A 57,671-nucleotide genomic window follows, 5' to 3' on the forward strand; every position below is an offset into this window, starting at 1 on the left:
TCCGGTAGTTTTAAACCTGCAGCCTCAATAGTAGTTGGAAAAATATCCGAAACGTGACCGTACTGGGTACGGATGCCGCCTTTTTCGGTGATCAGTTTTGGATAATAAACAATAAGCGGGTTATGTGTACCGCCTTCGGCATCAGCGTCCGATTTCCAGTATTTAAATGGCGTATTGGCCGCCTGTGCCCAGCCTAAAGGATAATTGGTTGAAGCTTCGGGTGTACCGATGGTTTCGTAATCGCTTTCGTTCTTTTTAATATAATCAGCCTCCGGTGTGGTTAGGGCTGAGTTTTTAGGATTGATCGTACCATGTACAGTTCCTTCTTTACTGGCGCCGTTATCGCCTATCATCACAAAAACCAATGTATTATCAAACTGGCCCGAAGCTTTCAGGTAGCTGATCACACGACCCACCTGGTGGTCGATGTAAGTCAGGTAACCGGCATAAACTTCCATAAAGCGTGAGTAGAGTTTCCTTTGATCGGCAGGGAGACTGTTCCAGGCCTGGATGCGCTCATTACGCTCGGGCAATTTTGCGTAAGCAGGGATATAACCGGCCTTTTTCTGGTTTTCAAATACTTTTTCACGGTATACGTCCCATCCTTCATCAAACTTGCCTTTGTACAGGTCGCTCCATTCGTGGCTTACCTGGTGTGGGGCGTGGGTTGCGCCGGGTGCATAGTATAAAAAGAAAGGCTGATCGGGTGCCGCCTTATGTGCGGCATCGATGTAAGCGATGGCTTTATCGGTGATCTGCTCATTCAGGTTACGGCCATCGGGTTTGATATGAAAATTATCCTCCACCAAATGCGGTGGGTTATACTGATCCGTAGCCGACTCCAAAAAACCAAAGTGGTGGTCAAAACCTTTACCGGTAGGCCAGCGGTCAAAGGGCCCAACAGCAGTGGTATCCTCATCAGGCGTTACACCCCATTTGCCAACGGCAAAAGTGCTGTAGCCATTAGCACGTAAAGCTTCGGCAATGGTACCCTTATCCGGTGGGATCCGCCCATCATAGCCGGGAAAACCGGCAGCGGTTGAAGCATGGGCAAAGTTACCCATGTGTACATAATGATGGTTGCGCCCTGTAAGCAGCGACGAGCGTGTAGGTGCGCAGATCCCGGCCGTGTGGAAATTTGTATACCGTAAGCCATTATTAGCCAGTGTATCGAAATTTGGTGTACTGATTAATCCTCCAAAAGTACCAGATGCACCGAAGCCTACATCATCCAGCAAAATCCAAACGATGTTTGGTGCGCCTTTTGGCGCTTTGAGTGGTTTGTTCCACCACTCTTTTGATTCGGCAAGGGTTTTGCCTTCCACACCTTTGTAAGTGGCAGGATCAATAGGCGCTATGTTTGCAGGTGTTACCTTTACCTGCGGCAATTGCGCAAAGGCAGGCGCGCTGAACGCTACGGCTATTGCCGATAAGGTAATAATTCGTTGATAAGCGTATTTCATGATCGTATCAATTTTAAAATTTACTTTTTATAGTTTTTGTGGATGCGCTGGTGAAAAACATCATACCAGTCGATAAATGGATACAGATTGTTCTTTTGAGCCTGCGCTTCAAAAACAGCTTTCAATTCCTTTAACTTTTCAGGATATTTTTTGGCGAGGTCAATCCGCTCGTTGAAATCCTCATTCAGGTTGTATAATTCCCAAATGTCGTCATCAAAACTCTTATCGGGCACATTTTGTCCAACTTTAAAATCGCCCAGTTCTACGTTATCCGGATGGTGTGCGGCTTCGGCTTTCCAGCCATCGCTATAAATTGATCTTGAACCAAAAATATAATAGTGCTGCAAAACGTGTTTTGATTTAGCCTCAGGATGATCAAACGAATACACCAGTGAAGTACCCTGCAAAGTATCCTGCTTAATACCCCTGATGTATTCGGGTAGTTTAATACCAGTGTATTCAAGTGTAGTTGGCAATACATCAATCACATGCCCATATTGGGTGCGGATGGTACCTTTGTCTTTAATCCCTTTAGGATAATAAACAATGAGCGGGTTCCGTGTACCACCTTCCGAATTGGCATCCTGCTTCCAGTATTTAAATGGTGTATTGGCTGCCTGTGCCCAGCCCAGCGGGTAGTTGGTGCTTGCCTGTGGTGTGCCGATATCAGTAATATCTTCGATATTGGTTTTCAGATAAGCCTCTTCAGTAGCCAGTTTAGCAGAGTTCTTTTTAGGGTTGATAACACCGTGAACCGTGCCTTCTTTACTGGCACCATTATCACCAATGATCACAAACACCAGGGTATTATCCAACTGACCACTTTGTTTCAGGTGATTTATCAATCTGCCTACTTCATGATCGGTATAAGTCAAATATCCGGCATAAACTTCCATGAAACGGGCGTACAGCTTCTTCTCTGCATCGGGCAATGATTTCCAGGCCGGGATGCGTGAATTACGCTCGGGCAGTTTGGCGTAGGCCGGGATAATGCCCAGCTGTTTTTGCCTTGCGATAACCTTCTCCCTGAAATCGTCCCAACCGCTGTCAAACTGGCCTTTGTACAGATCGCTCCATTCGGTAGCTACCTGGTGGGGCGAGTGGGTCGCGCCCGGTGCATAGTATAAAAAGAATGGCTTATCAGGTGCAACCTTATGCTGGCGGGTTAAATAGAATATTGCCTTATCGGTGATCTGATCGGTAAGGTGACGGCCATCGGGTGTTACATGGGCGTTATCCTCTACCAGATCAGGCTTGTACTGATCCGTAGCCGAGCCTAAGAACCCGAAGAAGTGATCAAAGCCCTTACCTGTAGGCCAGCGGTCAAACGGCCCTGCATCAGTAGCATCCTCATCAGGCGTAAGGCCGTATTTGCCTACTGCGAAGGTGTTGTAGCCATTCTCCCGCAGGATCTCAGCAACAGTACCTTTATCCGAAGGGATGCGCCCGTCATAGCCCGGGAAACCGGCCGACATGGTAACATGCGAGAACCCGCCTTCATGAACATAATGATGGTTACGCCCGGTTAATAAAGCCGAACGCGTTGGTGCGCAGATACCCGCCGTGTGAAAATTGGTATAGCGCAGGCCATTGTTGGCCAGCGTATCAAAATTGGGGGTTTTGATGATGCCGCCAAAGGTGCTGGTAGCACCAAAGCCCACATCATCTAAAATAATCCATAATACGTTTGGCGCACCGGCGGGCGCTTTATGAGGCTCAGGCCACCACTCCTTTGAATCATCAAGCGTTTTACCCACCGTGCCGCCAAATACCGGTGCTTGTCCGTTTTGTGCTTTGGCTGTGAATGCGGCGAGCAAGCCAAGCGACAGGAACAATGTTATTTTTTTTGTTTTCATCTGTATGTAGTTTATTCGGCATAGCTGGAGCGGAATTTCACACCCCAGCGGCCGTTTTCTTTGGTTAATATGTATAATGATTCATAGTGCCCTATCAAACTGCCATCGGCCCGGAAGCGCGAAAAGCGGGTATCCACGTGCACTTTATCAGCCGATGCCTGTACGATATTTCTATGATCCCACTGACTGTGGTCCCACCCTGCTTTTTGCAGCTCACCGAATACTTTGGCCGAATCGCGCAGACCGGCCTTTTCCAATACCGACATTTTGCCGCCTGCCAGCCGGTAATGAGGAAACTGGTAGGTATCCTCCCATCCCTTAAGGTCTTTGGCATTAAAAGTTGCCATATATTCGTCAAGTACCTGGAAAATGGCAGCACTTACCCGCGGGTCTATGCCGTGTGAACCGTTCTCGATAGGCGCATTTTGTGCTGATGCCCGGCCGGTAAGGGCGGCCAGGATGAGTAAGAACATTGTTATTTTTTTCATTGGTTATCGCTTTTAAATCACTTGCATATTTACTCACCCCGACTTCGCTTCGCTTGTCACCCCTCTCTACGCTGCGCGTAAAGAGGGGATTTTTTGTTTTTTATTTTATTTACCCTTTTGCAAGTTCAAGTGTCCACGCTTGTTAGAAACCGGGAGCGTGGACGCTCTTGCTTCGGATAATTCAAGCGTGGACGCTTGAACTTGCAGGCTTTACTTTATTTTCATTTTCCCTACCCTCTTTGCGGCTTGCCGGAGAGAGGGTGGTCCAGCGTAGCGTAGACCGGGTGAGTAAATTATGCTACCTGCTATTGCCAGCCAGGATTTTGAGTAAGCTTACCATTACTATTATCTATCTCCTGCTGCGGTATCGGGAACAGGTAGAATTTGCCCTTTGCCCCCTTGCTCACATTTGTTTTACCCACTTTGAGCAAACTGGCCTCCAATATGCCATTACCTGCAGCATCGCGCTCGCGGATGAGATCAAACCAACGCTGGTACTCAAATACAAATTCCAGTCTCCGCTCCAAATAAACCGCATTACGGAAAGCAGCTTGGTCAAGCCCGGCAAGGTCATCGAGCCCGGCACGCTTCCTTACCCGATTAATGGATGCGTAGGCTTTGGCTGTTGGGCCGTTCAGTTCATTCTCGGCCTCGGCATGAATCAGCAGCACATCCGAAAAACGGATGATAGACACGTTAGCCCCAGATTCGGCTTCGTTGGCGGCCACGCTTGGATCGAAGTATTTATTAAAGAAAGGGATAGAATCGTTAGCGATTGTCGCGTCATTCAGCTTGCCATACCATAGGTTGGTTGTTGGACTTTGAAAGCGGGTTACAAAACTCACCCGTTTCCGTTTATCATTGGCCGGATATAGCTTGTAAATGCTGAAAAATTTATCTACGCCGTTTGGTTTGGTGGCATCGGGCACGGAGTAAAATACTACCTGGTCGGCATAACTACCCACCATGCCGGGGATCCCGTTCAGTATTGATCGCGGTGCCTGATTATTGCCCTGCCCCTGCGAGTTTGCTTTAAACTGCGCCGAAAAAATATGCTCTTTTCCATTTTCTGTCGCGGGTAAAAATACATCAGCATAGTTGGCAAACAGATCGTATCCATACGGGCCGTTAATCACGATTTCAGCCTGTGTTACGGCTTTATCCCATTTACGCTCGGTTAAATAAACTTTGGCCAGCAATGCGTTAGCTGCACCTGCAGTAGCCCTGCCAACATCGGCACCGGTATAGTTATTCGGTAAGTCGACTGCCGCGTTGGTCAGGTCGGTTTCTATCTGGGCGTAAACAGTGGCCGCAGCTGTTCTCGGAACCTGCAGATCAGACAGGTTAATGGATGTTTGATCATGCAGCACCAATGGCACATCGCCATACAAACGCACCAAATTGAAGTAGTAAAGTGCCCTTAAAAACTTAGCTTCGGCGACAAGCCTTTTGTTGAGCGTGGCATCAAATTTTATATCGGGGATGGTATCAATAGCGATATTGGCCTTTTTGATAGCCGCGTAATGCTGCTGCCAGATCTGCAGGATGCGCAGCCCTGAGGCCGAATGTCCAAGCACCGCCTGTGAGCGTACATCGGCATTGGTAGCTCCCGGGCCGGGGCCTTCATCATCGGCCATAAAATTCATACCGGTGTTAAAAAGTGTGTTATATGGCGTTTGGATACTGTTTGCACCGGCGTTAAGCAGCGAATAAGTTGCTGTAACTGCCGCCACGGCATCGGCCTGGGTTTTATAAAACTGGCTCGCAGGGATAAATGAGCGCGGGTCTTCATTGAGCTTGGCGCATGATGCCGCGCCAAAAGCTATCAGTAAAACCAGGTATTTAATATTTTTAGTTTTCATGTTAAAAAAAATCAAAGGTTATCGGCTACAGGGTGATCCCTATACCCACAATAAATGATTTGTTGTTAGGATATGCCCCGTTATCAACTCCCGATGTAATGGCCGATTGTTCGTTGCTGCTCACCTCCGGATCGTAGCCGGTGTACTTAGTCCAGGTAGCCAGGTTTTGCGCGTTGGCGTAGATCCTGATCTTCTTGATCGGCGATTTGGAAAGCACCGATTGCGGGAATGTATAACCTAAACTGAGGCTTTTAAGGCGCAGGTACGAGCCATTTTCAACAAACCTGTCGGATATGGTTGGCGCCGGGTCCTGAAACGCACTGTGTACATCGGTGTTGGTATTTGTCGGTGTCCAGCGGTTAAGCAAAGTGGATGTGGCGTTGGTATAACCTGTACCTAACTCCAATACATTGCGCTGCTGGTTGTAGATTTTATTGCCATATGATCCCTGTAAAAACACGCTCAGATCAACACCTTTATAAGAAAAAGTATTGGTAATACCGCCCGTGAATTTAGGCTGCGAATTACCAAGGATCACCCTGTCGGCAGCCTGTGTTATTTTACCATCGCCATTGATATCCTGGTAGTTTTGACCACCGGGTTGTGTATTGGCTGCCGGGGTAAGCACCGGACCGCCCTGCTGGATCAAACCGTTGGTTTTGTAACCGATGAATGAACCGATGGGTTCACCAACTTTAATGATAGATGGCAGTGACGAATCGGGAATAAACTGGTTAACGCCGTTACCTCCAAGGCTTAATACTTTATTCCGGTTAACTGCGAATACTAAATTAGTATTCCATACAAAGCCGCCGGTGAGGTTGCGGGAGTTTATACCGATCTCGAAACCTTTGTTTTGCACCGAACCTACGTTTTCATACTGCTGAGGATTGGTGATGGCTGTATTGGTAATGATAGTTAAACCGCTTGTAGCCGGCAGCGGCAGGTAAAGCAGCAGGTTGGTTGTTTTTTTGTAATAGACATCGGCAGTTATGCTGACCCTGTCTTTAAATAAACCCAAATCAAAACCGAAATCATACTGACTGGTCTTTTCCCAGGTTAAATTAGGGTTGTACAGGCTGTTCGGCGCAAAGCCTGCAACTGTGGCGTTACCAAAATTATAGCGGTAATAACCCAGTTGCGAATAGGATTGATACGCCGGGATATCGCTGTTACCGGTTTGGCCCGCACTGAAACGTAACTTTAACTGGCTGATAGCCGTTACATTTTTTAGAAAATCCTCGCTTGATGCATTCCAGGCCACGGCTGCAGAAGGGAATGATGCCCATTGATGACCGGGAGCAAATTTGGATGAACCATCGGCACGCAGGGTTAGGGTTAACAGGTATTTGCTATTAAAACCATAATTAATACGACCGAGGTATGATTTCAGTGCCCAGATGTTTGATGATGTAGACGGCGCTATGGCAAAACCGCTTCCCGAAACATTGGTTACGCTGCCCGAGCCCAGGTTATTGAAAGTATCATAATCGCTCACAAAACCCGATGCGCCGTTGATGGAGCCTTCGGCCTTGAACTGCTGTTGGGTAAAACCGGCCAGTACATTCAATGAGTGTTTACCAAACTTTTTATTGTAAGTAAGCGTATTTTCATTGAGCCAGTTAAAGGAGTTGATTGTACCGACCTCGCCAAGACCTGAATAACCCGAACCTTCGTAAACAGTAGAAGGCAGGTAGCGGTTTTGTTTATTGTCGATGATGTCGATACCGGCCAATACCCGTGCGGTAAGGTTTTCGGTGATCTTGTAATCGCCTGCAATATTGCCTAAAATACGACTGGTTGTAGTTGTGTTTGTTTGGTTATATAATGTATTGATCGGGTTACCGTAAGTGCCCTCAAATATATTTTTGATGAAGAACGAGCCGTCAGCATTGTACACCGGCGTAGTCGGTGTCATCAGCAAAATAGCAGGTACAACACCAGCCGGGGCTATCTGCGCTGTAGTACGGCTGCCGGTGATGTATGACGAGATCTTGAACTTATCGTTATAATCATGCTCCACATTCACACGGCCCGCATAGCGCTCAAAATTGGTGTTTTGCAGGATCCCGTCCTGTTTAAAATAGTTGCCCGAAAAGGCAAGCCTCGTACGTTCGGTACCTGAAAAGATGGAAAGGCTGTGATTTTGAGAAGTCCCCTTGCGGAAGGCTGCATCCTGCCAGTCGGTATTGACATTGTAGGGATTGAGCTGGGCTTCGGTCTGGGCGGTTTTACCGCTGTTTACCAATGCATCGTTACGCAGGGACTCCCATTGCGGGGTATTAAGCAGGGATAAGGTTTTGATCACCTCCTGTTTGCCATAACTGCCATCATAATTGATAGATGACACTCCCGCCTTACCTTTTTTAGTGGTGATGATGATAACACCGTTTGCACCACGTGTTCCGTAAATAGCTGTGGCCGAGGCATCTTTCAACACCTCGATACTTTCAATATCTGAAGTATTGATGGATGCCAGCGGGTTGATCTTGGGTCCGTTGGTTACGCCTGCATCAGTTAACGAATTGCTGTTTGAGGTTGGGAATCCATCAATTACGTACAATGGTTCGGCAACGGCATTAATGGAGTTTACACCGCGCACCTGTACGGTAACGCCTGCACCCGGCTGCCCGGTAGCCTGTGTAACCTGGATGCCAGAAACTGAGCCCTGCAAAGCCCTGTCGAGCGAGGGAACGGGTTGCTTTAAAGCTAATGCAGGTACGGATGCTACCGAACCGGTAATGTCCTTACGTTTTTGGGTACCGTAACCTACCACAACTACCTGGTTTAACTGGGTCTGGGCATCTTTAAGTTTAATTTCAACCGGGCTGCCATCGGCAATAAACTCCCTCTTTTCATAACCTGTAAAAGTTATAATGAGTTTATAGGGAAACTTTTGACCGGTAATAAAGCTGAATTTACCTTCAATATCGGTAGATACCACGTGAGTGGTGCCTTCTATTTTAACCACCGCGCCGGGCAGCGGCTCGCGGGTTGCGCTGTCAATTACACGGCCAACCAAATGTGAATTGATTGTAGGCTGGGTTTGCTGTGCGATGGTTAACAGCGGAAACCCGATAAGCAGCAGGAATGGGATTAATAAAAGTTTTTTCATGTCGACAGGTTTTTAAAAGATGAAAAACCGGACGACTGATCAGTAACCGCATTAAAGGGCCTGTATAATTGCTGTGGATGAAAAGCATCCTCTATAATTTGCAGCGTAAAAGATGCTGCCGGCCGGGCAAAAGGCAACGCATAGCCCTTTCCTGCCTTTGCAATATTTTGCATAGATTTGAATAGTTAAAATGACACCATTGAAACAGGCTCAACGCCAATCGATCCCTGTTTCGTTGTTTTAATGACCGGGGGAAAAGCTTTGCTTTTCCCTTATTTGCTTATGTAATTGTTTATTTTTTCATGTTCCTTTCTGGTTATGCCTGTTAATACCGGGCAGATCAATTATTTAATTCGGGGTATTATTTTAGTTACTCACACAGCGGAAACCGAGGTGTTCCATCCCGCTGTCTTCGGTAGTTTTCATCCTCCGCGATACGCGATAACCGGAGCAATAGCTGTCGTTACACAAAAAAGATCCTCCGCGCACCACCCGCTTTATGGCATAAGGCTCATCCGGATCATATGATTTTGAAGCGCCCTTTGGGTTTTTAACCCCTGCCGGATTGTTTACCGTTTTGTAATAGTTGTTATTGTACAAATCGGCACACCATTCCCATACGTTACCGGCCATATCATACAAACCGTAACCATTGGGTGCAAATGAACTAACCGGGGCTAAGTAATAATAACGGTCGCGCCGGGTGTTTTTATAAGGAAAACTCCCCTCCCAGGTATTTGCCTTGGGTTGCCCTTCGCTCACTTTTTCGTTACCCCAGGGGTATACTTTATCTTCCAGGCCTCCCCTTGCCGCACGCTCCCATTCGGCTTCTGTTGGCAAACGTTTGCCTGCCCATTTACTGTAAGCCACAGCATCGAACCATGAAACCTGCACTACCGGATAATTCCCTTTGCCTTTAATGTCGCTGCCAGGCCCATGCGGGTGTTTCCAGTTAGCACCGGTTTTCCAGGTCCACCATTGGGCATAATCATTCAAATTAACAGGATGATCAGCCGGTACAAACACCAGTGAAGCCGGTACCAGTAAACTATCGGCAGGCTTTTCGGTGCCCGGGGGCATTTGTTTTTTAAGCTCGTTCCAGTCGGGTTTGCGCTCGGCTGTGGTGATATAACCTGTGGCTTTTACAAATTTTTCAAACTGGGCGTTGGTTACTTCCGTTCTATCTATCCAGAAGCCATCAACAGTTACATCGTGTTTGGGGTATTCATCAGGCTCGGCCTGCTGATTATCAGCCCCCATCCTGAAAGTCCCGGCCGGTACCCATACCATCTCCGCATGGCTGGTATGGGTATTACCGGTATCGGGCAGGGCAAGCGCCGCACCGCTTAGCCCTGCTGTTTTAAACCTGTTGGGGATATTTGATTCGCAGCAAACCTTCTTTTTAGTACCGGGAACCGTGGCTACCGCAATACTCGCCACTGGTTTCGCCGGTTGTTTGCATGAAACAAGCCATAAGGCACTAAAAAGTATAAGTACAATCTTGTTCATTACGCTTTAACAGGTTGTAATTGAAAAGCTGTATCAACCTGTTCAGTTTCAGGCTCTGCAGCAGCCTCAGGCCGGTATAGCTGGTAGGGCTGCAAAGGCACATCATCCCTAACTATGGGGCCATCGGCAGCAAGCTCACTTCCGGGCACTTTTGATTTAAATAATGGCCAGGCCAGCTGCGCGTACCATTGGTCGCCTTCGTAATGTGATATACCGTAAGCTTTAGGATACTGGCGCGAAATGTGTGCCGTACCGAAAATGATATCCCACCAAAAGAACATATTACCAAAGTTGCCTTTGTAGTAACCTACGCCATCATCGGTAGTGGCGGCGTGGTGCGCATGGTGCGTTGCCGGGGTTGATATGGTACGTTCCAATACCCAGGCCAATGGGTGTAATATTTTATACTGATAAAAAGGTTTATCCCACGGGATGCTTGAATGCGCCAGGGTGGTGATGGTGCCTTTAATACCTTTAACAACCAACGCCGGGATCCCCAAGCCCAGGTAAACCAATGCTGCCGTTAAATACGTTTGTGAAAAGAAAATGGTGTAAATGATATTTTGTCTGCTGGCCATAGCCATGCCCATATACGATGCCGAGTGGTGCGTACGGTGAAAACGCCATAACCACGGCACCTGATGGTGCAGGCGGTGATACCAGTATTGGGTCAGATCGTCAGCTACTGCTATGATAGCACATCCCCAAAAGAAAGGTACCCAATTAAAAACGTTTTTAAATCCGGGCAGTATCGCAGGTAATACCAACAGACTGTAATAGGCCACAAGTGGCTTTACAATTAGTTTAGGAATAGTAAAACAGGCAATATCCACCCATTTTTCGTTTTTATTCCAGCGCTTTTTATACAGGCCGAATGAAAATTCGAGTACGCCTAATACAAGTACCAAAACGGAAAAACCGTAGCCGTTAAGGTTATCTATTATTTGTTTTATCTGTTCAATCATTGTCTTGTGTATTTGAAGTTTTAGTTTTTACTGTGGTTTGCTGTTTCTGTTGATGCTGTTTCTTTTCCCAGGGACGCTCGCCGGTAATGGCAAAAGTGGCAAACATAAGGGCTATAGGCAGTATGTACAGCAACAGACTCAGCGACGCGTTTTTGATGATCTGTATTTTAGTTGATTGCTCCAGTTTCATGATGGGCTATTTTTTTGAGGTTGAACAATTTGTGCCGTTTTGGTTGCGGGCTTTCTTTCCAATAGCTTACGGCCAAGCCAAAGCCCGCCGACAATGATGATAAAAGGTATAAGGGTTACTATAACACCTACCAATATCTTTTTCCCAAGCAGGGAAACGTCGTTAATGGTCATAATGAACTTATTAAATGATTAACAATACAGGCATCACATAGCAATCCGCACAAAGCAGCGATGCCCGTTAAAGAATTTAGTTATTTTAAAATTTGGAATACTGTGCGACCAGCACACAATCATAGAGAAGGGATCAACCCTTGTAATGCAGCCTTAACAGCAGCAACAAGAATAACAACAAGAAGTAAAAGCAGCAGCAGTTAACTGATAATTAGCAAGGCCGTATTCAGGTAAAAGTTCGGGTTGCATGGTGGGGTGCTTTTAAGTGATTTAATTATTGTGATTAATTTTCTGAGGCAAATGTAAAAAAAGATTTGATAAATACTACTAATTCTATAGAATTTATATAATAATTATTAAAAAATTGAAATGAGGTCGCATTGGCAACTAAATATTTTACTGTTTATACCATTAAATGTGCCTAAACAGTAAAAACCTTAAGTATAGATTTTCCATTAATTACAAACTAAATTTCATAACACGTCCACACAAAATCCTATATTCATATCGTTATGGATATAACTACCCTTATTGTCATTACCCTTATTGTTTTCATTATAGCATTTGCGGCGTTCAGGCTGTTTGATGTTAAAAAGAAAAAGCAGAAACTGGAGCTGGAGCGATCTGCCCGGATTTTACCACTTTATCAAAAAGCAGAAACCGCCGCCGGCCTAACAACCGAAGATGTATTGCCCTTTGCCCAAAACCTGCTTACCCGCTATGATACCTTTTTGTATTTAAAAGAAATGGGAGAACTTAACCTGTTCCCCGAAGAATACCATACACTCATTAAAGGAGCCGAAAGCTCACTGGCTCAATGGCTGGAGTTCCCTACCGAACTGGATGCCTGTCCCAATGAAATAGAATATATTAAACGTGTTACCATTGATTTTGACAGGCGAGGCAATTTTATACACTACGAAGTATTTAAGTACCGGGTAAATCCACCTCATTGGGCTGCCGAATACGTATGGATACTGGGCGTTGTAGGCCCGTTCTTTGATGATAGCAAACCTTATGATTTTCCCTCGGCTACATTTAGCCGGGTAAGCAGTACCATAGATAAAGTAACGCCGGAGGAAGAGGTTAAATGGGTGCATGAAAACATTGCTATGAGGAGGTAGTTTGTTAAAAACGAATGCCATGCTGAGTGTTCAAATCCGTTGGACTCTGAAGGTGAAATGACATCTCCACGCCGTCATTGCGAGGCACGAAGCAATCCCCGACAGGCAGGTAACGAGCTTTTTTCTATGGACTTACATCGTCGTGCTCTTGGCCGCGCGGGGCCAGATACTTTTGTCTTGACACAAAAGTATCCAAAAACTCAAGTCAGCAGATAGGCTTCTTTGCCGCACGGGCCTTTGCCCTGCAAAACGAACAGAACCACGGGCTGCAATTATTTTGCCCTGCTGCGCTCACACTTTCCCAATGCTTCTGCAAAAACTTGCTATGCCCCTTCCTGCGCTCAAGACCACCATTGTTCTGCCCGCTTTCACCCGAAGCTTACCTGCTGACGGGAACATTTTTATTTATCATGTCATCGGTAGGAACGAAGCATCTTCTTCGCCCTGTATAGCGGCTCTTCATATCGAAGAAGATTCTTTACTATCGTTCAGATGACAAACCTTTACCGATTCAATATCAATCTTTCAACTCAATCCAAACCGGCGCATGATCACTTGTTTTTTCCCAGCCGCGTACATCCCTGTTTACGCCGGCAGCAATAAGTCGTTTTTCCAAATGGGGGCTTAGTAAAAAATGGTCGATGCGCAAACCGGCATTACGGCCATAGGCATCGCGGAAATAATCAAAAAAAGTATAGATCACTTCGGTAGGGTAAAGTTTGCGGATAGCGTCAGTCCAGCCCTGGTCTACCAGTGTTTTAAATGCTTCACGGGTTTCGGGACGGAAGAGTGCGTCGTTTACCCATCGTTCTGGTTTATAAGCATCAAGTTCGGTAGGCATTACGTTATAATCGCCGGTTAACACAACCGGTTTATCGGCAGCAAGCAAACCGGCTGCGTGAATTTTAAGGCGTTCAAACCAGCCTAATTTATAGTCAAATTTGGGTCCCGGGGCCGGATTACCGTTAGGCAGGTAAAGGCAGCCAATGGTAATACCTTCAACAAGCGCTTCAATATAGCGGCTATGCTCATCTGTAGGGTCGCCGGGAAGCGCCCGGCAAACCTCTGTAATTTCCCTGTCTTTAGCCAATATGGCAACGCCGTTCCAGCTTTTTTGTCCGTGCCAAATGGCTTTATAACCGGCATCAAGAATGGCCTGCTCCGGAAAGTTTTCCTGCGGTGCCTTAAGCTCCTGCAAGCAGGCAACATCAGGGGCTGTTTCTTTTAACCAGCGGAGCAAAACCGGGAGGCGCCCGTTTATTCCATTTACGTTATACGTAGCTATTTTCATGATGCAATTTAAGCAGTTTAGGTTATATCATGCATGTTGTAAAATACAAAAAGCGCTGCCATCCATTGCAAACTCCTGATTGCAATGACAATAAATAATATAAAATCCCTTTATTTTTGAAACTCATCCGGGTCAACCTCAGGCTGGTCGGGTTCAGTATCAGGAATTTCATCCGGGATATTTTCAGGTGCCTCTTCGGGCACTTCCGGCTCTCCCGGATCAGTAGGCTGCCTGATCTCCGGCCGCTCAGGATTTACCGGTATTTCATCTGGTTCGTTTGGCATGGTTTTCTTCTTTGACATATCTTATTAACTGCTAAACAGCCAATAGGTTTGTTAAACCTTACCTTAAGGGGAAAATATTACGGCTTAAACAGTTTATTCTCTCCTTCAATTTCAACATTAGCCTGCTCAACCACTGCTTTATATTCGTAATCGGCTTTTAAAGGCAATACTGCTTCAAAAGTGCCATCACCTTTAATATTTACCCAGGTGCCGGCTGTCCACTTTCCTGCATATAAAGTTTCAACCTGCCCGTGATAAGGGCGATAATCAAACCTCGCTCGTTTTGCCGAAATACTTTTGTAGTTCAGGATTTTTCCTTTTAAAACCGCGCCGGTTTTTACCTTTGAACCTGCTCCTGTTTCAACGATGGCAGCTTCTTTAAAAACAGGGTTAACATTTTCCAGTTTGATCACTACCGGGTTAGGCCAGCGGTGATCGTCATAAATGCGTTGGGCCTTTACAACTGATACTTCAAGCCCCTTATCGGTTTGTTTGTATCGGCAACTTACATCATCGGTTTTATATTCGATGATCCTGCTGTTCTGCCCCAAGACACTCACTTTAGTATTATCTGTGGCAATGGCCGAACGGACAAGAAAAGTTTTGCGGGTCCCCTCCTTCCAGTCGGCAGCATTAGTTACTATAGCATAAAGCGTATGCCCGTTTTTAGCGGTAAACCAGGTATCGCCTTCTTTACTTATCACCCAGCTTCGTACACTGTCAATACATTCACGGTTAACAAAATACCAGGCCGACATTTCGCGCAACCTTTCCTCCTGTTCGATGGGTAATGCGCCATCTGGCTTCGGGCCAACGTTCAGCAACAGCGACCCGCCTTTTGCCCTTGCCTCTATCAATAAACCTATTAACTGGCTGCCCGATTTATAGCGCTCGTTAGTTGGCTGATAGCCCCAGGCTGTACCCATGGTGATACAGGAGAGCCATGGCTCATTGATCATGGCGCCCGGCATGATCTGTTCGGGTGTTTTAATAGCGCCGCGGGTTATCAGCAAGTCGGGTTGTAATTTCCAGCAGGTTTGCTTAACTACTTCTTTGGGATCACCGTCGATAAAAAGTACGTCGATTTTTCCATAATTGGTCATCAACTCTTCGCATTGTTTCCGGGTGTACTCGTCATATTCGTGCCGGGTTTGGGCATCCATCTTAACATCAGTACGACTGATGGCGATGTGATGATCACGAAGAAAGTTAAAATCCTCGGGCGAAAAATAGAAACCGACCTGCAACCCGGCTTCGCGCGTAGCATCAACAAACTCCTTTAACAGGTCTTTTTTGTAAGGCGTGTGAGTGATATTAAAATCGGTGGTTTTGGTATCCCACATACAAAAACCCGAATGGTGTTTGGTGGTAAATACGATATATTTCATCCCCGCCAGCTTAGCCAGCGTTGCTATTTGATGCGGATCAAATTTGGAGGGATCAAAGGTTTTAGGCAGCTCATTAAAATACCTGTTCACATAATCGTCACTTGCCCCAACCAATGAATGGCTGATCACTACACCCAGCTGGCTATCCATACTAAAATGGATAAACAAACCTAAACCGGTGTTTTTAAGCCATAGTTCGCGTTCGGGCTTATTCTGGTTATAATTACTTGCATTATCATCCTTAACCAAATCATTTTGTGCCGATACGTTTTGAATACCACAAAACAGCAGCAGGAAAAAAAGATATTTCTTATACATTAAAACAAAAGTAAAAAAATCGGGGAGGGCCCCACGCCCTCCCCAAAACAACATCAACTAATCAACTTTAACACTATTGTTTATCCCACCAGATCCTGGTTAAAAAGTCATCCGAACCTTGCCGTGCAATGGCAGCAGCGTATGATGCAGCGTTAAGGTTTTGCTCAGCAACCGGGTACAACATCCGCCTGAAGATTTTACCGCCGGTAGCATTGCCCACATAATTATTAGGTACAAGTACAGGGTAACCGGTACGCCTGTAGCTTGCAAAAACTTCCTGCGCATCAGGAAATACACCAACCCAAAACTGGGTGTAGATCTGCGCCATCTTTTGATCTAACGTGCCACCTGTGTTAAAAGGGTGCGCGCTGATATACGAGTTGATCTGCGCCGTTGTTATGGTGCCTGCGCTACCAGCTATAATGCTCCACTGGCGCATTGATGCGGCTATACCGTTCTGATATAATAATTCGGCAGTGGCAGCAGTATACCAGCCCCTTGCAGCAGCTTCAGATAACAGAAAATAGCTTTCGGCAGCTGTAAAAACCAATCGCGGAGAGTTTAACAGCAATATGGTTTTAGGATTTGGTTCCGAATAGGTCACAAAATCGGCAGGCTTGGCATTCAGTCCCGCCGACATGCCTTTTTGGATAGCCGAGGTGGTATCAGCCACGCCGCCGTTCCATACCACAGATACCACAGCTAAACGCGGATCTTTATTGGCTTTCAGGTAATTGATAAACACATCCTGGTACTTGCCACCTTCGGTATTGGTACTACCGTTACCTGCAATATAATCGTTGTTATAAAGATCAAGCGCCAAAGGGTTTTTGTTGATATCCTGTCCTGCACCAACGTAAGCTACTTTGGCAACATCTGCATCATCTAAAATAACACCACCTGCTATGGCTTTTGCAGCCCAGGTTTGTGCTTGTGCAATATCGACTTTGGTCATGCGCATGGCACACCTGAGCATGAGTGAGTAGGCAAACTTTTTCCATTTTACAGTATTGCCGCCGTAAATTAAATCTGCCGAGCCAAAGGTTGTTTTGGCAGCGTCAAGACTTTGGGCTGCCTGGTCAAGCTCCTTCAATAAATCGGCATAGATGTCTTTTTGAGCATCATAGGCGGGTTTGTATATCGCCTGGTTATAACCTTGCGCCGCCTGCGAATAAGGGATGTCCCCATAAAGGTCGGTAAGCCTGCTAAAGCAATACACTTTCCAAATCCTTGCTTCGGCCTGCAGGTTCACCTGCGAAGCATCGGTGCCAACTGCCTTTAAAACCTCCACCAATTCGTTGATCTCATTTGGATAGGCATTAGTAAAAGCGGCTGCCGACTGCGGGCTTTGGCTCAACACATACTTTGATCCGAAACCGGCCACATCATTAAAGCTGGTAGTATACTGCATAGTACCTAATAACAGGTCAAGCATGCGGGCAGTACCATCGTACTGAGCTTTGGTGAAAATGTACTGCGGTACCGCTTTTGACGATGCATCGGGGTTCACGTTAAGCGTATCAAAGTTTTTGGTACATGATTGTATAGCGATAATGCCGAGCATTACCAGGGAACAATAAATATATTTAGTTAAATGTCTTTTCATCGTATTCAATTTAAAAGTGTTAAAACTTAACAGCCAGGTTTACACCAAGTGAACGGGTACGCGGCAAGCCGATAGACTCAAAGCCCTGCGCATTACTATTGGTAAAGCTTTGCTCCGGATCAAAATTGTCTGTCTGTTTATAGATAGTCCAAAGGTTCCGGGCCACGAAGGAGATGCTGGCCGACTGGATCTTAACTTTGTTTAAAAGGCTTGTTGGAAGCGCATACGACAGGATAACCTGGCGAAGTTTAACAAAGCTGCCATCGTGCAAAAACAGGTCGGAATACGTTTTGTAATTATCATAGTATGACCTTAAGCCACTTACAGGTACCGTACGGGTGTAAGGTGCGCCTGTTTGATCAACACCTGTTAACACCAATCCGTTTTCACGGCCGGGCAATGTTGATTTCATCAAGCCCAAACGGGTAGCATACACTTCCATAACCGAAAACACCTTGTTCCCAAACTTGCCATCAATCAGGAAGTTTAACGAAAACCTTTTATACCTGAATTCGTTGGTTAAACCCATGGTAAGCGGGGCAACGCTTTTACCCAGCTGCTGCAACGGGGTTTGTACCGGTAAACCGGTGGTGGCATTGAACACTACATTGCCCTGAGCATCCTTTTGCATACGGGTACCAACCAACATACCAAAGGGCTTACCTTCAATATTATCTAAAATACCCCAGTTACCTACAGAAGTTGCCAGCTGAATGGTGTTAAGCCCGGGAGCCAGTTTAACTACCTTGTTATCGTTGTAGGCTACGTTATAGCTCGCGGTCCAGGTAAAGTTGCCTGTTTTTACAGGTGTACCATTCAACAATACCTCGATACCCCTGTTGCTTACCTCACCAACATTCAGGATCACATTATTGTAGCCTGATGTTGAAGATATAGCTGTATTTACAATATCGTTGGTTGTTTTACGATCATACAGCGTAACATCCAAACCTAAGCGGTTCCTGAGCATCTGCAATTCAAAACCGCCTTCAAAGGTTGTTGAAGTATATGGTTTAAGATTGCTGTTGGTAATGTTATTAGTAGTTACGTTTTGCAGTGGCTGCCCGGCGCTTGGTACGTTACTGTAGGTAAGGTTAATAACGTAAGGGTCCGGCGCGCCGCCGCCTACCTGCGCCCATGAACCGCGCAGTTTGGCAAGGTTAAAAAACTCAGGGAGTTTAACCGCATCCGAAAGGATAAAGCTGCCGCCTATGCTTGGATAAAAGATACTGTTACTTTTTGGGCTAAGCGTTGAAAACCAATCCTTCCTGCCGGTGAATGACAGGAACACCAGGCTCTTATAATCAAAATCGGCCGAACCAAAAACCGAATTGGTTACTACCTTAGCATTATATGGCGTGGTTGATGAAACTGCAAGGTTGGTAAAGCTGTAAAAATATGGAATGGTAAATTGCGAACCGCTAAACGTTAGCTGGTTTGTTGTGTTTTTACGGCTGTTTACACCGCCCAAAACATTCACAGTTAAATCACTGATGATCTTTGTTTTGTAATTAACAGTTGCGAGCTCGTTGGTTTCAGACACATCCGACTTGATACCTGCATACTGGCCGTTAGGAATATACAATGTACCGGTTGGCAGGATATTGGTATAGTTGTAATTGAAAAAGTCGCGGCTGATGGTAGCCTTGAAAGTAAGATCTTTTATAGGCGAGTAAATAACAGATCCCTGGCCGATAAAACGGTTCTTAACGTCATCTTCCTTATATTTATTGATCACAAAATACCCGTTGGACGCAATGGATGCATCGTTCCAGATCTGCTCGTTGCCCAAAGCGTCATAACCCGGTTTAAGCCAGCGAACATCAACCGTATTGGCTACTTCAAGCGGGGTCCAGTTTGGATTACCCAGGGCGTCGCCTGCACCAGTACGGTTATGGCCGGTTTCAACATTATATTGGGCCAATGCTTCAATTGATAGCTTGTCGCTCAGTTTGCCGTTCAGGGCAAGGTTAAAGGTTTTACGATCATAAGTAGTACCGGGCAAAATACCTTTACTGTTCAGATCGGCAGCCGAAAACCTGTAGGTAAAAGCTTCATTACCGCCTAAAAATGCAAGGCTGTTGGTATAAGTGCTGCCTGTTTGATAAAAGTTTTTGAGGTTGTTTTTCTGTGCAACATAAGGGTGAGTTTTTCCATCAACAGCTACATAATCAGTTGAGCCATCAATTTTTGAGCCCCATGAACGCCTTCCGCTTGCCTGTGCGGCTGCCAGCGTGGTTGGTTTTACCCCGCCATCGCCCTGCCCGTACTCATACTGGTAGTCGGGAAATACAGCCACATTATCATAGGTAGCTGTCGAGTTAAATTCAACCCCTACCCCTTTTTGGATGCGGCCTTTTTTAGTAGTTATCAAAATTACACCATTCGCAGCCCGCGAACCATAAAGCGCCGCCGCCGTACCGCCTTTAAGTACACTTATTGACTCAATATCGTCGGGGTTTATGGCTGCTATACCATCACCGCGGTCAACGTTGTTGGTAATACCGTTAACTGTAGCAGCACCACCCGGTACGCTATTATCTATCGGCATACCGTTTACCACGTACAATGGTTGGTTATCACCGGCAAGGCCACCATTACCCCTGATCACCACGCGGCTTGAACCGCCGGGCCCGGTTGATAAACCGGCCGCGTTAACACCGGCAACTTTACCGGTAAGCGCATTAGCTACGTTATTTTCGCGGGCCTGGGTAAACTCTGTACCCTTAACTTCGGTAACCGAATAGCCTAATGATTTCTTTTGCTTGCTGATACCGAGGGCGGTAACCACAACTTCGTTAAGGGCTTTGTTGTTTTGAGCCAGTTTAATTTGCAAAGATGATGCGGGATCGTTTACTGCAACTTCTTCCTGGTTATACCCTATATAGGCTACCACCAGGGTTAATGGCCTGCCAGAATATTTATCAGGAACTACCAGTTTAAAGCTGCCCATAATATCGGTGATAGCACCTACCTTATTGTCAATTTTTAGATAAACTGACGCTCCAACAACCGGTTGACCATCACCGGCATCCACAACCTTACCTGTTAATGTAACTGCTGCAACAGCTGCATTGGTTGAGGTAAGGTCCTTTACCGTAAAAATCGAGATCTGGTTATCATTTATCTTGCGATATGTTAGCTGAAAGGCAGACAACAATTGCTTCAAATTATCATCAAGCGTTAACTGGTTTATGTTGCTGGTCAAATTTGCTGGCACAAATTTGTTGTCAAGCAAGCCTTCCTGGTAAGCTATCTGAACATTGAATTGTTTTTTCAGGTTATCCAGCGCATCTTTTAGCAGCACTTTGTTTTCAACAGCCTGCGGAGCTGTATAAACGTAGCTTTTTGCGTGAATCCTGTTGTTACTGGTTAATGCCATTTGGGCGTAGCCGTACGCCGACCGGCCAAGCAATACCATCAGGAAACAGCAACATCTTAAAAAATTGGATGAGTCGAGTTTTCTCATAAGTTATTCGTTTAGGGGTTTAATTTTGTTATGGTGATATTTTTGTCTGTTCGGATAATTTTCACAGGGAGTGTGGTCGAGATAGTTTCTATCAGCTCATCAACATTGGGAACGCTTATCTCTCCTTCTATTTTGAGGTTGGCTAAATCGGGACTCGAAAAATCAACGTGATAGCCATAGTCATCGGTCATGATCTCGCTGATCTGCGCCAGTGTGGCATCATTAAATAAAAGCTGATGTTTTGTCCATTTGGTGATCTTTTCGGGAACGGGAAGGATCATTCGGGTAAGGGCTTTTTTATAAGCATGTTGCACATAATCGCCCGGTTTCATAATAATCGATTGTTTCCCCGATGCGGCGTCAACATAATCAAGCCTGATCTTTCCCTGCACTAAACCTACATTGGTTTTATTATGCCTGCTTCTAACATTAAAGGTTGTTCCCAATACCTCAATATCCATGTCAGGGCAGTGCACTATAAATCTTTCAGACGGTTTAATATGGCTGGGGTCTTTATTGATATGCTTTACGTTGAACAGTCCCTCTCCGCTTATCCAAACCTCTCTTGAATTTTTGTCCCAGTTATTGGAGTAAGTTAATTTTGAGTTACCATTGAGCACCACGGTTGAGCCATCGGGCAAGGTGACGGTGCTCAGCTCGCCATAAGTAGTATCAATTTCATTTGGCCTGCCTTTTATCAGCCATAAAGCAATGCCTATAGATGATATCAGCAATAACATCGCAGCAACACGAAGGAATCTGTTTAACGTGAATATCTTTGTCTTAACCTCGCCTTTTTGCAGCGATGATTCAATCCGCAGCCAGACTTTTGATTGATTTTCTTCGTTGGTAAAAACATCCTGCTTACGGTATGCAGTAATAATTTTTGAAGCTTCGGCTATTATTTCTTTCTGTTGCGGGTATGCGGCTACAACCTGCTGCCAAAAAAAGGTATCGTTAAGTGAGGGGTTAATCACAAAACGGAGAAAATCATCATCTTCTAAAAAGTCAGGCAGGGTATAATTACTGTATTTGGCAATCTGCATGGGTTATAAGGTGTTATTTTAACCTTATAGACAGCACCCTACCCTAATTATCCCTACAAATCGAAAAAAAATTTATTTTTTTAATAATTATTCACGCAAAAGCATGAATACAGGGCTAAAACAATAGCTAATTTGGATGTTTTGAGCACATCCTGGAGGTTATCAAAAGCTTTATAGATCAATTTATAGGCCGAACTGATGTTTATTTCCATAATATCAGCAATTTCATCGTAGCCTAAACCCTCATAAAAGCGCAGATAGATGATTTCCTGCTGCCGTGCAGGTAAGGCTTTTACGTGAAACTTAATTTTTTTCTGTAATTCCTGCTCTTCCTCATCGGCCATGAGCTGCTGATCAAATGAAATTTCGAAAGGGAAGTTATGCTGTGCTTCATCTTCCAGGTCAACAAACCGCGATTTTGATTGCAGCTTGCGGAAAATAATGCTGCGTAGAGATTTAAAGAGATAATTTTTTACCGAAACCGGGTTGCCAAGCCCTGCCCTGTTTGTCCACAGCCTGATAAAAAGGTCGTGGATAGCATCCTCAATTACATTTACATCCCTTGTGAATTTATGCCCGTAATTATTAAGGATCTTAAAATATTGGTTATATAATTGTGTGTAGGCATCCCAATTGCCTTCTTTAAAAGCAAGCCAAACAGCAGTATTATGATCGTCATGAACAATTTGTTCGTGAGACATAGCTTAACCAGGGGATAAAACGTTTTACAATTGAAATCAGGTACAATGTAGTAATTATAACAATAATTTTACGTCAACTTTAAAAATCAATGTCACTTAGATTAAAGTAAGATTGTCCCGACTAATATGGAAACCATTACAAATTAGTTACACAGTTTGAAAATTGAAAAACGCTGAAATATTCATTTTTTAAAATAACTTAGCCCATATCAATTTTTCCCTGGATATTTAAGAACCTGCTGCCGGATTAAATTATGTTTGAATCAGTTACTATTAAGGATATTGCCAAGGCTTTGGGTGTGTCAACATCAACGGTATCAAGGGCGTTGAACGGGAGTTATGAAATAGGTACGGAAACTAAAAAGCTTGTCCTGGAGTATGCCGAAAAGATAAACTACCGGCCCAACCCGATAGCCTTAAGCCTTAAAGAGCAAAAAAGTCATTCGATAGGTGTTGTAGTATGCGAGGTAGCCAATGATTATTTTTCACAAGCGATTAACGGTATTGAATCTATAGCTTATAACCGCGGTTATCATGTTATCATCACCCAAACGCACGAATCATTTGACAGGGAAAGCGCCAATGTAAAACATTTACTGTCAAGGCATGTAGATGGCTTACTGGTGTCATTAGCAGCTCAAACAACAGACACCTCCCAATATAAATACCTGCTTGATAAAGGTTTCCCTATCGTATTCTTTGACAGGGCAGCCCCCGATCTGAATACCCACAAAGTGATAGCCAATAATTTCCAGGGCGCATTTAATGGTACCGAAGCATTGATCAACTCGGGCTTTACCAAAATAGCCCACCTTACCAATTCAAATAACCTGCTCATCAGTCATGAGCGTTTTGATGGTTACAAGGCGGCACTTGATCAATACGGTATTGAATTCAGGCCCGAATACCTGAAACACTGTAACCATGGCGGCATGATCCAGGATGAAGTTGAGTTTGCCCTGAAAGAACTGCTGGCACTGGATGATAAACCGGAAGCTATTTTTAGTGGCAGCGACAGGCTTACCATCAGCAGTATGTCGATATTAAAAAAATGGGGGTTAAAAGTTCCGGGAGATATCGCGATAGCAGGGTTCACCAACTCGGATGTGGTTGATCTGTTTGACCCGCCTTTAACTGTAGTACGCCAGCCAGCTTTCCAGATAGGACAAATGGCTACCGAAATGCTGATCAAAACCATTGAAAGCAAATGGCCTGTTGAAGAATTTACTACCGAGAAGGTGGATACGCAGTTGATAGTAAGGTCATCGTCAGAGAAAAGTGCGGGGAAGAAATAGAACAACTGAGGATTTTATTGTTAAACTAAAACCCATGTCATTGCGAGGAGCAGCATGGGCAAAAGCATCTGGGGCGACGTGGCAATCTCGTAGCTATACAGATCGGACATGCATTGGCGACGAGATTGCCGCGCTACGCTCGCAATGACATTTTTTTATTTTATCTTTTCAAGAGCTGTCATTATCAAACAAAGCTTAAACTCCTAAACAACCGTCACCTTTACCCCTTTTTCTTCCAGCATATTGAGCATTGCCGGACTGATACCACTATCGGTAATGATCTCATTGATCTGATCCAACGAACAGATCTTCGCTAATCCCCGTTTGCCAAATTTAGTACTATCGGCCAGTACAATGGTAGTTTGAGCAGCATTGATCATTTTTTGGTTAAGGCGTGCTTCGGATAAATTGGTTGTGGTGAGCCCTATTTCCGGATCGATGCCATCTACTCCTAAAAACAACACGCCGCATAGCATATCATCCAGCATCAGTTCGGCGTAATTACCGGTTACCGATGATGAGGTATTTCGCATTTGGCCGCCTAATTGAACAATATCAACCTGCGGGTGCTGCAAAAGCTCAAGGGCTACCGGTAATGCAGCCGTAACTACCGTAAGATGCCTGTTAGGCTGCATGGCACGGGCAAGGGCAAGCATAGTAGTACCCGAGGCTATAATAACCGAATCATTAGTATCGATCCTCACAGCGGCTTCGGCGGCAATCTTTTTCTTTTCCGGACCGTTCAGCTTTTCCTTTTCGGCTACCGGCCTGTCATTAGCGTAAGGGTTTGTTTTGCTTGCACCACCATGCGTTCTAAAAAGCAGGTTTTTATCTTCTAAAAGTTTCAGGTCCTTTCGGATAGTAACCTCCGAAACACTTAACTGATTGCTCAGGTCCTGCACATTCACAAACCCATCGGTATCAACTTTTTGCAGGATAAACTTATGCCGGTCGGTATTTTTACTCATGATCGCTAAATTAAACAGAAAAATCAACTGTAATGTTTTACAAAACCTATTGTGCTGCTTATAACCCAAAAGTAATGAAATAAAATTATTTTTAATTTCATTTAGTTTTATTTTATTTCGATTTTATATATTTGAATAAATATCGAAATAAAATGAATCAATTTACAAGAGAAGCTAATCCCAACCACCTTAACGATACCGAAAAGATCTGGGACCTGATTATTATAGGTGGTGGGGCTACCGGACTTGGCGCAGCTGTTGATTCAGCTTCACGCGGCTTCTCTACCCTATTGTTGGAACAAGCCGATTTTGCCAAAGGCACCTCGAGCCGCGCAACCAAACTGGTGCACGGCGGAGTGCGATACTTGGCACAGGGCGATATAGGCCTGGTGCGCGAAGCTTTACGCGAACGGGGATTATTATTGCAAAACGCACCGCACCTTGTAAAAAACGAAAGTTTTATCATCCCCAATTATACCTGGTGGGACGGTGTCTTTTATACCATAGGCCTCAGCATTTACGATCTGCTGGCCGGCAAACTAAGCTTTGGCAGAGCAAAGCATATCTCCAAAAAAGAAACAATTAAGCGCTTACCCGGAATACAGGAAAAGGACCTTCATGGCGGTGTGGTTTACCACGACGGGCAGTTTGATGATTCGAGACTGGCCATTAACCTGGCGCAAACGGGTATTGAACAAGGCGCAACCCTAATCAATTACTTTAAAGTAACCGGATTGATCAAAAATACGGCCGGTAAAATCACAGGCGTAAAAGCTACCGACACAGAAACCAGCATCAATTACCAATTAAAGGCAAAAACGGTAATTAATGCTACCGGTGTTTTTGTTGATGATGTGCTTAAAATGGATACACCAGAAAAGAAGCCAATGGTTAGGCCAAGCCAGGGTGTACACCTTGTGCTCGACCGTTCATTTTTACCGGCTGAGGATGCCCTGATGATCCCTAAAACCGAGGACGGGCGCGTACTTTTTGCCGTTCCGTGGCACGAGAAGTTACTGATAGGCACTACCGATACCCCCATCGATTCGCACAGCCTTGAGCCGGTTGCGCTGGACGAGGAAGTGGAATTTATATTAAGAACCGCAGGCAAATACCTCACCAAAGCCCCAACCCGTGCAGATGTTTTAAGCGTATTTGCAGGTTTAAGGCCGCTTGCCGCCCCGCAGGATGGATCATCAAAAACAAAGGAAATTTCAAGGAGCCATAAACTGATCGTTTCAGCATCGGGTTTGATTACCATAACGGGCGGCAAATGGACTACCTATCGCAAAATGGCCGAGGATATAGTTGATAAGGCTATTGAAACAGGGGGGCTAAATAATATGCCGTGTAAAACAGCTTCCTTATCCATTCATGGCAGTCGCCCCAATCCCGACCGCACAAACCCGATGTTTGTTTATGGCGCCGATATTGAAAAGGTTTTGGCTTTGCACAAGGAGAACCCCGACTGGAAAAACCCTGTCCATGCTGAAGGCAGTTATACGAAGGGCGAGGTGATCTGGTCGGTAAGAAACGAGATGGCACGTACCGTTGAAGATATACTGGCGCGCCGTACCCGGGTGTTATTTTTAGATGCCCGCCTGGCTACCGCAATGGCACCCGAAGTAGCCCGCCTCATGGCCGGCGAACTTGGAAAAGATGCAGCATGGGAACAAGCACAGGTTAAAGCCTTTAACGAAACAGCAAAAAATTATATACTAACACCGCATTAAAATGAACAAATTTAATGTGATATTCAATAAATAAACCAAGGTAAACCAAACCAAATTATGCAAGAATATATTTTAGCGCTCGACCAGGGCACTACCAGTTCGCGGGCAATAATTTTTGATCATGCGGGCAAGATCATTACTTCGGCACAAAAAGAATTTAAACAGTACTTCCCTAAACCGGGCTGGGTTGAGCATGACCCGAATGAGATCTGGGCAGGGCAGATCTCGGTTGCGGTAGAGGCTATCGCTAAAGCAGGTTTAGGCGGCGGAAATATCAAAGCCATTGGCATAACCAACCAGCGCGAAACCACCATAGTATGGAACCGCAAAACCGGCGAACCAATCCATAATGCCATTGTTTGGCAGGACAGGCGCACCGCCGCCTTTTGCGACGAACTAAAGCAGAGCGGCCATAGTGATATAATCCGTGATAAAACAGGACTGGTGATAGATGCCTATTTTTCGGGATCAAAAATAAAATGGATCCTGGATAATGTTGAAGGTGCAAGAGCGCAAGCCGAAGCCGGTGAACTGGCCTTTGGCACGGTTGACAGCTGGCTCATTTGGCAACTTACCCGAAGCGAAGTATACGCGACCGATGTGACCAACGCAGGCCGGACTATGTTATTTAACATCCGTACCCAACAATGGGACGACGAACTATTACAACTCTTCAACATTCCCAAAAGCATACTACCCGAAGTAAAACAATCAAGCGAATTATATGGCCATACCGCCAATAATATATTTGCACAAAGGATCCCGATAGCAGGTATTGCCGGCGATCAGCATGCGGCTTTATTCGGGCAAATGTGTATTGATAAAGCCATGGTTAAAAACACCTATGGCACCGGCTGTTTTATGCTCATGAATATCGGGCATGAGTTTATCAAATCAAAAAACAACCTGCTTACCACCATTGCCTGGAAAATAAACGGCGAGATCACCTATGCCTTTGAAGGCAGTATTTTTATAGGCGGCGCGGTAGTACAATGGCTGCGCGACGGTCTGGGCATTATCAAAACATCGGCCGATGTTGAGAAACTGGCAACATCGGTAAAAGATACCGCGGGTGTTTACTTTGTTCCGGCCTTTGCGGGCCTGGGTGCCCCCTACTGGGACCCTGAAGTACGCGGGGCCATAGTTGGCCTAACCCGGGGCGCTACCGCAGCCCATATTTCAAGGGCGGCATTGGCATCTATCGCCTACCAAACCATGGATGTACTTAAAGCAATGGAAGCCGATGCAGGCGTGGAGATAAAAGAACTGCGTGTGGATGGTGGTGCAACCGCCAATAACCTGCTGATGCAGTTTCAATCGGATGTATTGAACTGTAAAGTGATCCGGCCTGAAGTTACTGAAACAACGGCGCTCGGTGTAGCTTATATGGCCGGGCTGGCTGTAGGCTACTGGAAAGACATCGCCGAAATTCAACAACTCTGGGCAGCCGAAGCTGAATTTGCGCCTGGCGACGATCTTGATGAAGTAAAAACCGGCATAGCAGGCTGGCAACGTGCGGTAAGCACGGCCCAATGCTGGTCGAACTCCGGGCATCCGGTAACAGTTATTTAATATCCACCTTTAAAATATTTTAACATGTCTCCATTTGTAGCCGAACTGATAGGCACCATGCTCCTGATATTATTAGGCGACGGCGTTGTAGCCAACGTTGTTTTAAAAGATACCAAAGGAAATAACGGCGGCTGGATAGTGATAACCACCGCCTGGGGCCTGGCTGTTTTTGTAGGGGTGGTTGTTGCCGGGCCGTATAGCGGGGCACATCTTAATCCTGCCGTAACTTTGGCGCTTGCCATTGCGGGCAAGTTTGCATGGGCAAATGTTATACCCTACATTATTGCCCAGTTTGCGGGAGCCTGCATGGGTGCTTTTTTAGTATGGATAATGTATTACGATCATTTTAAACGAACAAACGATCCGGCCTCTATACTGGCCGTATTTTGCACAGGCCCTGCCGTGCGTAATTATGTATCAAATATCGCCAGTGAAGTGATTGGCGCTTTTGTGCTCCTGTTTACTATTTTCTATATAGCGGGTGCTGAAATTACGCCGGTTAAAACACCTATCGGCCTTGGCTCTGTTGGTGCAATCCCGGTTGCGTTATTGGTTTGGGTGATAGGATTGTCATTAGGCGGCACTACCGGCTATGCTATCAACCCCGCTCGTGATCTGGGCCCAAGGTTTATGCATATGCTGTTGCCTATAAAAGGCAAAGGAACAAGCGATTGGGCCTACGCCTGGATTCCGGTGATAGCCCCTTTGGTTGGCGCTTCTATTGCTGCGGTGTTGTATCTATCGGTTAAGCAATAATAACCAAATTTAATGGTTATTCTCGCAAAGGAGCCGCAAAGGTTTCTTCTTAGCGTCCTTGCGTGTTTATTAGAACCCAGACTTACGAAGTTTTAAAAACTTCGTAAGTCTTCAACCGCTTTATCCCTCCCCCTTTACCCCTCGAATAGCAGCTTGTTCATTTCGTTCCTTTTATATTCTTTGTTCAAGTTGTTCATTTAATTAAAACTTAAGTAAAGAGCTAACAGGAATAGAGTCTGCTATGCGCAAAGAAACCAAATATTGTAGATTTATTTCCCCACAACGAGATTCAGAGTAGAAAATAAGCAACAATAGTATCAAAAATCAAATCCATCGGCTTAACAAAAATCAAGCCATTGAAATACATTTTTTTGAACGCTATTTTACAACCTGTGCTGTATCTTTCACTATGTCAATTTTCAAAAAAGTATAAAACAGCAACTTAGTGTACTTTTTACAACTTTTATTTTTACTACCTGCCGCATTTTCATTTTCTCACATTTCACAACTTTACTCCCCCTCGTTTTGCGCACCGTTAAGCCACCGGCATGGCTTTCCTTTTGCAACCTCTTACTAAAAAACACAACATTAACCCGAGTTTATACCAATACCGGCTGTCCCCCGGCCGCTTTGATTAAACTTTTAAGCAAGATACGCGAGCGCGTTGCAAGTCTTGCCGACATGCGTAAAAACACATGAAATTTATCACTTTACTGGCGATAGCTTGCCTATTGCCGCAGTTCGCCCTGCGCGTAAAAGCGCAGGAGGGGGAGCCTGTATTAGTTGAAGACTTTGGGTCGGGAACGGCGCAGATAGGTCCGAAAATTAGTGACGGCGATTTTTCTACTACCTATAATTACATACCATCACAACCGGGTGAAGGCAGCTACACCATTGCCAATTCAACGGCCGGAATGTACCCCGAATCATGGCTTCAAACCGGCAATCATACGCCCAGGCAGCCGAATGGCTACATGATGATAGTTGACGCCACCAACACCATCGACGAGTTTTATAAAAGAACCGTTAAAACACTATGCCCCGGCACCACCTACCGCTTCAGCGTTTATGTATTGAATTTAATGAAAGAGAGTGGTATCAAACCTGATATCACCTTTTCGGTAATTACATCGCTCGAAACAAAAACAAATCATACCGGCCCGATCGATAATGGCCTGGGCTGGCTTGAATATAATATTATCTTCAGTACCCCGCCAACCGGCGGCGACGTAACTATTAAAATGACCAACAATGCAAGCGGAGGTTACGGGAATGATGTGGCACTGGATGATATTTCACTACGCCCATACGGCCCGACTTTAACCGCTTATTTTAATAGCGACAAAACAGCATATACTGCAAAAGGCTGCGCTGAAGGCAACCATGTGTACAATTTAAATGTAACGACCGCTGCTGCTCTCCCCTATGCCAACCCCGTTTACCAATGGCAGTTAAGCACAGCAAACGGATGGGTTAATATTCCGGGTGCAACATCGGCCACCTATTCGCTTCATCAACCAGCAATTGCAGGTAGCTATCAATACAGAACGCTGGTAGCACAAGCAGGTAATATCGCCTCGGCGCAATGCAGGTTAATTTCATCAGTCTTAACCCTCAATATCATCAATCCCGAACCGATTACTGCAACGGCAAGCTCGCCGGTATGTCCGGGCGAAAACATCTACCTCACGGCATCTGCAGGCGATAGTTATAGCTGGACAGGCCCCAACGGTTTTACATCAGCTCAGCAAAACCCGGTGATCAGTGATGCTACCGCAGCAATGGGCGGCCAGTACCGTGTTACGGTTTTTAAAAATGGGTGTTCAAGCGATGCTCCGGCTGTTACTGTGAGTATTAATCAACCTGTAGCTGCCAATGCCGGTACAAACCGCGCCATCTGTGTAGGCGAACAAATTTACCTTCATGCAACCGGCGGAACATCGTACAAGTGGTATCCCACAACAGGCCTATCAAATCCCAACATTGCAGATCCGCTGGCATCACCCGATGAAACTACAATTTATACGGTTGAAGTAACCAACAATAGCTGTACGGCAAAAAGCGCCGTAACCATAACAGTTGGCAAAGCCCCTATCGCGTACGTTACAGCCAATAAAGAAGTTATCAGGGGCGAACGGATCCAGCTTCACGGCACAGCAAGTGGCAATAACATAACTTATTACTGGACGCCGGATGACAACATAAGCGATAGCAACTCGTTAAACCCCTTTGTATCGCCCCTGAGTGATGTTACCTATATTTTACATGTGCTGCAAACCGGCTCCTGCAATATAGAGTCAAAAGCGGCCGTTGAGGTCAAAGTGGTGGATAAATTCACCATTCCAAACACCTTTACCCCAAATGGAGATGGCGTAAATGACACCTGGCAAATAGATGCACTTGGAGCTTATGACAATGCCACAACACAGGTTTTTAACCGCTACGGAGCAATAGTTTACAGCGCTAAAGGATATACTAAAGCCTGGGACGGAACTTACAATGGCAAAAGGTTACCGCCGGGGACATACTATTATAAGATCGACCTTAAAAACGGCACGGTTTACTCGGGATGGGTACAGATCATAGCCTGATCATTTCTGGTCGAAGATGTTCTTATCCCACTTCCGGAACTCGTAATATTTACTTTTAGGTTCGCCGGTTAACCCGTTGATGCCTTTTTTACGCGGGAGGTAATAGGCATGAATATATACCAACGGCACAATAAATATGGCTAAAAATGCCATGGCAACGGGCCTGCCGATGTAAAAAGAGATAGCAACTACAATGATGAGTGTAAGAAGATATTTACCAACCCGGCGCACAACAGGGGTACGTTCTTCAAAATGACCAAAAATGATATTGCCCAGCGCGTAAATGATACTTACTACCGCCACCTCGAACCAAAGCGATTCTGTTGCCCACATATTTCAGGAGATTGGTTTGTATAAAAATACGAAATGCAAATTTAATTTCTAATGGCATTTCGACGAGTGGTGCGTAGGACAAAGCAAAGGACGAGAAGGAATAAAACCATGTCATTGCGAGCATAGCGTGGCAATCGCACACTATACAGGGCGACTATGCTTCCGTGCGATTGCTTCGTCGTTCCTCCTCGCAATGAAATGATTCCTGTCCCCTCAGGGTCTCTCGCAGAGGACCCTGAGGTTCAACGCATTCCAACCATCTACCAGGATATTCATAGCAGCAAATTTTCATGGCGTATACATCAGGGTCCTCTGCGAGAGACCCTGATGGGACATTAAAGGCGCAAAGACGCTATAGAAGAGTGAAAAGCTTAGCGTCTTTGCGCCTTTGCGCGAAATCATTATTCTGCCTGCTGCAGTAAAGCCTTAATCTTATTAAAGATCTCCGTATTACTATAAACTCCCCTAAAATCAAGCGAATGCGGCCCATAGCTAAATACAGGGACCGGGGTACCGGTATGATCGTTTGTACTGAAATCGCCCCATACATAACCGTTGTTAATGCTGCCATCAAGCAGGGTTAAACCGCCGGTTTCATGGTCGGCTGTTACAATTACCAGGGTTTCGCCGTCTTCATCGGCAAATTTCAGCGCATCGCCAACTACACGGTCAAAGTCGCTGTTTTCGGTGATCACCTGCTTCAGGTTATTGGCATGGCCACCATGATCAATTTGCGAGCCCTCGATCATCATAAAAAAGCCGTTTGGAGCATTTTTAAATGCCTGGGTTACTTTATTGAAAGCTAAAGGCAGGTAATTACCCCTGCCCTCCATTTTGGGGCGGGTCACGCTGTCATCCATCAGGGCCAGGATCTTTGGCGATGAACTGTTTAAAAAATCATTGAAATTACGGATAATCGTATATCCCCGCTTTTTCATTTTATCAATAGGACTTTCACCATTAACCGGCCAGATGAAATCTTTATATGCCGAGCCCAGGAAAATATCAATAGGCGACGAAGTAATTTGATTGGCGATAGCCGTTGAATGGCTCCGTTCCGGATCATGCGCGTAAAAAGCCGCCGGGGTTGCATCTGTTAATTCGCAAACCACAATATCAGCGGTTTTTTTTCCTGCTTCGGCGCTGTAATCGGCTAATGATTTTAAAGGTTTTCCTGATGGATCAACACCTACAGCCCTGTCATTAGTTTTTTGTCCAGATGCAAACGCGGTTGCTCCTGCTGCCGAATCAGTAATATAAGCATCGGCAGAATTGGTTACCGAAAAGCCGATATTCAGCATCTGGAAAATATTCAGCTGCCCACGGTTTGCGGTATAGGTTGAATAGATCTGCGAAAGCCCCATACCATCGCCAATACACAAAATGATATTTTTAACTTTCTTAACCGTACCGTCCGATTTATAAGTTGGTTTATAAACAGCATATGATTGCGGCGCGGTGTATTCGCTCTTTGGTTTCTTATCCAGGAAATCACCAAGCTCTTCTATCTTATCGGTACCTATTACATCCACACCTAAACGGATAAGTGCCAGCCAGCTGCTTTTGGTATCGGGAGTTTCCCAAAAGCGGATCTTTTTACCTGCATTATGCACACTGTCAATACCGCCTTTGATCCTGGCAATCTCTTCATTGTTCAATACGCCTTTACCATTCCAGTGCATGTATTTACCAAAAGGAAAACTTACAAGTCCAACCTTTTTCCATTGCTCGGGCGTAAAGCCATCCATGTGATCAACATCAAAGGAGATCCAGGCAGGGTAATTAGTCATTTCGGCAGCGGGCGGTACTGCACCGGTCATTACTATTGATAACCTGCCGGGGTGACCTTCGTAAGCGAAATATTGTTCCAGCGGTTTAAGTTCCTTAATTACCAACGGTAATACTGCTTTATGATCTTCCTTGATCTCAATGAGCAACCTTAAATGACGCTGCGGATCGCGTTTTAATTTTTCAATCAGGGGATCAATGTACAAGATCTTCAGCGAACGCTTAGCATCTATCTCCTTTTTATCATGCGCCACCATCAGCTGTCCGTTAACGGCATAACAGTCAGCCTCGATAGAACCGAAGCCTTTTTCATAGGCGCGGTAAAAAGGGATATTGTTTTTGTAATCGTTGTGAGAATGCGCGTCGGCCACGGTGTAGTTTTTAACCTGCGCATTGGCCGTAAGACCAGCGCTTGCCAGCAGTGCCGCCATTGTAATTAGGGTAGTACTTTTTTTCATTTGGTATAGATATAGCAAAACCGGGCATAGCCCGGTTTTTAAAGTTTCAATATGTCAATTACCAGCCGGCATTCTGTTTCAACTGCCCCTGGCTTATCTGGATATCTTTTGGCGGGATAGGCCAAACATTATCCCTTGCCGGGTCAAAGTTACGTGCTTTCCACACAATTGAGCCATCCGCACCGTGTAACGGTTTTGCGTAAATTGCCTGTGCATCACCCCAGCGTACCAGGTCGAAGTTACGATCACTCCACTCGCCTGCCAATTCAACACGACGTTCGTGTTTAAGGTTAACCATTGTAGCATTGGTGATCGGCTTTAAGCCTGCACGTACGCGTACCAAATTAAGTGCTGCATCGCCATTTTTACCCTGCATGATCTGGGCTTCGGCTTTGATCAGCAAGATCTCGGCATAGCGTAATAGTGGTACGTTTAAATCTGTTGATGGTTCATCACCGTTAGGACTCACGTGGATACCACCAGCATAGCTAAACGGCTCCATATATTTATTGAACTGGTAACCGGTTAAGCTGTTGCTTTTACCGCCGATTGGGTAAGTATAAGTCTGCCCGAAATACTGGAAGCTATCACCTTTTTGAAGGATGGTAGCAGGAAGCCTTTTATCACCAGTTTCAAATTCGTCAACCAACTCTTTTGTTGGCTGATAATAACCAAAACCATTGTATAATCCCCAGCCTTTGTTCTCCAGCATGGCACCCGGTAAAATGCTCTGACCATTCAGGTTACTGGCTACCGACCAGATATACTCTGAGCTATAGTTATTGGCGATCTTGAATACATCGGCATAATTGCTTAATAAAGCATGCTTACCGCTCAGGATAACCGAGTCGGCATATTTTTCGGCATTGGCGTAATCCTTAGCATGCAGGTAAGTTTTAGCCAGATATGCATAGGCAGCAGTTTTATGCGCGCGACCATAATCAGTAGTTGCCAGCTTATCAAAATAAGGCAATAAAGATGCGGCCTTTTTCAAATCTGCTTCGATATAGGCATAGTTGTCTTTTACTGAAGGCAACTGAGCAGGGAAAGCCAATGCATTAGTACGGTTTTGTAAAGGAGCACCCTGTTTGTCTGAACCGTATAGATCGGCAATTTCCAGGTGCATAACCGCGTGAATAAAGTAAGCCTGGCCCAAAATAAAGTTTTTGGTGGCTGCATCCATGTTAATGTTTGGCACATTGTTGATCACATCGTTGGCACGTTTCATTACCACAAAGTGTAATTGCCATGGAGCGTAAATGCTGCTTTCGTTACCGGTACAGATAAAGTTTTTGATATTTTCCCTGTCGGCAGATGTACGGCCTACAACCATATCATCGCTGGCGTTAATGAACCAAAAGAAACCACGGCCGTAAAGATCTTCGCTGTTGCTTTGTTTTTCGTATAAGCCATTGGCAGCAGCCTGAGCATCGTCGGCCGTTTTCCAGAAGTTGGTACTGGTTGGCGTACCGGTTGGTTTAATATTATCTAAAGTACCTTTTTTACAGCTTTGGGCCAGTGCAATAATCATTACACCCATTAAGCCTTTGCTAATTATATTTTTAAATTTCATCTCTGTTATCTCCTTAATTATGGTTCCTGATTTTTTATAAGCCTACGTTAACACCTACTAAAATGATCCTTGCCTGTGGGTACAAGCCCAAATCAACACCATTTTGGTTAATACCAACTTCCGGGTCGAGACCTGTGTATTTGGTAAATGTTGCCAGGTTTTGTGCATTGGCAAAAACACGGGCGCTTCTTACACCAATTTTAGTCAGCAGTGCTTTTGGCAAAGTATAACCAAGGGTTACATTTTTAATGCGCATGTATGAGCCATTCTCAACATAAAAGTCAGATACGTTACCGAAGTTGCCGTTGGCGTCACTTGCTGATAAGCGCGGAATATTGGTATTGGTATGGGTTGGCGTCCAGGCATTTTTAGCATCGGCCAGCAGGTTATAGTTTTGGATAGATGCATTCAAACCGGTGTACTTAACAGCGTTGAAAAGCTTGTTACCCGCAATACCTTGTAAAAACACGCTCAGATCAAAGGGGCCATAGTTAAAGTTTGCTGTAAAGCCATAGCTGAATTTAGGAAATGGCGTACCCAGGTAAGTTTTATCAGCTTCGGTTATTTTACCATCATGGTTAAGGTCCTGAAATTTGATATCGCCTGCTTTGGCATTTGGCTGGATCAGGTTGCCTGAGGCATCTTTATAGTTGTTTACCTCATCCTGAGATTGGAACAAGCCAGCTGTTTTTAAACCGAAGAAAGAATACAATGAATAACCTTGTTGCAACCATACAGGTACCAGGTTATCCCTTACTGTTGGGCCAGAAAGGATGGTTTGTTGTCCTGGTAAAATGTCATCTATCTTGTTTTTAATGTACGAGCCGTTTGCGGTTAAATTATAATGAAGCTCCCCTACACTACCATTGTACTTCACAGATAACTCAACGCCTTTATTCTGGATCTTTCCACCGTTAACAAACGGAGGATTTGATACACCGTAAACAGCGGCCACCGGCGGCTGGAACAGGAAACGGGTATTCGTTTTCTGGAATACATCGGCAGTAACATTGATCTTACCATTCATCAGGCCTAAATCAACACCGATATCAGTTTGCGTAGCCTTTTCCCATTTCAGATCAAGATTGGCCAAACCATCAACAGCCGAACCTGTAATGGCCGCGGCCGGACTGCCTAAATAACCGGCAGTTTTGGTTAAAGAAACCGAAGTTGGGAAGCTTGGCAAACCGGCAAGGTTACCAGACTGGCCATAACTTGCCCTTAACTTAGCGAATGACACCAATGCATCTGTAGGAAAAAATGATTCCTTGCTGATCAACCAGCCTGCCGATACACCGGGGTAAACTTCAGCGCGGTTTTTGCTTGATAATAACGAAGTAGCATCACGACGGATGATACCGTTGATGAAGTATTTACCTGCATAATCGTAACCAATCCTGCCCAGGTACGAGATCAATGCCGATTCGTTTTTATTACCCTGCAAGGGCACACCTGTTGGGTTAAGGCTGCCATTAATGATGTAACGGTAAGCCGGATCTTCGCTCAGGTAGTTATCAGTATTCACACTAAAAAACTCCTGGGTATCATTCTGGTAGGTATAACCTGCCAAAGCGCTCACATGGTGATTGCCGAAGGTGCGGTCGAAGTTTAAAGTTTGCTCGGCCAGAATGGTGCGGGCATTATATTGCTCCTGGAACAGGAAGTTATCAAAAAACTTTTTGCCCGGCTCCAATACCCGTGTGCTGAAGTTTTTGATGGTCTCCATGTTTTTAGTTATCCCAAGATTTGAGCGAAATTTCAAACCTTTAATCAGGTTTACTTCAACGTAAGGGTTGATATTAAAGCTGTTTTGCGCATCGCTGTTATCCAAACGCTTTAAATAAGCTACCGGGTTAATTACGTCGCCATATGAACCTGCGTATTGTGCAGGCACACCACCGAAGCTGCCGTCGGCATTATAAATTGACGCGTTGGGCGGATAGAATATAGCCGATAAAATAGCGCCGGTATAAGCGCTTGTAGTGTTGGCCCCCTGTCCGTTGTTATAAGAGTATGAGAAGCTCTCGCCTATTTTCAGCCAGTTGTTGATCTGGTGATCGGAGTTTACGCGAAAGTTATAACGGATAGCATTGGTATTTAAAAGGATAGCATCGTTTTTACGATAGCCGCCTGAGATATAGAAAGTAGATTTTTCGCTTCCGCCGCTGATATTCAGGTTATAATCCTGGATGTAGCCTGTCCTGAACAAAGCATCTGTCCAGTTGGTGCGGGTAATACGCGAATCGGGGTTTATTTTAGAATCAAAAGCCGGCAAACGGGTTTTGCCTGCATTGTCATAGGCTGTGTTGATAGCGTCTGCATAATCAGCAGCATTTAAAGCCTGCAATATTTTTAAGGCATTTTGTACACCGCCTTTTGCAGTAATATCAAGGTTGGTTTTGCCCTGTTTACCGCGTTTGGTAGTGACCAATATTACACCACCGGCAGCTTTGGCACCATAGATAGCAGCGTATGAATCTTTCAATACGTCGATTGATTCAATATCTGAAGGGTCGATCGGGCCGCCATTGTAAATAGTTCCGTCTACAACTATCAGCGGGCCCTCATTGTTAAAAGAGCTTTGACCGCGTAACCTGATGCTTGGGCCCGAGGTTGGGTCGCCGCCTTCATTCAGTACGGTAACACCTGCTATTTGTCCCTGCAGCATTTCGGTAACCGAACCTACAGAACGGTCTTTAACATTGGTAACTTTTAATGAACCTACCGAACCGGTTACGTCGGTATTTTTTTGCGTACCGTAACCAACAACCACTACAGCATTTAAGCCGGTAACATCAGCATCTAATATAATGTTAAGCGGCGACTGACCGGCTGTAACTTCGCGGCTTTTGTAACCAATAAAGCTGAATACCAGTACTTCGCCCCTTTCAACAGTAATTTTAAAATTACCGTTAATATCTGTTGAAGTTGCTGCGGCTGATGTTTTGCTGCGCACAGCCACACCTGCAAGCGGGCCATCCTTATCGGTCACCGTTCCGGTAACAGTAATTTTTTCGGGCGCCCGCACCACTTTTTTGTGCGAGATAATGATAGTACCGTATTTTTCCCGGTACTCCAATTGTGTATTGGCAGTTAAAGCATTAAGTACATCTTTTAAAGGTTTGTTTACAAATGAGTTTGCCTTTACTTTTACCGCGGCCACATCATCCATTTTGTAGTTAAATGCAACGGTATTAACCGCTTTTTTGAGTTTCTCGAGCGAGGCATCCATGGTTTCGTCGGCAAACTTTACAGTTACCGGCTGATCCATCAGCGACGCACTACGTTCGGCCGAAGCGCGTACCGGCAATGATGCCGCCAGGGTTGTTACCAGCAATAAAATTGCTGCGATTAATTTTCTTGAAATCCGGGTTAAAGATTTTTCCATACATTTGTTTTTAAAGTGATTAGTAACTGCCTGTTGGCTTTTAGTTTTTGGCAGCTACACTTAATAAGCCAGTGCTTGTTCGTAGCAGGCATTGGTTTCTCTTTTATATTATTATTTAATATTTACTGTATCTCCTTTTAGCTTATACTTTCGACCATCAATAAACTGCAGTATATCCAGTACCTGGCTGATATTGAGCTTATTTGAAAACCTTACCGAATAATGCTGCTGACTCAACCTTTTACCTGCATATTTAAAATTCACACTGTAGCGGTTTTGCAGGTAAACTGTGATTTCCTTAAATGAAACATTGTCCAGTATCAGTTCATCATGCATCCAGCTCAGCGAATGATCACCGGCTACTTGCTGACGCGTAAAGCTTTGATCATGCTTATTATAGGTTAACTGTTGTTGCGGCATATAAAAACCAAGGGTATGTTTTTGATCATGCACCTCAACCTTTCCGCTGTTCACAAACACCTGGATATCGGGCAGCTCTTTATAAAACTTAATATTGAATGAGGTTCCCAGCACCTGTGTAGTAATCTTCGCAGTATGCACCAGGAACGGTTTTGAAGCATCGTGCTTAACATCAAAAAAAGCTTCACCATTGATCAGCGTAACTTCTCTTTTTGCAGCACTAAATGTAACCGGGAATTTGATTGATGTACCCGCGTTTAACTGAACGGTAGTACTATCGGGCAGCATTACCTGTTTCATACTGCCTTTTGGAGCAGTAATTACCTGGTAAACTAATTGCTCGGGCTTATGTTGCGCCAACTTCGAATATAACAGTCCGGCACAAACAGCTACCAATACAGCAGCCGCCACTTTTAACCATGCGGTATTTAACCTGCGTACATTTCCTTTATCTATAGTCTGCTTTTCTATTCGTTCCCAAAGGGGTTGTTTAAGGGCTTTGATTTTATCATCAGCTTCGGCATCCGTATCAAGGTTATGCATTAACTGCTGTAAAAGCTGCAATTCCTCGTCGGTGCATTTACCGGCGTTAAACTTATTGAGTAGTCTTTTTATTTCTTTCTGATTCACCTAACAGGGGCTTTATAACCTTTAAGTGACCGGGAACGGAGGAGTGTACTATAAGCGTTTGAAAAAAATTATCAGCAGCAAAAATCTGCCGTAATTATCAAAGGGGATAACGTTATAATATTTCTGAACAGATTTTTTCAGCCTGCTCAAAGCATTGCTGATCTGATTGCGTACAGTTTGATGTGATAAACCTAAAAACTCGGCTATTTGCGGACCGGTCATATCCTGCTCGCGGCTGCATAAATAAACCTGCCGCATTTTTTCGGGCATATCCGCTATTTCCTGGTTTATCAGCAGGTGCAATTCGGCAAGGGAGAGTTTTTGATCGGTGCTGTGCTCGTAAGTTTCCTGTATTTCGGCAACATCCTCCAGGGGCCGGGGCTTAGTGCTTTGCTTTTTATACCACTTATAGCTCATATAGTTAATGGAAACCATCAAATAAGCTTCAAGCGCCCCATTTACCTGGATAGTAAGGCGATTTTTCCATATAGAAAGGAACAGCTCCTGCACCATATCCATCGCCTCATCCTCATGCTGTGTTTTCTTTAATGCAAAAGCGATCAGCTTATCCGCATAACGCTCATAAATTTCCCTGAATGCCCTATCGTCACCGCCCTGCAGTTCAAGTAAAAGTTGTGCATCCGAGTATTGTTTCACAGGGGTATTTTTATAGCATCAAAGTAACGGCACAAATGTTAAGCTAAATTTAAATATATATTAATGCTTTAGAAAGTGTTGATCACAAGTGAACATTATTTTTTTGAAGATTGATTTTGATTCAAAAATGACTTTGATGTTTCAGATAAACTTTTACCTTTGTAATTCATCTGATGAATTACAGACATGAGTAAGATCATTAAAAAATCGCTGGCCGAAGAGATCGCAGAGAAATTGAAGGAACAGATAGCCGGCGGCCATTATCAAGTAAACGACAAACTGCCCACCGAGCCTGAATTGATGGTTGAGTTTGGCGTTGGCCGCTCCAGCATCCGCGAAGCAACCAAAAGCCTGGTACAATCCGGCCTGCTCAGGATCCAGCAAGGCGCCGGGACTTTTGTGGAACGCACCGCCAGCAACCCCGAGCCCATGGAAGCCCGCTTAAAACGTGCCCGATCGCAGGACCTTGATGAGGTAAGGCAGCTTTTAGAAATGAAAATAGCTGAAAAAGCCGCGATAAACCGTTCTCAAAAGGATATCTTTATTATGAAAGGTCATTTAGAGAACAGGAAGAAAGCAGCCGAAGCCGGGCTATTGGAGGAATGTATTGAAGCCGATGTTAGGTTTCACATTGCCATTGCTGAAGCCGCAAAGAATGAAATCCTGAGCGATTTATACAAGATAGCAGCCGTCCACTTAAGAAAGTGGTTCACCGAAATTTATCCTGATACGCGCAGTTTTATCGAAACCCAGCACCTGCACGAAAGGCTTCTAAAAAACATCCTTGATTGTGATTCAAAACAGGCCTGGAATACTGCAACTGAAATTCATCAATATTAAAAAATTTCATCAGATTCATCTGATGTTATAATGTTTTATAATTTTATCTACAGCTAATGGAATCTACATCACCAACAATTACCATCCCCGAACCTAAAAAACTGGTTCAGCAAACTGTGTATTCAATTTTGTTTACAATAAGTTTGGCCCATTTTATTAATGATATGCTGCAATCGGTTATACCATCCATATACCCGCTTATCAAGCAACGGTTCAGCCTTAATTTTACTCAAATAGGGCTTATTACCTTTACTTATCAAATAACAGCATCAATTTTACAGCCGTTTGTAGGGCTTTATACCGATAAAAAACCAAAGCCATATTCACTGGCCATTGGTATGGGTTTTACCTTATCAGGATTATTACTGGCATCTTTCGCCGGTCACTTTTATATCATGCTGATGGCTGTAAGTCTAATCGGGATAGGCTCATCCATATTTCACCCGGAATCATCAAGGGTAGCGCATTTAGCATCAGGCGGTAAAAAAGGGTTGGCACAATCTATTTTTCAGCTTGGCGGCAATGCTGGCAGCGCAATCGGGCCGCTGTTGGCTGCAATTATCGTAATCCCTTATGGTCAATCAAATGTGATCTGGTTTTGTCTCATAGCCTTTGCCGGGATCCTGGTATTGCTGCGAATAGCCAGGTGGTACGCCGAACGCTTAAGTCTCAATGCAAAAAACAAAATTGCTAAAGAAGCCGGCCCGCTCAACATCTCAAAAAGACGGGTGATATTCTCCTTAGGCGTTTTATTGGTGCTTATCTTCTCTAAATATTTCTACCTGGCCAGTATCACCAGCTATTATACCTTCTTCCTGATCAATAAATTTCACCTGAGCATCCAACAGTCACAAATTTATTTGTTCTTGTTTTTAGGATCGGTAGCTGCGGGAACATTGTTTGGCGGACCGCTGGGCGACCGCTTCGGCCGCAAATACATCATCTGGATCTCGATATTGGGCGTAGCACCCTTTACCATGCTCCTGCCCTATGTATCATTATTTTGGACAGGCGTTTTATCCGTATTTATCGGATTGATCCTTTCATCAGCCTTCTCAGCCATTTTAGTTTATGCTACCGAGCTGGTTCCGGGAAAAGTAGGCTTAATAGCAGGGCTGTTTTTTGGGCTGGCCTTCGGTATGGGCGGTTTAGGCTCAGCGGTATTAGGGAAAGTAGCGGATATGACCAGTATCAATTATGTATTTAAAATCTGTGCTTATTTGCCGCTGATTGGCATTTTCACTGGCTTGCTGCCTAATATCGAGGGGAAGAAGGCAGTGAGTTAAAGTTATATCTCGCGCTCGTTTGTAACGAGTGCGTAACGTGGGTTTGCGTTTGTAACGCAAAGGCGATACAATCGCCAAACCATATTAAGCGCTCGTTACAAACGAGCGCAAGAAGAAAATAGCCACAATAATAACGCGTCATTGCGAGGTACGAAGCAATCCCCAATAAGCAGAGGAGCTATGCAAATCCGCCCTGTAAAGTCGGGGATTGCTTCGTACCTCGCAATGACGTTTTTTATAGAAACTTAATTATTGCCCCAGCTCCCTCACCCAAATATTCCGATAACTAATCGGTTCACTTTTATCGCCATGAGCTTGCAATTTTATTGGCGAAGCACCATGTTTACGATATTCGGGCTTGCCGATGTATGGGGTATCTCCTATCAATGAAGTATTATTTTGAACCAGTACACCATTGTGCAGTACAGTAGCCCGAGCTGCAGATTTCAGTGAGCCATCCTCGTTAAAACGGGGAGCAGTCCAGATCACATCATAAGTTTGCCATTCGCCGGGTTTGCGGCAGGCATTGGCCAGCGGAATGGCTTGTTTATATAAACTTCCTACCTGCCCGTTCACATAGGTTTTATTATTGTAGTTATCCAATACCTGCAGTTCGTAACCGCTTGCTCCCCATGGCAGTGCTGCCAGGAAAATACCGCTGTTGCCACGCGCTTGTCCGCTGCCTGTTATGTTTGATGGGATCCGGTATTCGATATGCAATTGAAAGTCCATGAACCTGCGTTTGGTCTGGATATCGCCAGCGGTTTTATCAACGGTGATAATATGATCGTCAACCTTCCATTTATGGCTGGATGTGGTATCATTGGTAGCCGCCCATTCGTCGAGATTTTTACCATCGAACAAAATAATAGCATCAGAAGGTGCATCACCAGGAGTCTTACCCGGGGTGACTACAGCAGGCACCGGCGACCAGATCTCGGTATCCTCCGGTTTGGCAGTTTGCTGCGCGAATGTTACTAATGAACTACTTGCTAACAAAGCAGTGAAAATAAGTTTGCGTTTCATTATTTAAAGCAATTGATCTTGTTGAATTTTAATTTATTTGGCGAGCGATTTGATCCACAACGCTATTTTACGGGCTTCGTCCTTTGGAACCTGCGGCATTGGCGGCATCGGCGTTGAATAATCAGGCCAGTGCTCTGGCTTAGGATTATGGATCAGTTGCACCAGTTCAGCTACGCTGTATTTCCGTTTAGCCACATCCACATACGCCGGGCCAACCTGCCTTTTTGTTGCATTGTGGCATGACAAGCAAGTGTTTTTCAGTAAAATAGGCTGTACTTCGGCATAAGTAGGAATTGCATTTAACCCGACGGCAGTTTTAACTACCGCGCCCTTTTTACCAGTCGCGCCTTTTTTTAGCTCTGCCGAAGCCGCTGCTTTAGCCGAGTTTACTGTGCTCACTTCCGTCATGGAAAGCTTTTGCCCTTCGGGGATATTATTCAGCGTGTAATAAGCCGTTGGATGAACGAGGTTGAAATAATTTTCCTTATCACGGATAGCAGCAAGCGTAATGGTATGGATGTAATATTTACGAAGGTTATTCACGATCAGGCGAGCCTTCAAACCATCGGCTGATACTTTAACGCCGGCTATTGGGCATTTTTCGGTATTTACCGGCGGACTTCCATATACACCATGATATTTATAGATATAACTTTCAACCGAATAAGAAGCAAGATCTTCTGCTACCTTTTTATCAACCGGTTTGGTGAACTCTATCTCAAAACCATCGGGCATGGCACGGATAGCACGCATCTCAAACGGAACTTTGTTGTTCCACACCAAACGCTGCAAGCCCATAGTGGCCTCCCCTGCTGATCCCCAGCCACGGTTGGTTTCACCTGCTGCCAGTGAACCATCAGGTAACCAGGCCAGCCTTACTATACCCGATTGAAAGCCACTCCTGAAAGCCCATGCCGCTCCCTGGTATTCGCCGTTAACTTTTTCTAAAAAAATCCGGTCGACCATACTTTGGCCCTGATCACACACCAATAACTGGCCTGCAAACGGGCCAAACGCACCTTCCGGGATTTTAACAATCTCAGAGTTGGAAATGCCTAATATACCATGAGGCAACCAAACGGCTGGTAACTGTAATTCGGGGATTTCCTTTTTGGCCTCAAATTCGGTTTTGAATTTTTCGTTTACCACATCCTGCGGTTTTACCGGCTGCCCGTTTTTATCAAACTCGATCCTTGGATTGTTTTTGGCGAAGAATTGCTCCGAGGTGAGTTTAAGCGGTGAATTAGGTAAACCTGTCCAAACCAGGCTTGAAGGGTGCCCCATGAATGCGCCTTTTTTAATCGGCATGATACTGCCCGAACCAACCCAGTCGCCCTGGTTATCAGAATACCAAAGTTCGCCATCAATCATACTGATGCCGCAAGGCGAACGGAAACCGGCTGCCCATGGGGTAACTGTTCCATCCTCCTTGATATTTAAAGCCCAGCCCCTATAAGGCACAAAGCTTTTAGGGTGCCACCAATCCGGCGGGAAGCCTAAATTCAGGGTTACAAAGAAAGAGCCGTCAGGTGCTATTTTAGGGCCAAAGCTATATTCATGGTAATTGCCCGATAACGGCCAGGCGTAAATAGTTTCAAAAACATCGGCCTTGCCATCCATATTGGTATCAACCAGCTTGGTCAATTCACCGCGCTGAACCACGTATAAAGCGCCATCTTTCCAGGCAGCGCCCAAAACCTCATGTAATCCCGAAGCAAACTTACGGAAGAAGGGGTGCTGACCGGTTGGATTTTCGACCATAAAAATATCACCGCGGCGGGTGGTTACCGCCAAAGTGCCATTAGGTAATGTGCATAAGCCGCCAACTTCCAGAATAGTACCTTCCGGCGCGGGTACTTTCATAATCTTAAAAAAATCATCCTCTTTAGGCGATTCAGCCTGGGCAAAGGTATTTTTGATATCGCTTAACAGCGCGATAATGACAAGCGTAAATAAAAACGTGCCCCTGTTTATCATTTGTTTTAAAGTATTGTTCATGATCAAGGCAGCTTAAAAAATGATGGAATAGGTTAATTTCTTCTGAATGGGAATGATAAGTTCCTGTTTCCCTCCTGCATCACGAACTATTGCTTTAGCTCCTGTTGCATCATCAAGGCGGATATAGTAGGATTTATCATCAATGGCGTATAATCCATTGCCAAGCGTTTCGATATTACCCGAAGCGAGGTGATAAAACAAACCATCTACAGTATTAGCAACGGTTATTTCCCTGTGGATGCCTTGTCCTTTTTCCATCACACTGCTGGCATCATTTACCGGTGAACCATAAATGATGTACTTAAAAGCAGGAACATCATCGGCATTCAAAACATAACCTTTAGGCCTGTATCCCGTACCTGCAGTATCTAATGCCCAGGCCGCATTTGCGTCGCTGAGTTTTTCAATAGCAGGTACCGGCTTGCCAAGGTACTGAACAGAACCTGCCGGACGCGATGAGCCATCGCCCCTGTCATGCCACATGGGGGTAGCATCTAAAAAGCCGCCGCGCCAGATCTCTACTATCATTCCTTTGTCTAAATCATAAGTGTAGTGCAACAACTCCGGGCTGCCCACATTTACGCCGTGCGTAACCCTGATGCCTCCCGGCAGGTCAGAGAAGCTACGCAAAATGGTATTTGAAGTAGCATTGATCAATATCGGATCAACAGGGTCATTATTACTTACGTTAGCATCGCTCAATAAATATTCGCGGATCCCGGGACCTGCTACAGTAAGCCCTAAAGCTGGCTTGGCCCAATCAACAGTTTTTGAATAAAACAATTCAAAGGGATGATCACCAGGTTGTAATTGCACTTTGCCTTCGCCCCGGTTTTCGGTTAACGTTACAGCATCGGCACCGTTAATACGAAATGCGCCTTTACCGCCCGGTACACTCAGTTTAAAAGCATATTCACCTGCTTCTTTAACTTGAATATTACCAGTGTAACGAATCAAGAAATCATTGCTGAGCTTACTTTGATTTGATGATAAAACCGGTGAAGTCCCCTCCGATTCCGGCTTTAGTTTTTTATAATCATCACCTTTAATATCACCACCCTTGTAAACCCAGTATTTTAGGCTTGAGAGTATTGGATGTGGTTTATCATAACTGGTTATCCTGATATTCCGGAAGGCTACCGGCCCATGATCGCCCTGTAAACGCAGCGGCCCTGTTGCGGCTTCCTTAGTATCAAAAGCCCCGCGAGTTGGCCCGGCAAGTTCTACGTTATCCTGGATCAAAACACCGTTCAGCCAAACATAAATCACTTTAGCATTTGAGATCTTTTGCCCGTTGGCATCAAAGCGCGGCGCCTGGAACGAAATTTTCATGTGCTGCCACAAGCCCGGTGCCCTGCTGGCATTTTGCCTTGGCGCATGACCGTCATAACCTTGTTGTCCCTCAGGCTTACTATCGTCCCAACGTTCGTAAATGCCGCCGTTATCTCCCGATTTAGGGTTTACCGTTCCCCAGCTATCCAAGAGCTGAATTTCATAACGCCCCTGCAAATAAATGCCGGAGTTTGAGCCTTTGGCCATCATATAATCAAGCTCCAGATCGGCATCACCATAAACAGCTTTGGTAAACAAGTCCTTTGCGCCCTTTTTACCAGGCAGGTTCACCAAAATTCCGTTACCATCTTTAACGGTTAAAACTTCATCCTGCACAATATCGGCCTGTGCATTGGCCACTATTTTCCAGTTTGATGATGGGTTATCGAAAAAAGAAAGATCATTAAGGGGTACCGCATTTTGCGCCCTGAGTTGCTGGCAACCCAACAGGCAAACACAGGCTATCCAAAACTTTTTTCTGCCGAAGAGCTTAGGAGATTGATTAAAACAATGCATTGATTTAAATTATAATATGGTTTATTGGCTAAGGCGCATAGTAATGTCGGCCTTACATTTATAACGCAAGATAATTATTTTACGCAATCGATTACGAATATTTTATCAATATCCAATTTAAAGTAAGTCAGGTGAATACAATAAACCGGTTTGTAAAATTCTCCCCGTCTGGAAAATGCAAAAAGGGTTTCTCCCGGCTGGAAGAAACCCTTTTCTTAAATCAGGCGATATTAATAACCCGGGTTTTGAGTTAAATTAGGGTTAAGGCCTATTTCAAACTGAGGGATAGGATACAATTCACGACCGGTTGGGATGGTTACACCATACACGCTCTTCACAAAATCAGTTGCCACACCAGCCCTTCTCAAATCATAAAAGGTTGAATACTCGCCTGATAGTTCATGCCTGTATTCGCTGTAAACCATTTGCAAAGGATCAGTTATTGTTTTGCCATCGCTGATGAAAGTTAATGGAGCCGAGCCACCAAACGCACGGTCGCGCACCTGTTTCAATGTGGCCAATGCACCGGCAGCATCGCCTGTACGGGCCTGGCATTCAGCTTTACTCAATAAAATCTCGCCATAACGTAACAGCACCTGGTTTTGAGCCCCAAATATGGTTTGATTGCCTGAGTTGCCCACAAGAGTTGGATCTCTCCAGAATTTTTCATTGTAATACCCTGTTCTAAGCTGTGTATTATCAGATCCTACCCAAGGATGAGTTTTTGTACCGCAGGTATTGATAATTTTGCCGTCATCACCGGTATATTTTGCTTTCACAGCAGGGTCGGTACTTGCAAAGCCTGATATAACCAATGGATATGATTTAATACCACCAATGGCCTTAATACCAGGGCTTGGATTTTCATCGCCAGGGCCAATTACGGTTGCAATCCTGCGTAAATCGCCGTCCTGGAAAGAACTTGCCAAAGCTGAGTTAGCATAATCATAACCAAAATTGGTTACCTCCTCGGGCATGCCGAAGGTGCTGATCCAGGCAACTTCATTACTTGCTCCCCAGCTTTGCGTACCTGCCACTTCAAACTGCACTTCAAAAAGCGACTCATCATTATTTTGCTTGTCGTATTCGTTTACATCAATAAAATTAGGCAACAAGGTATACTTCCCTGTTAATTGATTGTATGAAGCTAAAGCATCGGCATATTTTTTCAGCCACATTTGTGCAGCTCCCAGGTAGCCCAAAGCTGCTCCCTTAGTAGCACGGCCCTTTTCAGAATCGGCCAGTGCATCCTTCCATGGTAACAAGCCTGCTGCTGTTGTAAGATCAGATACTACTTGCGTAAACACCTGATCCTGGGTGCTTCTTGGCGTTAAACCAAGGTTGGTACCATCTTTCAATTCCAATGGCACGCCACCAAAACTTGCTGCCAGGTAATAGTAGGTCATGCCGCGTAAAAAGTAAACTTCGCCGGTAAGCCTATCGGCAAGGGCAGCGGTCAAAACACCGTTAGCTTTCATTTTTGCAATGATTGGCAGGGCCGAGTTTGCCCGGGCGATACCTACATAAGCGCGTGTCCAGAAAACCTCGATAGCGCCAAATGTTGATGGGATTGCATAAGTGTTGTAAAACCTGTCATTTCCCCAGTTAAAAAAATCATGCGATTGAAAATTGGCGTAATACCAAAGTGATTTTTTTAGCAGATCGGCATTTTGATAGGTATCATAAATGGCGTTTACAAGGGCTATCCCATCGGCCGGTTTATCAAACAAAGTTGTTGCCGTAGGGTGCTGTGAATCGGTTTGATCCAGGAAGTTTTTCCTACAGCTTAGCGGAAGCAATACTGCCAGTCCAACTGAAAGTACGTATATATATTTTTTGTTGAATTTCATTTCTTTACTGTTATGTTAAATGTTTATTTAGAAAGTTACATTTAAACCTAAGGTGTAAAATTTTGATGAAGGGTAAGTACCTAAGTCGATACCGGAACCTGTTGGGTTTGTGATAGTAGCACCTGTAATCGGATCGGTACCGGTGGCCTGTCCAATTTCGGGATCAAGACCGGTGTATTTGGTGATGGTAAACAGGTTTTGAGCTGCTATATAAAACCTTATTTTGGTAACACTCATTTTTTTGGTGAGTGCAGCAGGTAATGTATAACCAAACGTAACGTTTCTTAAACGCAGGTAACTGCCATTTTCAACATATACACTTGAAGCTACGTTATTAGCGCTAACGTCATCATTGTAGGTAGCCCTTGCAAAGCGGTTTGATGGGTTAGTTGGTGTCCAGCGGTTTTCATAATACTGCTGGCTAACGTTTTCAACCCCCACAAAACCCGGCGCCTGGAAACTTTCAAGGTTACGTTCCTGGTAATTAAAGATCTTGTTACCGTAGCTGCCGTAAAAGAACGCGTTAAAATCAAACGCTTTGTATGACAGGTCGATGTTTAAGCCGCCGTAAAATTTCGGGATCGGGCTCCCTAAGCTGGTACGGTCGTCGGCAGTGATCTGGCCATCGCCGTTGATGTCTTTAAACTTGCGGTCGCCGGGTTGCGTAGTGGCTACCTGGTAATGGCCTGTGGGTGATTTAGCGTTCAGCGCATCAATTTCGGCCTGTGTTTGGAAGATCCCTACCGACTGATACCCATAAAACTCACCTACCGGCTGGCCAATATTTGTTTCGCTAAAGGTTGCCCAACCGTTTGCCGGAAGCGGCAGGTTAACCAGGTTGGTAATAAATTGAGTGTTCTTATTTATACTTACCAATTTATTGCTAACGGTAGTAATGTTTACTCCCACACTATAGGTAAAATCCCTGATTGAACGTCTGTAATTCAGGGCAAATTCAAAGCCTTTATTGCTGATACTGCCGGCGTTTTGAGTTGCCGATGTAAAACCGGTTTGGGCTGGGGTAAGCAGGTTTAACAAGAAATCTTTTGAGTCTTTTTTATAATAATCAACTGTTAAAGTTAAGCTGTTGTTCAGGAATGCTACATCCATACCAATGTCGGTTTGTTTGGATGTTTCCCATTTCAAGTTAACGTTATCAAGGTTGGTAAGTGCCAAACCGCTCTGATAGATCTTGCCGAACGGATAACCAACGTTTGAACCCGAAGTGGCCGGGCCGCCCGAAGTATAACGTGCTAAATATTGAAAAAGACCGATACTTGACTGGTTACCAACCGTACCGTAACTGCCACGCAGTTTCAGATCAGAAAGCCAGTTAACATTCTTTAAAAAGGATTCTTCCTTAGCTTTCCAGGCTACCGAACCTGAAGGGAAAGTACCATATTTATGCCCCTGGTAAAATTTGGATGAACCATCGCGCCTTACTGTAGCTGTAAGTAGATATTTATCGGCAAACTTATAGTTCAACCTCGCAAACTGCGATGCCAGCGAATAAGTTTGCTGACCGCCGTAGGCAGTAAGATTTTGCACCTGGCTTAAATCGCGGATAGAATTACTTGGCAGGTTATTACCACTGCCCCCTATTTGCCTGCCGGTATTTTCCTGTTCAGATACACCACCTACAAAATCAATGGCGTGCTGGCCAAATGTTTTGCTGTATGAAATGGTATTTTCCCAAAGCCACTCAAATGTATTACTTGCATTTTGCGAATAAACACTCAGCTGGTTTGCGCCGCCTAAATTATATTGCTCGCTTGACCTGTTATCTTCAGGCTGAAAATAATAACCCGAAAAATCGCTTGTATTGATGCCTAAATTACTTTTGATCTTCAGGCCATCAAATATCGTAGCTTCTAACGAGGTAGAACCTAAAAAGTAGTTCTGCAAATTTTTAATATCCTGCGTTTCGATAGAGTAAACAGGGTTGTTCCAGCTTTTGGTGTAGATGTTTACCGGGTTAAAGAAACCATAATTGCCTTTTGAGTCTTTAACTTCACTGGTAAGCTTGTTACCGCCGTCAAGCGTTGGGATCAGCTCGCTTAATTGAGCCAATGAACCTGTACCAAATGGATTTTTGGTGTTCTGCCTTGAAAATTTGGCGCTTGTTGATGATTTTAACCAATTGTTGATATTATAATCGATGTTCATACCAAGGTTAATCCTTTTAAAGAACGAGCCAAGTACAATCCCCTTTTGATCATAATAACCGGCAGAAAAGGCCGACTGAATTTTATCGTTCCCCCCGCGGATTGCCAGGTTATAATTTTGTTTCAAACCCTGACGATAAACCGCGTTTTGCCAATCAACATTATGCAAAGATGATGGATTACTCCATTCAGGCAGTTCAGTAAAGCCTTCGGCAGCATGAACCTCATTTGCTAAAGTACCCCATTGCTGTGCATTTAGCACCTTATATTTTTTAGGTTCAGATTGAAGTGAGGCATATGCATCTAACGATACCTGCACACCATCTTTTTTACCCTTTTTAGTTGTGATGATAACAACACCGTTTGATGCCCTTACACCATAAATAGCAGTTGCGGACGCATCTTTCAACACATCCATAGAAGCAATATCATTTGGATTGATATTGTTAAGGCCACCAGTAATAGGATAACCATCAACTACATATAAAGGATCATTATTACCCAAACTACCAATACCCCTGATCTGCACACTAACACCACCGCCCGGTGCACCATCATTATTGGTAACCTGTACACCCGATGAACGGCCTTGCAAAGCCTGGTCTAAAGCAGTCACCGGTACTTTAGCAATTTGCTCGGCAGTAACCGAACTAACCGAACCGGTTAAATCTTTACGCTTGGTGGTACCGTAACCAACAACAACAACCTCGGTCAGGGTTTTATTATCAGGCACTAATGATACATTAATAACTGATCTGCCATTTATGGCAACCTCCTGATTTAAGAAACCAACAAAGCTAAAAACAAGTGTTTCATTACTGCCTGCGGTTATTGAGTAAGTACCATCTGGTTTAGAACCGGCGGCTTGTGTACTTCCTTTTATCCTTACGGTAACCCCTGGTAAAGGGAGCCCATTATCTGAGCCGGTGATTTTACCGGTTACCTGTTTACTTTGAGCATAACCTGAAAAACTTATCAGCGCGAGCGATAAATTTAAGCAGATGAAGGCCACAACTTTTTTGATGTGTAGTTTTCCTCTCATACATTTTACTTTAAATTGTTAAAATTGGTTTGAAGCAGATTAATCACTTTTTAACAATTATTAAAGAAGTGATGATATGCTAAGTAAATGTACTTAGAGCCAACAATCGATTGTAATACAATATGAGTGGTTTTTTGTACTAATTTAACACAGATAGAAAATCATCATAAAAAACATTAAACACTTGATTATAAATTAGTTAAATTAAAAAAAATAAAATTAAGGCCAATATATTATCGCAATCATGATAAAATAATACATATCAATGTTAAATTCACATCAGTGAATAAATGTTATTTTAACAATAAAATAAATTTTTACTTTTAAAACTCCGGATTCAAATTTCCGGACCTGATAAAATGAAAAAGCCTCCCGGTGACACCGGAAGGCTTTGATGATATTTTGATTTTTGGATTGTTATTTAAGCTTTACAAAATATAGCCTGTTACGGTCTACAGAGTTGGTAGCAGGCAGAATTTTAGCAGCGAAACCATTCTTACCATTGTCAATAACGCCAAAGTCATCGTCATTAGATATTGCAAGGATATTGCCTGGCAATAAAGCCAAACCTTCGGCCTTATCATGCGGATAAACAGTTGGCAGGTCTTTAAGCAGGTCGAGCACCAAAGTTTTGGTAACCGGAGTAACACCTGCAGCTTTTAAACCAGCTTCGTCGTTAAGCTCTTCAACAGTTTTAGTGCCATATAATTTACCGTTGGCGCTGTTTGCAGGATCAGAGATATCAGTAGCATTGCTGATATCTATTTTAAACACCCTTTTAAACGTAGCCGGATTGGTTGGTGCACCGCCGAAATTACCATCGCGTTCAATAGTTAAAAATGTAGTGGCATTAACAGCTGTTATGTCGCTAACTCCCGTTAATGAAGTATTGTCCATAAGATAAACGTACTGTTTTGTAGCGCCTGTAGCGATATCAAAGGTAAGGATGCGCAATACAGTTGAATTGGCAACCTTTGCTTTAGACGGATTATACATTGGCGATTGCATCATGCCCACCAATGTTTTGCCATCGGGCGTTATGGTTAAACCTTCCATACCGCGGTTAGCCCTGCGGGTAGCAAATACTGCGGGGATTTTACGGCCGCCTGTTCCGGTGCCGAAAGGATTGATCCGCTCAATGGTTTTACCGCTGGCATCAAAATGCACTATGTGCGGACCATATTCGTCGCTGACCCAAAAGCTGCCGTCGGCTGCCAAAACCAGGCCTTCCGAGTCGATACCATCGGCACTTGCAGATAATTGGTTTCCGCTAAGATCAAAAGGGACCTCGCCCGAAGCACCCATCCCTACAGGATTCGGCAGGCCATTTAATTTCCCGCCGTTAGCATTTTTCAGTTCGATGGTTTGTTCCAGGTACAGTTTACCATCTGTTAACCTGAATTTACCTATTTGAGGGTCGAAATCTGGTTTACCAATAATAATTGAATTGGCTGTTTGACCGGCAACATTTGAGCCGCGGTCGGTAAGCAGATAAAATACATCTTTCTGTTTTGGATCTGCCGCAACCGCCGATCCAAATCCTCCGTTGTAAACATTAACACCATCAGCCGTAGTGAAAAGCACTTTTGGATTTTGAGCTTCAGCCATATCAGGATAGCTGAATGGGGTTACCTTGTTATCATCATGGCAGGAAGAAAGGATCACCGCCGAGGCCGCGATGACACTGAGTAATTGTTTTTTCATTTGTGATTGATTAGTTTCACAAAGGAACCGGCCGCATGTAAAGCTATTGTTAATTTTATAACACTAATTTAACCTAAGAGAACAAATTCTGTAGCAATACTACAGAATTTAAACCCACAACAAATTCAAATCAATGTTTCCATTCCTTTAAGCTCTCATCGGGTTGGCTCTCATAAAGTTTCCTGCTTAAGCTATCGATAAAAACCCAGCTATCGGAAACGTAAACAACACCTGCGCCAGTATCATTGTCATGGCCTATGTTATAAACAAAATAAGTGGCTGCACCCCTCTTTTCAATTTGGTCAAACATCCATCCTTCATGGATAGCTGTATCACCCCGAGATAATTTTACTAAATCATTGTCCGAACGTTTTATATAGTCGTCTATCAAAGAATCTCTCCAGTTAGCGCTTACCAAACTATCGTCAGGCTCTGAAATAGCAGTTGCCGTTTTTGGTAGACTTTGCAGCGTATCGGTTTTAATTATCTTAATGGGTTTCTTTTCTGCCTGCCTGCAGCCTATAAACATTAGTAACAAAAGTGTCAATAAAACAGGTACCTTCATTCGATAAGATTTAGGCTGCCAAAGTAAAAACTTAAATAAGCCTTTGCAATAATTATGTTACTTATCAATATCATTTTGGATAAAACGTATTACCTCAACCGCTTTTTTATATTTTAGACTTTATGAAACATATTTACCATTATACCGGCAGCAGCCTTTGGAGCAAGGCAAGGCCATTTGTTTTAGGCATGTTGCTTTGCAGCGGCATGGCTTCGGCACAATCAAACAACCCTGTTATTAACAGCATCATGACCGAAGAAACCAGCAACTCGCAACTGGAGAAAATGGCGCATGAGCTGTTTGATGGCATCGGGCCGCGTTTGGTTGGCACGCCGCAAATGAAACAGGCTAACGACTGGGCAGTAGCTAAATACAAAAGTTGGGATATACCGGCTAAAAATGAAAAATGGGGCGAATGGCGCGGTTGGGAACGCGGCATTTCGCATATTGACATGGTATCGCCAAGGGTAAAATCATTAGAAGGCACCCAACTGGCCTGGAGCCCTGGCATGGGTAAAAAAACCACCACAGCTGAAGTGATCATTTTGCCGGATGTGGCCGATTCAGTAGCTTTTCAGCAATGGCTGCCTAATGTTAAAGGCAAGTTTGTAATGATCTCCATGCTCCAGCCAACCGGCAGGCCTGATTATAACTGGCAGGAGTTTGCACTGAAAGAATCGTTTGATAAAATGAAGGCTGACCGTACCGCCCAAACCGATGCATGGAAAAAACGCATCAGCAAAACAGGCTTTACCAATAAAACTTTACCTGTAGCATTGGAAAATGCCGGAGCAGCAGGGATCCTGACCAATAACTGGTCGGCTGGTTTCGGGGTTGATAAGATCTTTGCAGCCTATACCAAAATTGTGCCTACCGTTGATATTTCACTGGAAGATTACGGTATGTTATACCGCCTGAGCGAATCAGGAAATAAACCGGTGATCAGTATCCATTGCGAATCGAAAGAGTTAGGCGTGGTACCAACATTTAATACCATCGCCGAGATCAAAGGAATCGAAAAACCCGACGAATACGTGATGTTAAGTGCCCACTTTGATTCATGGGATGGCGGCACCGGTGCTACCGATAACGGTACAGGAACCTTAACCATGATGGAGGCTATGCGTTTATTAAAGAAATTCTATCCGCACCCAAAACGTACCATCCTGGTAGGCCACTGGGGCAGCGAAGAAGAAGGCCTGAACGGCTCACGCGCTTTTGTTGAAGATCACCCCGAAATTGTTAGCAAGCTGCAGGCTTTGTTTAACCAGGATAACGGCACCGGCCGCGTGGTAAACCTTACCGGCCAGGGCTTTGTTGAAGCTAAGGATTATTTAAGCAGGTGGCTTGCCGCTGTGCCCGATACCATCAAAAACAGGATCAAAACAAACTTCCCGGGCCAGCCGGGCGGTGGCGGATCTGACTTTGCTTCGTTTGTGGCAGTTGGCGCACCGGGTTTTTCTTTGAGCTCGCTTAACTGGTCGTACGGGGCATATACCTGGCATACCAACCGGGATACTTATGATAAAGTTATTTTTGACGATCTGAAAAACAATGCCATTTTAGCTGCTATTATGGCTTATATGGCCAGCGAAGACCCGCAAAAAACCGTTAACACCAAAACCGAAGGCATTAAATGGCCTGCACAGATTAAAGCAACACGTCGCGGCGGATTGGATAAGTAGGCTGACTAATGAAGTATAGAAACATTGCCTGGATTACGGGCCTGCTCCTGCTTTTTACCTTAAGCCTAAAAGCACAGGATAATAATAAAATCAAATTTGTGCACCCTGGTATTTTAAATACCAGGGCCAGTTTGGACCTCATCAGTGCGCAGCTAAAAGCCGGCGATACCATGCGTACAGCTGCATACCAAAAGGTACTTGATTTTATTAAAGATCATGAATATCCGGCTTCGTTCCCACCAACCATCATAGTGGGTTCAAACGGGGCAACATCACCATCAAAAACGCAGATCAGGAAAGATTGTGAACTGGTTTATGCTTTTGCGCTTGCCTGGGCTGCTACCGGAGATACAAACTATGCACAAAAAGCAATTGGTTTGCTGAACGGATGGGCTTACGCATTCAAGGATTACGGCCTGCTTGAAGGGAAAACAAATCCCAACCAACCCGATCTGGAAGCATCATGGACAACGCCAAGCTTTGTTGCCGCGGCCGAGATCATCAGGCATTATAAGGTAAAAGGCAAATCTGCAGGATGGGCTGCCGCCGATATGGAGCAGTTCAGTAAATATCTTGTTAACGTAAAGGATAATTACATCAACAAGATCCCTGATTATAAAAACAACTGGGATGCATCGGCGGGTTATGCAAA

Annotated in this window: 41 protein-coding genes (2 of these 41 cut by a window edge); 10 read left to right on the forward strand and 31 right to left on the reverse strand. The window is 44.6% G+C overall.

Features of this window, described 5'->3' with window-relative positions:
* The 10 genes from ACFFGT_RS07970 to ACFFGT_RS08015 form a co-directional block, all read right to left on the reverse strand.
* On the reverse strand, positions 1 to 1,463 hold the 5' portion of the coding sequence (locus tag ACFFGT_RS07970) for an arylsulfatase (protein ID WP_377021986.1). 418 nt of this gene lie to the left of the window's left edge; 1,463 of the gene's 1,881 nt are visible here — the first part of the coding sequence; it begins with the start codon at positions 1,461 to 1,463; the stop codon falls past the left edge of the window.
* A gap of 20 nt (positions 1,464 to 1,483) precedes the next feature.
* Complete coding sequence (locus ACFFGT_RS07975; protein WP_377021987.1) at positions 1,484 to 3,319, reverse strand: arylsulfatase; 1,836 nt, start codon at positions 3,317 to 3,319, stop codon at positions 1,484 to 1,486.
* Between the two features lie 11 nt (positions 3,320 to 3,330).
* The gene (locus ACFFGT_RS07980; RefSeq protein ID WP_377021988.1) at positions 3,331 to 3,807 is read right to left on the reverse strand and encodes a DUF6841 family protein; all 477 of its coding nucleotides are present in this window, start codon (positions 3,805 to 3,807) and stop codon (positions 3,331 to 3,333) included.
* A gap of 305 nt (positions 3,808 to 4,112) precedes the next feature.
* Positions 4,113 to 5,669, reverse strand: a complete 1,557-nt coding sequence (locus ACFFGT_RS07985) for a RagB/SusD family nutrient uptake outer membrane protein (protein WP_377021989.1) — start codon at positions 5,667 to 5,669, stop codon at positions 4,113 to 4,115.
* Positions 5,670 to 5,694: 25 nt separating this feature from the next.
* Positions 5,695 to 8,784 (reverse strand): SusC/RagA family TonB-linked outer membrane protein, encoded by a 3,090-nt coding sequence (locus tag ACFFGT_RS07990; RefSeq protein WP_377021990.1) that lies wholly within the window; start codon positions 8,782 to 8,784, stop codon positions 5,695 to 5,697.
* Positions 8,781 to 8,957: a hypothetical protein gene (locus tag ACFFGT_RS07995; protein ID WP_377021991.1), complete on the reverse strand. Its 177-nt coding sequence runs from the start codon at positions 8,955 to 8,957 to the stop codon at positions 8,781 to 8,783. The genes ACFFGT_RS07990 and ACFFGT_RS07995 overlap by 4 nt, the downstream gene beginning before the upstream one ends.
* A gap of 193 nt (positions 8,958 to 9,150) precedes the next feature.
* A complete protein-coding gene (locus ACFFGT_RS08000) occupies positions 9,151 to 10,293 on the reverse strand; it encodes a formylglycine-generating enzyme family protein (RefSeq protein WP_377021992.1) in 1,143 nt (380 codons plus the stop codon).
* A complete protein-coding gene (locus ACFFGT_RS08005; protein ID WP_377021993.1) occupies positions 10,293 to 11,258 on the reverse strand; it encodes a sterol desaturase family protein in 966 nt (321 codons plus the stop codon). Before ACFFGT_RS08005 ends, ACFFGT_RS08000 begins: the two co-directional genes overlap by 1 nt.
* The gene (locus tag ACFFGT_RS08010; RefSeq protein WP_377021994.1) at positions 11,251 to 11,448 is read right to left on the reverse strand and encodes a hypothetical protein; all 198 of its coding nucleotides are present in this window, start codon (positions 11,446 to 11,448) and stop codon (positions 11,251 to 11,253) included. The genes ACFFGT_RS08005 and ACFFGT_RS08010 overlap by 8 nt, the downstream gene beginning before the upstream one ends.
* On the reverse strand, positions 11,445 to 11,621 hold the full coding sequence (locus ACFFGT_RS08015; protein ID WP_377021995.1) for a hypothetical protein: 177 nt from the start codon (positions 11,619 to 11,621) through the stop codon (positions 11,445 to 11,447). The genes ACFFGT_RS08010 and ACFFGT_RS08015 overlap by 4 nt, the downstream gene beginning before the upstream one ends.
* A 512-nt stretch (positions 11,622 to 12,133) precedes the next feature.
* Between ACFFGT_RS08015 and ACFFGT_RS08020 the strand changes: the two genes are divergently transcribed.
* On the forward strand, positions 12,134 to 12,745 hold the full coding sequence (locus ACFFGT_RS08020; RefSeq protein ID WP_377021996.1) for a hypothetical protein: 612 nt from the start codon (positions 12,134 to 12,136) through the stop codon (positions 12,743 to 12,745).
* A 517-nt stretch (positions 12,746 to 13,262) separates the two neighbouring features.
* Here ACFFGT_RS08020 and xth read toward each other — a convergent pair.
* The 7 genes from xth to ACFFGT_RS08055 all read right to left on the reverse strand — a co-directional run bounded on the left by xth (position 13,263) and on the right by ACFFGT_RS08055 (position 22,848).
* Positions 13,263 to 14,036, reverse strand: coding sequence for an exodeoxyribonuclease III (gene xth / locus ACFFGT_RS08025; RefSeq protein WP_377021997.1), 774 nt, complete (start codon positions 14,034 to 14,036; stop codon positions 13,263 to 13,265).
* A gap of 110 nt (positions 14,037 to 14,146) precedes the next feature.
* Positions 14,147 to 14,338: a hypothetical protein gene (locus ACFFGT_RS08030; RefSeq protein WP_377021998.1), complete on the reverse strand. Its 192-nt coding sequence runs from the start codon at positions 14,336 to 14,338 to the stop codon at positions 14,147 to 14,149.
* 59 nt (positions 14,339 to 14,397) lie between these two features.
* A complete protein-coding gene (locus ACFFGT_RS08035) occupies positions 14,398 to 16,026 on the reverse strand; it encodes an alpha-L-fucosidase (protein ID WP_377021999.1) in 1,629 nt (542 codons plus the stop codon).
* Between the two features lie 73 nt (positions 16,027 to 16,099).
* Positions 16,100 to 17,632 (reverse strand): SusD/RagB family nutrient-binding outer membrane lipoprotein, encoded by a 1,533-nt coding sequence (locus ACFFGT_RS08040; RefSeq protein WP_377022000.1) that lies wholly within the window; start codon positions 17,630 to 17,632, stop codon positions 16,100 to 16,102.
* A 19-nt stretch (positions 17,633 to 17,651) separates the two neighbouring features.
* Positions 17,652 to 21,101 carry a SusC/RagA family TonB-linked outer membrane protein gene (locus ACFFGT_RS08045; RefSeq protein ID WP_377022001.1) on the reverse strand — a complete coding sequence of 1,150 codons (3,450 nt, stop codon included), beginning with the start codon at positions 21,099 to 21,101 and terminating at the stop codon, positions 17,652 to 17,654.
* Between the two features lie 11 nt (positions 21,102 to 21,112).
* Positions 21,113 to 22,147, reverse strand: a complete 1,035-nt coding sequence (locus ACFFGT_RS08050; RefSeq protein WP_377022002.1) for a FecR family protein — start codon at positions 22,145 to 22,147, stop codon at positions 21,113 to 21,115.
* A gap of 80 nt (positions 22,148 to 22,227) precedes the next feature.
* Complete coding sequence (locus ACFFGT_RS08055) at positions 22,228 to 22,848, reverse strand: RNA polymerase sigma factor (protein ID WP_377022003.1); 621 nt, start codon at positions 22,846 to 22,848, stop codon at positions 22,228 to 22,230.
* Positions 22,849 to 23,102: 254 nt separating this feature from the next.
* On the opposite strand from ACFFGT_RS08055, the gene ACFFGT_RS08060 reads away from it, so the two are divergent.
* Positions 23,103 to 24,143 (forward strand): LacI family DNA-binding transcriptional regulator, encoded by a 1,041-nt coding sequence (locus tag ACFFGT_RS08060; protein WP_377022004.1) that lies wholly within the window; start codon positions 23,103 to 23,105, stop codon positions 24,141 to 24,143.
* A gap of 203 nt (positions 24,144 to 24,346) precedes the next feature.
* Here ACFFGT_RS08060 and ACFFGT_RS08065 read toward each other — a convergent pair whose 3' ends face one another.
* On the reverse strand, positions 24,347 to 25,111 hold the full coding sequence (locus tag ACFFGT_RS08065) for a DeoR/GlpR family DNA-binding transcription regulator (protein ID WP_377022005.1): 765 nt from the start codon (positions 25,109 to 25,111) through the stop codon (positions 24,347 to 24,349).
* Between the two features lie 152 nt (positions 25,112 to 25,263).
* Here ACFFGT_RS08065 and ACFFGT_RS08070 point away from each other — a divergent pair, with 152 nt between their 5' ends.
* The 4 genes from ACFFGT_RS08070 to ACFFGT_RS08085 all read left to right on the forward strand — a co-directional run bounded on the left by ACFFGT_RS08070 (position 25,264) and on the right by ACFFGT_RS08085 (position 31,763).
* Positions 25,264 to 26,844, forward strand: coding sequence for a glycerol-3-phosphate dehydrogenase/oxidase (locus ACFFGT_RS08070; protein ID WP_377022006.1), 1,581 nt, complete (start codon positions 25,264 to 25,266; stop codon positions 26,842 to 26,844).
* A gap of 57 nt (positions 26,845 to 26,901) precedes the next feature.
* Positions 26,902 to 28,416 carry a glycerol kinase GlpK gene (glpK, locus tag ACFFGT_RS08075; RefSeq protein ID WP_377022007.1) on the forward strand — a complete coding sequence of 505 codons (1,515 nt, stop codon included), beginning with the start codon at positions 26,902 to 26,904 and terminating at the stop codon, positions 28,414 to 28,416.
* A 24-nt stretch (positions 28,417 to 28,440) separates the two neighbouring features.
* Positions 28,441 to 29,172 carry an MIP/aquaporin family protein gene (locus tag ACFFGT_RS08080; RefSeq protein ID WP_377022008.1) on the forward strand — a complete coding sequence of 244 codons (732 nt, stop codon included), beginning with the start codon at positions 28,441 to 28,443 and terminating at the stop codon, positions 29,170 to 29,172.
* Positions 29,173 to 29,867: 695 nt separating this feature from the next.
* A complete protein-coding gene (locus ACFFGT_RS08085; RefSeq protein ID WP_377022009.1) occupies positions 29,868 to 31,763 on the forward strand; it encodes a T9SS type B sorting domain-containing protein in 1,896 nt (631 codons plus the stop codon).
* Here ACFFGT_RS08085 and ACFFGT_RS08090 read toward each other — a convergent pair whose 3' ends face one another.
* The 6 genes from ACFFGT_RS08090 to ACFFGT_RS08115 all read right to left on the reverse strand — a co-directional run bounded on the left by ACFFGT_RS08090 (position 31,764) and on the right by ACFFGT_RS08115 (position 41,010).
* Positions 31,764 to 32,096 carry a hypothetical protein gene (locus ACFFGT_RS08090; RefSeq protein ID WP_377022010.1) on the reverse strand — a complete coding sequence of 111 codons (333 nt, stop codon included), beginning with the start codon at positions 32,094 to 32,096 and terminating at the stop codon, positions 31,764 to 31,766. It abuts the gene before it with no gap.
* Between the two features lie 401 nt (positions 32,097 to 32,497).
* The gene (locus tag ACFFGT_RS08095) at positions 32,498 to 34,342 is read right to left on the reverse strand and encodes an alkaline phosphatase (protein WP_377022011.1); all 1,845 of its coding nucleotides are present in this window, start codon (positions 34,340 to 34,342) and stop codon (positions 32,498 to 32,500) included.
* 58 nt (positions 34,343 to 34,400) lie between these two features.
* Positions 34,401 to 35,915 (reverse strand): RagB/SusD family nutrient uptake outer membrane protein, encoded by a 1,515-nt coding sequence (locus ACFFGT_RS08100; RefSeq protein WP_377022012.1) that lies wholly within the window; start codon positions 35,913 to 35,915, stop codon positions 34,401 to 34,403.
* A gap of 34 nt (positions 35,916 to 35,949) precedes the next feature.
* Positions 35,950 to 39,303, reverse strand: a complete 3,354-nt coding sequence (locus ACFFGT_RS08105; RefSeq protein WP_377022013.1) for a SusC/RagA family TonB-linked outer membrane protein — start codon at positions 39,301 to 39,303, stop codon at positions 35,950 to 35,952.
* 111 nt (positions 39,304 to 39,414) lie between these two features.
* The gene (locus ACFFGT_RS08110; RefSeq protein WP_377022014.1) at positions 39,415 to 40,353 is read right to left on the reverse strand and encodes a FecR family protein; all 939 of its coding nucleotides are present in this window, start codon (positions 40,351 to 40,353) and stop codon (positions 39,415 to 39,417) included.
* Between the two features lie 48 nt (positions 40,354 to 40,401).
* Positions 40,402 to 41,010, reverse strand: a complete 609-nt coding sequence (locus ACFFGT_RS08115) for an RNA polymerase sigma factor (protein WP_377022015.1) — start codon at positions 41,008 to 41,010, stop codon at positions 40,402 to 40,404.
* A gap of 186 nt (positions 41,011 to 41,196) precedes the next feature.
* Between ACFFGT_RS08115 and ACFFGT_RS08120 the strand changes: the two genes are divergently transcribed.
* Together ACFFGT_RS08120 and ACFFGT_RS08125 are read left to right on the forward strand one after the other, a co-directional pair.
* The gene (locus ACFFGT_RS08120) at positions 41,197 to 41,850 is read left to right on the forward strand and encodes a FadR/GntR family transcriptional regulator (RefSeq protein WP_377022016.1); all 654 of its coding nucleotides are present in this window, start codon (positions 41,197 to 41,199) and stop codon (positions 41,848 to 41,850) included.
* 56 nt (positions 41,851 to 41,906) lie between these two features.
* Positions 41,907 to 43,136, forward strand: coding sequence for an MFS transporter (locus tag ACFFGT_RS08125; RefSeq protein ID WP_377022017.1), 1,230 nt, complete (start codon positions 41,907 to 41,909; stop codon positions 43,134 to 43,136).
* A gap of 249 nt (positions 43,137 to 43,385) precedes the next feature.
* Here the strand turns inward: ACFFGT_RS08125 and ACFFGT_RS08130 are convergent, their stop codons facing one another.
* From ACFFGT_RS08130 to ACFFGT_RS08160, 7 genes are all read right to left on the reverse strand, one after another.
* A complete protein-coding gene (locus tag ACFFGT_RS08130) occupies positions 43,386 to 44,162 on the reverse strand; it encodes a 3-keto-disaccharide hydrolase (RefSeq protein ID WP_377022018.1) in 777 nt (258 codons plus the stop codon).
* 33 nt (positions 44,163 to 44,195) lie between these two features.
* Positions 44,196 to 46,160, reverse strand: a complete 1,965-nt coding sequence (locus ACFFGT_RS08135; RefSeq protein ID WP_377022019.1) for a hypothetical protein — start codon at positions 46,158 to 46,160, stop codon at positions 44,196 to 44,198.
* A gap of 12 nt (positions 46,161 to 46,172) precedes the next feature.
* Positions 46,173 to 48,008 carry a 3-keto-alpha-glucoside-1,2-lyase-like domain-containing protein gene (locus ACFFGT_RS08140; protein WP_377022020.1) on the reverse strand — a complete coding sequence of 612 codons (1,836 nt, stop codon included), beginning with the start codon at positions 48,006 to 48,008 and terminating at the stop codon, positions 46,173 to 46,175.
* Between the two features lie 230 nt (positions 48,009 to 48,238).
* The gene (locus tag ACFFGT_RS08145; RefSeq protein ID WP_377022021.1) at positions 48,239 to 49,858 is read right to left on the reverse strand and encodes a RagB/SusD family nutrient uptake outer membrane protein; all 1,620 of its coding nucleotides are present in this window, start codon (positions 49,856 to 49,858) and stop codon (positions 48,239 to 48,241) included.
* 27 nt (positions 49,859 to 49,885) lie between these two features.
* Complete coding sequence (locus ACFFGT_RS08150) at positions 49,886 to 53,065, reverse strand: SusC/RagA family TonB-linked outer membrane protein (protein ID WP_377022022.1); 3,180 nt, start codon at positions 53,063 to 53,065, stop codon at positions 49,886 to 49,888.
* 417 nt (positions 53,066 to 53,482) lie between these two features.
* On the reverse strand, positions 53,483 to 54,769 hold the full coding sequence (locus ACFFGT_RS08155; protein ID WP_377022023.1) for an esterase-like activity of phytase family protein: 1,287 nt from the start codon (positions 54,767 to 54,769) through the stop codon (positions 53,483 to 53,485).
* Between the two features lie 130 nt (positions 54,770 to 54,899).
* Positions 54,900 to 55,334, reverse strand: coding sequence for a hypothetical protein (locus ACFFGT_RS08160; protein ID WP_377022024.1), 435 nt, complete (start codon positions 55,332 to 55,334; stop codon positions 54,900 to 54,902).
* Positions 55,335 to 55,456: 122 nt separating this feature from the next.
* On the opposite strand from ACFFGT_RS08160, the gene ACFFGT_RS08165 reads away from it, so the two are divergent.
* Both ACFFGT_RS08165 and ACFFGT_RS08170 read left to right on the forward strand, forming a co-directional pair.
* Positions 55,457 to 57,019: a M20/M25/M40 family metallo-hydrolase gene (locus ACFFGT_RS08165; protein ID WP_377022025.1), complete on the forward strand. Its 1,563-nt coding sequence runs from the start codon at positions 55,457 to 55,459 to the stop codon at positions 57,017 to 57,019.
* Positions 57,020 to 57,027: 8 nt separating this feature from the next.
* Positions 57,028 to 57,671, forward strand: partial view of an alginate lyase family protein gene (locus ACFFGT_RS08170; protein ID WP_377022026.1) — the 5' portion only. Its footprint extends 454 nt past the window's final position; only the first 644 of its 1,098 coding nucleotides appear in the window; it begins with the start codon at positions 57,028 to 57,030; the stop codon falls past the right edge of the window.

It is taken from the genome of Mucilaginibacter angelicae (assembly GCF_042434235.1).
Classification (GTDB): domain Bacteria; phylum Bacteroidota; class Bacteroidia; order Sphingobacteriales; family Sphingobacteriaceae; genus Mucilaginibacter; species Mucilaginibacter angelicae.

Excerpts from the sequence above, each read along its gene's own strand:
- ACFFGT_RS08165 (WP_377022025.1), top strand. The coding sequence starts at position 55,457 with ATGAAACATATTTACCATTATACCGGCAGCAGCCTTTGGAGCAAGGCA.
- ACFFGT_RS07985 (WP_377021989.1), bottom strand. The coding sequence starts at position 5,669 with ATGAAAACTAAAAATATTAAATACCTGGTTTTACTGATAGCTTTTGGC.
- ACFFGT_RS08085 (WP_377022009.1), top strand. The coding sequence starts at position 29,868 with ATGAAATTTATCACTTTACTGGCGATAGCTTGCCTATTGCCGCAGTTC.
- ACFFGT_RS08080 (WP_377022008.1), top strand. The coding sequence starts at position 28,441 with ATGTCTCCATTTGTAGCCGAACTGATAGGCACCATGCTCCTGATATTA.
- ACFFGT_RS08040 (WP_377022000.1), bottom strand. The coding sequence starts at position 17,632 with ATGAAAAGACATTTAACTAAATATATTTATTGTTCCCTGGTAATGCTC.
- ACFFGT_RS08100 (WP_377022012.1), bottom strand. The coding sequence starts at position 35,915 with ATGAAATTTAAAAATATAATTAGCAAAGGCTTAATGGGTGTAATGATT.
- ACFFGT_RS08135 (WP_377022019.1), bottom strand. The coding sequence starts at position 46,160 with ATGAACAATACTTTAAAACAAATGATAAACAGGGGCACGTTTTTATTT.
- glpK (WP_377022007.1), top strand. The coding sequence starts at position 26,902 with ATGCAAGAATATATTTTAGCGCTCGACCAGGGCACTACCAGTTCGCGG.
- ACFFGT_RS08010 (WP_377021994.1), bottom strand. The coding sequence starts at position 11,448 with ATGAAACTGGAGCAATCAACTAAAATACAGATCATCAAAAACGCGTCG.
- ACFFGT_RS08030 (WP_377021998.1), bottom strand. The coding sequence starts at position 14,338 with ATGTCAAAGAAGAAAACCATGCCAAACGAACCAGATGAAATACCGGTA.
- ACFFGT_RS07975 (WP_377021987.1), bottom strand. The coding sequence starts at position 3,319 with ATGAAAACAAAAAAAATAACATTGTTCCTGTCGCTTGGCTTGCTCGCC.
- ACFFGT_RS08150 (WP_377022022.1), bottom strand. The coding sequence starts at position 53,065 with ATGAGAGGAAAACTACACATCAAAAAAGTTGTGGCCTTCATCTGCTTA.
- ACFFGT_RS08020 (WP_377021996.1), top strand. The coding sequence starts at position 12,134 with ATGGATATAACTACCCTTATTGTCATTACCCTTATTGTTTTCATTATA.
- xth (WP_377021997.1), bottom strand. The coding sequence starts at position 14,036 with ATGAAAATAGCTACGTATAACGTAAATGGAATAAACGGGCGCCTCCCG.
- ACFFGT_RS08120 (WP_377022016.1), top strand. The coding sequence starts at position 41,197 with ATGAGTAAGATCATTAAAAAATCGCTGGCCGAAGAGATCGCAGAGAAA.
- ACFFGT_RS08045 (WP_377022001.1), bottom strand. The coding sequence starts at position 21,101 with ATGAGAAAACTCGACTCATCCAATTTTTTAAGATGTTGCTGTTTCCTG.
- ACFFGT_RS08105 (WP_377022013.1), bottom strand. The coding sequence starts at position 39,303 with ATGGAAAAATCTTTAACCCGGATTTCAAGAAAATTAATCGCAGCAATT.
- ACFFGT_RS07980 (WP_377021988.1), bottom strand. The coding sequence starts at position 3,807 with ATGAAAAAAATAACAATGTTCTTACTCATCCTGGCCGCCCTTACCGGC.
- ACFFGT_RS08145 (WP_377022021.1), bottom strand. The coding sequence starts at position 49,858 with ATGAAATTCAACAAAAAATATATATACGTACTTTCAGTTGGACTGGCA.
- ACFFGT_RS08095 (WP_377022011.1), bottom strand. The coding sequence starts at position 34,342 with ATGAAAAAAAGTACTACCCTAATTACAATGGCGGCACTGCTGGCAAGC.
- ACFFGT_RS08065 (WP_377022005.1), bottom strand. The coding sequence starts at position 25,111 with ATGAGTAAAAATACCGACCGGCATAAGTTTATCCTGCAAAAAGTTGAT.
- ACFFGT_RS08160 (WP_377022024.1), bottom strand. The coding sequence starts at position 55,334 with ATGAAGGTACCTGTTTTATTGACACTTTTGTTACTAATGTTTATAGGC.
- ACFFGT_RS08140 (WP_377022020.1), bottom strand. The coding sequence starts at position 48,008 with ATGCATTGTTTTAATCAATCTCCTAAGCTCTTCGGCAGAAAAAAGTTT.
- ACFFGT_RS08035 (WP_377021999.1), bottom strand. The coding sequence starts at position 16,026 with ATGTATAAGAAATATCTTTTTTTCCTGCTGCTGTTTTGTGGTATTCAA.
- ACFFGT_RS08155 (WP_377022023.1), bottom strand. The coding sequence starts at position 54,769 with ATGAAAAAACAATTACTCAGTGTCATCGCGGCCTCGGCGGTGATCCTT.
- ACFFGT_RS08130 (WP_377022018.1), bottom strand. The coding sequence starts at position 44,162 with ATGAAACGCAAACTTATTTTCACTGCTTTGTTAGCAAGTAGTTCATTA.
- ACFFGT_RS08055 (WP_377022003.1), bottom strand. The coding sequence starts at position 22,848 with ATGTCTCACGAACAAATTGTTCATGACGATCATAATACTGCTGTTTGG.
- ACFFGT_RS08015 (WP_377021995.1), bottom strand. The coding sequence starts at position 11,621 with ATGACCATTAACGACGTTTCCCTGCTTGGGAAAAAGATATTGGTAGGT.
- ACFFGT_RS08070 (WP_377022006.1), top strand. The coding sequence starts at position 25,264 with ATGAATCAATTTACAAGAGAAGCTAATCCCAACCACCTTAACGATACC.
- ACFFGT_RS08000 (WP_377021992.1), bottom strand. The coding sequence starts at position 10,293 with ATGAACAAGATTGTACTTATACTTTTTAGTGCCTTATGGCTTGTTTCA.
- ACFFGT_RS08005 (WP_377021993.1), bottom strand. The coding sequence starts at position 11,258 with ATGATTGAACAGATAAAACAAATAATAGATAACCTTAACGGCTACGGT.
- ACFFGT_RS08050 (WP_377022002.1), bottom strand. The coding sequence starts at position 22,147 with ATGCAGATTGCCAAATACAGTAATTATACCCTGCCTGACTTTTTAGAA.
- ACFFGT_RS07995 (WP_377021991.1), bottom strand. The coding sequence starts at position 8,957 with ATGCAAAATATTGCAAAGGCAGGAAAGGGCTATGCGTTGCCTTTTGCC.
- ACFFGT_RS08060 (WP_377022004.1), top strand. The coding sequence starts at position 23,103 with ATGTTTGAATCAGTTACTATTAAGGATATTGCCAAGGCTTTGGGTGTG.
- ACFFGT_RS08125 (WP_377022017.1), top strand. The coding sequence starts at position 41,907 with ATGGAATCTACATCACCAACAATTACCATCCCCGAACCTAAAAAACTG.
- ACFFGT_RS08090 (WP_377022010.1), bottom strand. The coding sequence starts at position 32,096 with ATGTGGGCAACAGAATCGCTTTGGTTCGAGGTGGCGGTAGTAAGTATC.
- ACFFGT_RS07990 (WP_377021990.1), bottom strand. The coding sequence starts at position 8,784 with ATGAAAAAACTTTTATTAATCCCATTCCTGCTGCTTATCGGGTTTCCG.